We start from the raw sequence: 57,671 nt of genomic DNA, 5'->3' as shown, positions 1-57,671 counted from the left end.
GTGTTTACGGTGCGTCGGGTGGAGTTAGAGAGTTGCGAACTTCAGTTGAACATTCAATTTTTTGAGTCTGCCCGAGAGCAAAATTTACTGCGGCTGAGCGCGAACCGTTTGGTGAATGGTAAGATTTTGGGCGATCGCATATTGGCGCTTTATCCAGATATGTTGGAAAAGGTTTTAGCTAAGGGCGCTGAAATTTTGATTTTGCTGGGATTGGCTGTTGCGGATAACGGTTCGCAGGAGGAGTCAGCAACACCGCAGCCACCAAGGCCGCTCCCAAAAGAGGTGTTGCTCAGAAGACAGGAAATCTACGAGCGAATGGTGCGCCAAATTTCGTTTATTTTGATGTCTCAGACGCCGGATAAATTCTCTGAAAGCGTACAGCGGTTGTTGGATTATTTGAAGCAGGAAGGTGTTCCGACAGAGCAGATTCAGAAGAAAGTAATCAGTCAGGCGATCGTGGAGCGGGCCAAGCAAGACGCGGGTTTTCGGGAACAGTTGTTGAGGTGGGAGAAAACGGCGTCGGCGAGTATTCGCTGTTCGATGATGGGGGAAGCGGTGCGATTTGCGATCGCCCTTTTGTGGGAATGAATAGGGAGCATCTCAGTTTTGCATTTAGAGTGCTTTCCGGAGCTCGCGTATTGTACACGCGAGCGGGGACGCTCGCACTGTTTCTGCGTACACAAAAGCCCGCGAGTTTCTCGAAAGCCCGCGAGCGGGGACGCTCGCACTGTTTTTTTGCGATCGCGTGTTTCACCCCGGGCCGCGAGCGGGGACAGCACTTTTTGTCGTCAGATTAGCTGTTTTCCCAGAAAAAAGGATATTTTTCAGGTGTATCTGATAAGTTAGCTTTGACAGGATTTTGTTTAATATATTCCCAGGTATTGATAAAATGTTGGTGGCTGTTAATAATTTCCGCGTGTCGCCCATCTTGCCAAACTTTACCGATATGCTTCATTACTTTAGGAATCTCGGTTGAACTGAAACCTTTAAGACTATGAAGCAAGCTTCCAATTGACCAGTCTTGAGAATCAGACTTCGGAAAAGGCTGAAGCAAAAGATGTACGTGATCTGGCATAATAACGGCAGCGAATAGTTGATATCTTTGGTTGTGAAAGTGCAAGGTAGAATCTAGAACAACTTGTCGAGCCGGTGGAGTTAGTTCTAGTCTTTCCCAGGTAACGAATGTTATAAAATGGATATTCTTGGGGAGTGGTAATTGAATAAAATCTTGTTTCAATGACATTGATTTACCTCATTTAATTGCAAATTGGATTGAGTGCCAGGGACGGCGTGGAAAAATTGGCAAAAATCGCCGGAAATCCTACAGTGCGAGCGTCCCCGCTCGCGTGGAAAAATACCCATCGCTCGCGGATCAAAATTGGCAAAAATCGCTGGAAATCCTACAGTGCGAGCGTCCCCGCTCGCGTGGAAAAATACCCATCGCTCGCGGATCAAAATTGGCAAAAATCGCCGGAAATCCTACAGTGCGAGCGTCCCCGCTCGCGTGAAAAAATACCCATCGCTCGCGGATCAAAATTGGCAAAAATCGCCGGAAATTGCACAGTGCGAGCGTCCCCGCTCGCGGGAAAGAATAGCCCAATCCCGAGCAAAAATCAACAAAAATTGTCGGAAATCCCACAGTGCGAGCGTCCCCGCTCGCGTGGAAAAATACCCATCGCTCGCGAAAAATACCCATCGCTCGCGTGGAAAAATACCCATCGCTCGCGTGGAAAAATACCCATCGCTCGCGTGGAAAAATACCCATCGCTCGCGTGGAAAAATCAACATCAATTCGGTACAAGAATCAACATCAATCGTGCGGCAAAATCAATATATAGCCTTTCTCAAAAAGATGAGGTATAACTGACAGCTCATATAACCACTAAACTAAGAAGGGCCCAAGCCCAACAACATACCTCATCTTTCTGAGCACCGTTATAAATAGCCCGATCGCACTATTCCTCCACCAGCCAACCAATTACCAATCTTGACTCGCCAGTTGGCGGCCCGCTAAAGCCCGCACTTGCTCGTCTACGTCGGAAACTGCGAGCGATCGCACCAATCGCAAAGTTTCCTCATTTTCGGGATAATGTTCGATAATTGCTTCGAGTGCTGTAAACCGGGGATTGTAAGCAAAAGAACCTGTTCTATCGTAGGCATCGGTAAGAGCTCTGTGGCGCAAAAACTCAAACATTCCCGGTTCGTCCTTCCATCCCCGAATTAACTCTACCAGAGCGATCGCCCGCACCTGCGAATCATCATCCTGCTCGGCCCTAATTTTCAGCCACTCAAAAGTTTGAGACTCATTTGTCCGCCCCCGGGCTAACTTTTGCAAAGCAATTTTCCTAACAGCCGAACTCTCATCGCCCTCTGCTTTAGCCTCCAACATCCGCAAAGTTTCAGCACCATCGGGCCAATTGCGAGCGAGTTCCTGCACCGCCACCTCACGCACCTCCTCATCCCCAGCCTCAAGCTGAATTTTCAACCAAGACAAGGTTTCCGGCTCTTGCGGCCATCCCCGCGCTATTTCTCGCACCAGCACGCTCAGCAAGTGAGAATTGGGCTCCGACTCCGCCAGTTGTTTGAGAAAAGGCAGCGTCTCGCCCCGGTGTCCCCAGCCTCTTGCTATCTGTTCCACCGCAGTTTCTCGGACGTTGATGTGTCTGTCTGATTCAGCCAGAATTTTCAACCATTCAAAGACTTCGAGACTGGCTGACGGTAAGGTGGCTGCGGCTACTACTACCACTTGCCGCACAGTCCAATAATCATCTGAGTTCGCAATTTTTTGCAGCAGGGGCAGTGTCTCTGGGCTGTCGGGCCAACAGGAGGCAATTTGTTGCAAGGCTATTTCGCGCAGTTCGGCGTCGAGATCGCTCGTAGCTATATTTTGCAAAAAAGCCAGAGTTTCGGGCTTAGATGGCCAGCCAGAGGCAATTCCTTGGACTGCCGCCTGCCGGACGGTGGAACTCGCGTCGGACTGGGCGAGACTTTTCAGCAGCGGGTAAATATCTGGTTCGCCCGGCCAGCGCGAGGCCAATTCTTCGATCGCCGCTGTTCGCACTTCTTCGTTGCTGTCGGAGGTGGCTAGGGTTTTCAGCAGCAAGCAAACCTCGTCATCGGCGGGCCAACCCGCTGCCAATTCCCGCACCGCTACTGTTCGCAGGGTAGAACTTCCTGTCTGGGCAAGGTTTTGAAGCTGGGACACCGTGCCTAAAACGCTGTGCCAACCTCTGGCTATTTCTTGCCACGCTACGACTCGCACTCCCAAATTTTCGTCGGATTCGGCGGCCGTTCTCAGCAGCAGCAAGGTATCTGTGCGATCGGGCCAACGAGAGGCCAACTGTTCCAGGGCGCAGGTGCGGACTGCGGGACTGCGATCGGACTGAGCCAGAACCGCCAGCAGCGGCAAGGTATCGCTGTTAGAGGGCCAACCAGAAGCCATTTCTTCGATTGCAGCCGATCGCACTGCCCAGCTTCGATCGGATTTAGCGAGGTTTTTGAGCATCAGGTAAATTTCTGGTTCGTCAGGCCAACCGCAGGCTATGGCTTTGACTGCTGTGGCGCGGACTTCGCCGCTGTCGCTGGAGTGTGCTAGTATTTTGAGCCAAGGCAGGGTTTGCGGGTCGTTTTTCCAAGTTTGGGCGATCGCGGCGATCGATCGATAGCGAATTTGATAAGTTTCCTGCAATTCTTCAGCGCTTTGATAAAGAATCAGAAAAACCGTACCGTATTGCGATAACTTTTTTAAAGCGTTTAACAGTTTTTTTTCTGTTGTTTCATTGATGCCATTTTTAACTCTTGATAGGCATTCTGCTGCTAAAAATAAATTAATAAATTTTTCTTGTTGACCATTTTGAGTTATCAAATATTCTATAACTTCGCTCGCTGTTTCTTTGTCGAGCTTGGCTGCAATTTCTCGGAGGAATTCGTGCAAAGATTCATCTCGCCAGTGCTGGCCGAAAACTTGTGTTTGGAGTTCGGCCCCAGTCAGTTGACCTGTTTTGAGTTGTGCGTCGATTAACTCTGCCACTGTCTGGGGATTATTTTCGACAACAAGTTTTTTTAATAACATAGTGATATCCTACCCCCTAAAGTTTGTTTGGATTGAAAATCTGAAATAAGACGCTCGCGGTTGAAACGGCTTCTATAGATACAAAACCCGCTTGTATAGCGGATTGAAAACCGAGTGGTTGAAATTACGCTATCTTCTTTACACCGTGCAGGCGGACGAAAGTTTGACTGTAGATGCGATTTCTACCGCTGTCCGATCCAGATTGTAGTATGCAGCCGATCGACTCTATTTTATATCAAAACTACTGGCTCGATCGCGCCCCAATGCAAAATCCGCCACCACCGAATCGGAATGTTGGGTGTTGGCGGATGGATCTCGAACAATTGGGGCGTTGAATCTAGCTAGCTGCTACTTGGACGCGATCGCCTGCAACCCGAACCCGAAAAGTCGGAATTGTTACCGTTTCATCGTCCAAACACTGGCCAGTAGCCAAGCTAAAATTCTGCTTGTAAATCGGAGAAGCAACTTTTAGAGTGCCGCTGCGATCGCCCACAAGTCCTCGGGACAACACAAAAGCCTTGCTAAACGGGTCGTAATTGCTCAAAGCATACAGTTCATCCCCGTTTCCCACTCGGAAAACAGCCACTTGTTCCCCAGCCACCAAAGCGCAAACTCCTGTATTTGGGGCGATCGCATCCAGGGAGCACACATCTACCCAAGTTGTTACTGTATCGGAAACCTGTAATGATTGAACCATTTTTTTCCTGTTAATTTAATACGACTAATCTCATTCCCAGTCTACGGCTTTCATCGTATCAACAATTGGCTAAAACCTACGAGCGCTCTCGTTTGTCTGGGAGCCTCGCTCCCCCCAAATCCCTCTAAAAAAGGAATATGCAAGATAATACTCCTGTTCCTCCCTTTTTTTAATGGGTTAGGAAACTTTGATAATACTCCTGTTCCTCCCTTTTTTTAATGGGGTTAGGAGAATTTTGATAATACTCCTGTCCCCCCCTTTTTAAGGGGGGTTAGGGGGGATCCGGGGCTTTGCCTAAAACAATCAAGCTGACAATAGGTTTAAGTTCAAGTTGACACGCTTGGAATTATTCCGAAACTCCAGCTAGAGCCTTTTCATCCTCGTAAGCAGGGCGATTTTGTCCCCGTTCCTCGACACGAACAATACTCGGATCTGGCAAATCGGAATTCACAAAATGCTGGAATCGCTGCACCTTTTGCGGGTCTTCAATCGTCGTTTTCCACTCGCATTGATAAGTATTCACCAAATGCTCCATCTGCGCCTCTAACTCAGCACAAATGCCCAGAGAATCCTCAATTACCACCTGCTTCAAGTATTCAATACCGCCCTCAAGCTTGTTCAACCAAGTAGCGGTACGTTCCAGGCGATCGGCCGTGCGAATGTACAAGACCAAAAAGCGATCGATATACTTAATCAAAGTTTCCTTATCGATATCCGCCGCCAGCAAAACCGCGTGCTGCGGCTTAATCCCGCCGTTACCGCACACGTACAAATTCCAACCATTCTCAGTAGCAATAATCCCAAAATCCTTGCTTTGAGCTTCCGCGCATTCGCGAGTGCAGCCAGAGACAGCAGACTTGAGCTTGTGGGGCGATCGCAAACCGCGATAGCGCAACTCAACCTCGATCGCCAAACTCGTCGAATCCTGCACCCCAAAGCGGCACCAAGTGCTACCAACACAAGATTTGACAGTCCGCAAAGCCTTACCGTAAGCGTGTCCAGACTCAAATCCCGCATCAATCAAGCGGTGCCAAATATGCGGCAACTGATCCACCCGAGCACCAAGCAAATCGATCCGCTGTCCGCCAGTAATCTTAGTATAAAGCCCAAAATCCCTGGCAACTTCTCCCAAAGCAATCAACCTCTCCGGCGTAATTTCTCCACCCGGGATGCGCGGTATCACCGAATAAGTACCGTCGCGCTGAATGTTTGCCAAATAGTAATCGTTGGTATCTTGCAAACCAACGTGAGACTTCTCTAGAATATGGTCGTTCCAAGTAGAAGCCAGCATCGAAGCCACAGCAGGCTTGCAAATTTCGCAGCCGTGCCCTTTGCCGTGTTTGGCGATCGTCTCATCAAAGCTTTTCAGCTCTTGAGAGCGCACCAAATGGTACAATTCTTGACGGGAAAACTCAAAATGTTCGCAGAGATTATTTTTGACCGCAAACCCGGCTTTCTTCATCTCCGACTTAAAGATATCCGTCACCAAAGGCACGCAACCGCCGCAGCCCGTACCAGCTTGAGTGCATTTCTTGACACTGCCGACATCAGTTAAATTGCGATCGCGAATCGCCTCACAAATCTGCCCTTTGCTGACATTATTGCAAGAACAAATTTGAGCAGAATCCGGCAGACTCTCCACACCAAAACCAGCAGGTGCTCCGCCTTCGCGCGGTGGCATCAACAAATCTTCTGGATGTGGCGGCAAAGCAATATCATTTTGCATGAATTGCAGCAAAGTGCCGTAAGCAGAAGCATCTCCGACGAGAATACCGCCTAAAATTCGGCTACCATCTTGATTTAAAACTAATTTCTTGTAAGTGCCTTGGAAATTGTCAGCAACAACAATCTCTTTAGCACCGGCAGAATTCGCAAAAGCATCACCAAAACTCGCCACATCCACACCCAAAAGTTTCAGTTTTGTGGACATATCCGCACCAGTGAAAGTGCTAGTGGGACGGGCATCTTGCCCGTCATCCGCAGCGCTGCTCAAAATATCTGCTGCTACGCCAGCCATTGTATAACCAGGGGCAACTAAACCGTAGATGCGATTTTGATAAAGTGCACATTCGCCGATCGCATAAATATCAGAATCCGAAGTTTGGCAGCTATCATTGATCGTAATACCGCCGCGCTCTCCCACCGCAATCCCGCAATCTCGGGCGATTTCATCTCGGGGGCGAATGCCAGCAGAAAACACAATCATATCCGTTGCCAATTCCGAACCATCAGCAAACAGCATCTTAGAAACTTTGCCATCTTCGCTAACAATTTCGGTGGTAGATTTGCTAGTGTGAACCGAAACCCCCAACTCCTCAATTTTGTTACGGAGAATCGCACCACCAACCTCATCAACTTGCACGGGCATCAGCCGCGACGCAAACTCAACCACATGAGTTTTTAAACCCATATTTTGGAGAGCATTAGCGCACTCCAAGCCTAACAAACCGCCGCCAATTACTACACCTATTTTGCAATTTTTAGCATAATCTGACATCGCCTCCAAATCGTCAATTGTCCGGTAAACAAAAGTACCAGCCGCGTCTTTGCCTTTGATAGGCGGTACAAATGGATAGGAACCGGTGGCGAGAACAATTTTGTCGTAGGGAACTTCTAAACCGTTGGCTGAAGAGACAGTTTTTTGTTCGCGATTGATGGCGACTGCTTTGTCGCCGATGTGAATTTGAATACCATTTTCTTGATAAAATCCCGGTGCAACTAGAGATAAATCTCCCGCCGTTTTCCCAGAGAAAAATCCGCTGAGGTTTACGCGATCGTAAGCAACGCGCTGCTCTTCACAAAAAGTAATTAAATTCCAGTTTTTGGCAGCATCCGAGCTCACCATTAACTCTAGGAACTTGTGACCTACCATACCATTGCCAATTACAATCAGATTTTTTTTGGCTGTCATTAGAATCTCTTTTATCTCGTTTATCCGTCGTTGGTTTTATTAATATAAGAATTTTTTGTAAACTTTTGTATGTATGGATACAAAAAGTTAACTTTTATGCAATTGTCGTATGGTGGCGATTGCATTTTTGCATGAGGTGTGGTGACAGTTGATAATTGACAGTTGATAATTGACAGTTGATAATTGATAATTCACAGGGCAGGAGATTGTTCGGTAAATATCCACTGTCCATCTGTTCACTGTCAACAGTCCCTCTGCTCACTGTCAACTGTCATTGAGTTTTTGTTTGGTTGTTTTGATGATGCTGGTTAGTAGTTTTAGGAGTTCTTTTAGGTCGTTTAAGATTGATTCGCTTTCTTTTGGGGTGAGATAATCGGTTTCTCGAAGTAGCAATATCCAGTATTCAGTTTCGTGGGCTTCTTTGAGGGCTATCGCTAGTTTATGAATAAAATCGGCTTTGCTTTCTGCTTGTTCTGCTTCTCTAACTAATGCACCGATAGCTGTTCCAGATCGTAGTAGTTGTTTTGACAATACATATTCTTTTTTATTGAAAAACAAGTATTTATATAGGTTTACCGTTCGGACGGCAAACGCAAAAGATTTATTTTTGAGTGGTGAGTTATCAGTCATTGACAGTTGATAGTTGATAGTTGACAGTTGATAGTTGATAGTTGATAGTGCCCGAGATTGTTCGCTAAATATCCACTATGAACTGTCAAGTGTCAACTGTCAATAGTCCCCTCTCAACTGTCAATTGCCAACTGTCAACTGTCAATTCTTCACTGTCAACTGTCAACTGTCAACTGTCAACTGTTTAAGCTCCCATACCGGAATACTGTTTTAAACCCTGCCGCCACAGCCAGCGATTCCACACAAAAAACACCACACCCCAACCCAGCATCACCAACAAACCACGGCCAACATCAACGGGCAATCCGATCAAAATTGAAGCAGGAAAATGAATCAAATAAGGAAACGGAGTCCACAAAACCACTGCGCGCACTGCTGGGGGAAACACTTCTAACGGTGCGATAATTCCCGATAAAAACAGGTAAATCAAGAACCAAAATTGCTCGATCGCACTTGCGCGCTCTATCCAAAAAGCAAACAGCGCAAAGGTATACTGGATCAGGAACCGCAAGCAAAAAGCCAAGACGACAACCAAGGAAAACAGCAAAAACCTGCCCAAACTCGGCACCCAAAAAGACTGTGGGTAAAGTGCAAAAAACAGCAGCACTAATCCGAATACAAAAGGTAGCCTCGCAAACCTTTCGGAAACATGAGATGCGAAGTGATGCCATACTGGATCTAGAGGCTGCAACAATCTATTAGATAACTTGCCTTGGACTACTTCTTTTTCAAACTCCCAAATCACCCAAACAACATTAGTTTGTCGGACAATGAAAGCTGCCAAAAAGTAACGGGCAAAGTCGATCGCCTTTAGCCCAAACTGACCACTTTCTGATGCTTGCATCCACACGCCCATCAAGATAAACGGCAAAGCTCCCGACAGGGCCCACAAAAACAATTCTGCCCGGTATTCGAGCATATAAGCGTAGTAAGTCAGTAGCAAAGTTTTAGCAATTCTGATGATTCTTTTCATATCAATCTCACTAAAAAAATTATAGGTAAAGGTACGTTGTTGGGCTTTAGCCCTCTTTCGGCGTATATAGAAAGAGGGCTGAAGCCCAACAACGTACCTATCTTTATCTTGAGAATAAAACACCTTGCTTTTTAGGTAATCTGGGGGAACTCTACACTTTTCCCGTGCGAAAAACTCGACCGATTACCTCTTCAATTGGCGGATCTGTGACAGTCAAATCTATCACTTCCAACTGGGCTAAAATCTTCGACACGCTCGCCGTCAGCTCCTCCCTTTTGACCAAAAACCGGACTGAATTACCTTCAATAGATTCTACCTCGCCGTAAGCAAAAGCGCTATCTTTTGCTAGCGGTTCGGCTAATTTTACCTGGACTTCTCGGTAAGGTGCAAACCTGTCGAGCAATCCGTCCAAACTGCCATCATAAACTAATTGCCCTTCATGGATTAACAAAACACGCTTGCATAAAGCCGTAATGTCAGCCATATAGTGACTTGTCAAAAGCACAGTTGCTTGATAGCGCTCGTTATATTCTCGCAGAAATTGCCTGACACTAAACTGTGCGTTGATATCCAAACCTAAAGTCGGTTCATCTAAAAATAATACCTCCGGTTGGTGTAGCAGCGCGGCCATCAATTCCGCTTTCATTCGCTCGCCTAAAGACAGCTTGCGTACCGCCTGATTTAATTTGCCTTCTAGTGACAGCATTTCTGTCAATTCTCCAATTCGCTGTCGGTAATCTCGATCGGGAATGCCGTAGACTGCGGCATTGATTCGCAGAGAGTCGAGTACGGGTAAATCCCAAATTAACTGCTGTTTCTGCCCCATAACTAAGGTGATTCTTTGCAGAAAAGCTGCTTCGCGGCGGAAAGGAGTACGATCGCACACAGTGACAGTACCATCAGACGGGTAAATCAAACCAGTCAACATTTTCAGCGTCGTAGTTTTGCCCGCACCGTTAGCGCCGAGAAACCCCACCACTTCACCAGGTTCGATACTGAAAGAAACGCCCTCAACTGCTTTGATATTGCGGTAAGTGCGCTTAAAAAAGTGCTGCATGGTTCCTTTCAGTCCCGGTTCCTTAATCGCTACGGGATAAACTTTGCTTAAGTCTTTAACTAAGATAATTGGCATTGGCTCTAGTTTTAACTTTTATTTTAATGTGCGATCGCGCGATCGGGTTGTGCCAAGCTGTAGAATATTACAAGATATCCATTATCACATCGCACAAAATTTACAACTATGGTACTCACCCCCGATAATTCTGGCATCCCTCGCTTGGTAGGAGACAATACTGCTGAAAATATTACACTTGCACCGGGACAACTTGCCAGTTTTCCTGGGGGAGTTTGGATGCTGGGCGGCAATGATACTGTCAGGGGCGCGTCAGATGCAGAAAGGATTTTCGGCAACGATGGTAAAGACAGTCTGTTTGGCGGTGCCGGCGATGATTCTATTTACGGCGGCAAAGCTGATGACGATGTTTTGGGAGAAGCTGGAAACGATTTCTTGACGGGAGATAAAAATAGTGATTTCGTTGATGGCGGCGTGGGAAATGATTTGCTGCGCGGGGGGCAAGGTGTTGATTTGTTAGTCGGTGGTGACGGCAACGATACTTTAATTGGCGACAGAGATGTGGATGTTTACAAAGGAGGTGCGGGCAACGATGTCTTTGTTTTGAGAGTCGATCAAGCTGGACTTAGATTAGTTGGAAATGAAGTTCCTGACGCCGTAATTATCGATTTTGATAAGTCTAGCGATTCAATCGGAATTAGTACGGCATTCACCAGCAGCAATATCACTTTTGAACAAGTGAGTTATAGTTTAAACGATCCGAGACTACTGTTACTCGATCCAGGAAGTATCTCGGGGGGAACGAGTTTGTTAGCCAAGGGCGGCATCTCGCAGCAAAGTCTCGATCCCGATCGTAATGGGCGTGTGGAAGCTACTAATATTAGATTCGGTTTTACTAATGCTTTGTTGGGGACTGTGTTGAATGTGACTCCGGCAGATTTAAACGGGCGTTTGATTAATGCTAGTTCTCTGCTTTAATCTGTAGGTGTAGGGTGCGAAATACGCACCTTATTAGAAAGATGAGGTACGTTGTTGGGCTTGGGCCCTCTTAGTATTTATGATATAGTAAGCGAGGTCGCATCAAAAACTCCATTTACAGTCATACCTCATCTTTCTGATAAATGCTATATGCACCTTATTAGACTTGAATTAAATAAATCTGACTTTGATACATAAACCGCAGATGATTTTCTGCTCGCTGGAAATGAATGCAATTGCTCGTCTACTAATAATACCAATTATAGAAGAATTCTTGGTACAATATTTGAGGTTGAGTTTGTTTGCTCGACAAAGATTGGATCAAGGTACGTTGTTGCGCTTCAGCGCTCTTTATATATATTCGGAAAGAGCGCTGAAGCGCAACTACGTACCTAATTTTTCGTTTTTTATATATATTCGGAAAGAGCGCTGAAGCGCAACTACGTACCNTTCGGAAAGAGCGCTGAAGCGCAACTACGTACCTAATTTTTCGTTTTTTATATATATTCGGAAAGAGCGCTGAAGCGCAACTACGTACCTAATTTTTCGCTCTTTATATATATAAGCAAAGAGCGCTGAAGCGCAACTACGTACCTAATTTGTCTGACGACAATAAATTTACCCTGCCATACTAATAATGACTACTGACTAATTATAACTTGCCCTTTTCCATTGCCCACTGCATCAAACCGGGGAATAAGCGATAGGCTTCCGATGCCAAGAAAGCAGGGCCGACTGTGACTTCTGCACGCTGATTCTTCACTGCATCCCAGATAGCTTTAGCAATATCTTCCGGCTGATTTGCCCAGTCATGAATTCCTTGGGGCGCCAATTCCAATCGCAAAGTTTCTGTCAAACCCGTTACTGCATACTTACTGGCACAATATGCAGTCATTTGAGGTAAGGGCATTTTGCCACCAATGGAACCAACATTGACGATTGTACCCGTTTTGCGATCGAGAAAATGTGGCAAAAGTTCTTGAATTGTGTTAACGCAGCCCCAAAAATTGGTATTCATTAATTGCTGCCAATCTTCGGAGGTGGTTTGCTCGATCGCCCCTGCGAGACAAATTCCAGCATTATTCACCAAAACATCAATGTTTCCGCAGGTATCCAGGGCTTTTTGGACGATCGCCCGCACTTGTTGAATGTCACCAACATCCCCCGCAATCGCCATAGCCGAAGTGCCTTCACGCTGCACCTGAGCCGCTGCTGCTGCCAATCTTTCCGGCTCCCGAGCCACCATCACCACATCGTAACCCTGACGGGCAAATAACAGTGCCGTTGCCTTGCCACTTCCTTGAGAAGCGCCTGTAATCAAAACTGTAGGAGCCATAGATAGTTTTAAATTGGGAGTTGTCAGCGTTAACTGCGAGATTTATTGATTGTTACACATTTTTTTATTAAAAAGGTGGGGCCCGAGGATCTCGCCCCCAGCCCCTACCCTCGGCTGATTACCAGAAATAATTGGTTGAAAGCCTCTTCGTTTTAGGGAGAAATTAACAGAAGACGATTCATTACTCCAATCCTCTTCCTTCCAGGTAGAGGTTGCTGTGGGAGCATCTCAGTTTTTATAGTCCCCGCTCGCGTATTGTACAATATGCGAGCGGGGACGCTCGCACTCAATCAAAGAAAAAATGCTTTTTACAAAAATGAGATGCTTGCGGTTGTTGTTAACTATCAACTGTCAACTGTCAACTGTCAACTGTCAACACTCTTTTAAATCACCAAAAAATCATTTGCTCGCAGCAGCCCGGTGACTCCACTGACATTTGCCAACACTGAGCCTGTCGCAGCAATTTTGATCGCATTTCCACTAGCAGTCTGGGTAATGTCTAACTGTCCGAAGCTCAAGCCATTGCCAAGGATAATCTTATCGCTATCAGTGTCAAAATTCGCGATCGTATCGATACCACTATCTAGATTTAACAAAAAGCGATCGCTACCTTCTCCGCCGATTAGAAAATTATTGCCCTTTTCACCACTCAGGAAATCATCTCCCAAACCACCAAGCAAAGTATCATCTCCCTTGCCGCCATACAAGCTGTCATTGCCTGCACCGCCATCCAAACTGTCAGCACCACGGCCTCCAAATAGGATATCATCGCCACTGTTACCTGTCAGCGTATCGAGTCCCTTGCCACCGTAAATACTGTCATCGCCGGCACCACCATCGAGGGAATCACTGCCTTTTCTGCCACTGATGAAATCGTTACCGCTAGCACCTAGTAAAGTATCGTTATCATCAGTACCTACCAGATTTTTGCCCTCAAAACCGAGAAGTGTAGTAGAAGTTGTGGAAGGGTTAACATCGCCTGTGAGAATCGCAACACCGACTGCTTCCAGTTTGATCGCACTTTCACCTAAAGCCACCTTTTGAACTTTGGCAATTTCCGAGGCAATAGACTCAGGTGAAGAGTTAGATTTCACCTGATCTATCTGCTGATTAGCCTCAACCATTACCTTCGCTGTTTGCGAGGAAATTTTGGAAAGTTTTTCAGCGTCGAGATTGCTATCAACTTGTTTGACGTTAGCAATAGATTGCTGGATAATGCCTTCTACCTGCGTCGCATTGTTCAAATCCAGGGAACCGCCGGATTTAATTTTACTGTTAATTGCTGCAACAACAGCTTTGGTAATTGCACCATTATCCGCCCCAGATGCACCGTCTATTAAGCTCGTGGTTTGGGTGACGACGTTTTGGACTTTTGTCATCGCGACTAGAGTTTCGACACCACCAGGCTCATTTTTGGCCGTAGATGCGATCGGATCTAAGTCCAGTAAATCAACTCCCGCAGGAATAGACAGAGTAGATTTAACCTTTGACTCAGCTTCAGTCTGCGACATTCCCCCAGCCGTCAAATCAGTAACTAAAGTAGTTAATAGCGTGACAACAGTGGAATCTATCGGTGCTGAAACAGGAGTTGTCAGTGGCAAGCCCGTCGAAACATCCGTCCCCCCAAAAGCAACTAAATTGCCTTCTTCTGGGTCAAAGTTCCCATTTTTGTTCGTATCAAAACTGTCCGGGATATCGAGTTCGTATTCGCCATTAGCATCAGTCGTAGAAAATGGTTCGCTAGCATCTTTGACTCCGTTTTTATTCGCATCAAAGAAGATAGTCGCACCCGCAATATAACCATCAACGACCACACCATTTTTAGTGACTACTAACTTGATAAAATCGCTCGCACTCGCACCGGAAGTGTCGGTTGCGGTCAACTTAATATCCAGAGAGTTCCCTTTAGTAATGTCGCCGCTGAAAGTACGGGTAGTAGGATTAAAAGTAATCCAACTCGGTAAAGGTTGACCGTTTTCTAAAGTGGCTGAGTAAGTTAACTTGTCACCAGAATCTGGGTCTATAAATGCCTTTTCGGGAACCGTAAACTCAAATTTGGATGATTTTTTAACTATCGGGCTGTCGTAGTACCAGGGAGTAGTTTCCTTGCTTTTGTTTAACACGGGTGGGCGGTTAGTTTCGGCGTTGGTGACGCTGACATCCTCTGCATTGAGGTTGTTGTATTTTGGATCGGTGCTGACAGCAGGGGCGGTGACAATTGTGTATTTTTTATCGTCATCTACTATCTTGTCATCAACACCTTTTACTATGACTTTTTGGGCTTGATTCCAATCGGTAGGAGTGAAGGTGAGAGAGGCTGGGGAAATAGTTCCTTCTACTGTATTGGAACTACTTAAGCCGATGCTGACATTAGCGGTGGGTTGGCTATTGAGTTTGACCGTAAATGAGTCACTGTCGCCTGATTCTGTGGTTTTTAATCCGGTTGTTGGGCTGACGGTGATTCCACCAGGTGTTGGAGTAGTAATTGGAATTGGAATTGGTTTTGGTGGAGTTGGAGTTGGAGGAATTGTAGTTGGAGTTGGAGGAATTGTAGTTGGAGTTGGAGGAATTGTAGTTGGAGTTGGAGTAATGCTGGCGGTATTAGTGAGGGTGATATCAGACGGATTTAGTTTGTCGTATTTTTTGTCAGCACTAACAGCGGGTTGGGTAATGATTGTGTAAATTTTATCGCCGTCATTTACCTTGTCGTCAACTCCTGTTACCGTTACAGTTTGCGGAGTCTCCCAATTGGTAGGATTGAAATTCAGAGAAGCTGGAGAGGCTGTTCCTTCTGTTTTATCGGAACTACTTAAACCTAGGGCTACAGTAGCAGTTGGCTTGCTATTGAGTTTGACGGTAAATGTTGCCGTTCCCCCTGCTTCTGTAGTTTTTAATCCCGATATCGGAGTGATTGTAAAACCAGCAGATGTTCCAGGTGTTGGCGGTGGTGGCGGTGTTGGAGTCGGGGCGGGAGTGGGCGTAGGTGCTGGTTTTGATGTGTCGGTAAGGGGACTGGTATCGTTGATTAAAATTCTTACATTGCCAAGATAGTTGCCGGCAATGTCAGGTTTTTTATCTCCATTAAAGTCGGCATATACAGGATTAAATCCCGTCCAAGGAATGTCGGTATAAGTGTTGAATTTGCCAGTGTTGTCTCCCCACAAAATAAAGTTTGAGAGCAAATCTCCGACTACTAAATCATTTTTGCCATCAGCATTAAAGTCTAATACTTGAATGGACGAAGGGCCGATTCCTCCGAAAAAGCTAGTTGCTGTGCCAAAATTGCCTTTCCCGTCTCCAAACAGTATGGAAATGTCGTCGGAATAGTAGTTGGCTGATACGATGTCGGTTTTGCCGTCTCCGTTGATATCTCCCGCTGTAATGGCGGTGGGATATTTCCCTAGATTAAAGTTGGTAGCTTTGCCAAATTTTCCAGTACCATCTCCTAAATTCACGGAAATATTTGTTGAGTATTGGCTGGCAGTGGTTAAGTCTATTTTGCCGTCTCCGTTTACGTCTGCCCAAGCGATGGAAGAGATGTCTGTTGTGATATCAATAGCCTGGGCTTTGCTAAACTTACCCGTACCGTCTCCCAAGAGGACGAAAATTTTGTTATTCGTATAGTCTACGGGGGCTAAATCGACTTTGCCGTCACCGTTGAAGTCGATCGAATAGATGAAATTAAATGGTACTCCCACTTCAAAGTTGGTGTAAGAAGTAAAGCTGCCTTTGCCGTCTCCCCACAAAATCGAATTTTTGTCAGTACCGTAGTTAGTGGCGAATAAATCTGTTTTGCCGTCACCGTTGAAATCTGCGCTGCTAAAGTCATAGGGGAATTCTCCCGTAGAGGAGTAGCTACCAATGCTGAATTTACCTGTACCGTCTCCTGGCAAAATGCCAATTTGAGTCGATAGCAAATCCATGGTTGCTAAATCTGTTGTTGAGTCGCCGTTAAATTTTCCTGCGGTGACATTTGTAATATATCTACCTGAATCGAATTCTGTTACTTTGAATGGGCTAGCCATAGTTGATTCTCCTGATTTATTTTTGGTTTGAGCTATGTTAAAAATGAATGAGAAGTTCTTACCAGTTTCATTTTTCGTACTTAAGATGCTAAAACAAGTATTTTTTTAAGTCAATTCATAAAAGTCATGACTTTGAGTTCATAAAAGTCATAAAAGTCATAAAAGTCATAATTGTAAAATTATGTTACATTCGTTAGACAATATGGGAGCATCTCAGTTTTGCATTTAATAGTGCGAGCGTCCTCGCTCGCGTATTATACGATACGCGAGCGAGGACGCTCGCACTATAAGAAAAAAATGCTTTTTACAAAAATGAGATGCTCCCGACAATATCGTCAATATAAGGTGCTACAAGTTTTTCGATCTCAAATAGTTTGTGCGCTTTCTGATAAAAAATTTCAGATAAATTTTTACTAATTACTCGCGCTAATTCTGATTTATCTAGTTTGAAACTATCAAATATATATCTTGGAAAAGTTTTTATAATCAAATTTTGGAACGGGCAAGATGCCCATTCCACAAAAATATCTTTTACAAAAATATCTTTTACAAAAATATCTTTTTCTGTGGAACTGGCATCTTGCCAGTTTCTAGATATTTTTATAATATGTCTAATACTTTGCGGATAAAATGTTGTATTTAAGATGATAAAATCAGCTATAGCATTTATTGACAGCTTATATAACCGCTTAAACCAAGAGGGCTGAAGCCCAACAACGTACCTCACCTATCTGAGAAGGGCTATATTTTTAAAGTATATTTATAAATTTAATCAATCTAGTTGATTAAATTCATGATTTTGAGTTAATAAAGATTATTTTTGTCAAAATACGATCGCCCGCAACGACACCATAGACTGCTTGGGGCGCTCTCAAAATAAATAATCTCATGGAAATTTAAATGAATATTCCGCAAAAACCGTCGAATTGGTCGATCGCCCTTATCTTAACGATCGGCGTATTAGCAGTCTCAACCGCCTCAATCTTAATCCGGCTAGCCAACCTGAAAGCAGGCGCGGGCGGCCTCGGTTTCAGCCTCGTACTCGCCGCTTCTCGCTTGACTTTATCCGCCTTAATTCTGCTTCCAGCTTGGCCGAAAATTCAGTGGAAAACCCTACAACCCGGAGCTCGGCGCTATGCTGCGGCGGCTGGTTTGTGTCTCGCCCTGCACTTTGCTCTCTGGATTACCTCACTGTCTTATACTTCGATCGCAGCTTCCACAGCCCTCGTCACCACAAATCCCGTCTGGGTAGCGCTGTTATCCCGCTTCTGGTTTGGCGAAAAACTCAGCAAAATGTCGATCGCAGGCATTACTATAGCGCTTGCTGGCGGAATGGCGATCGCCCTCGGAAGCACAGGCGCAGCCAAGGGCGGCAACACTCAATTATTCGGCGATATCCTTGCTCTGACGGGTTCCTGGGCTGTCAGCTTGTACTTGCTGCTGGGCCGGGAAGCTCAACGGCGGGGATTGGGAATTGGCGGTTATATCGCGATCGCCTATACTGTTGCTGCGATCGTCCTGCTACCTCTACCCCTCGCCTTCGGTACCAGTTATACCGGTTATCCAAACATCGTATATTTTTACATTTTATTAACCGCCGCCTTGCCTCAATTAGTAGGTCACACCATTTTAAACTGGGCTGTAGCGCAAATTTCCCCAACTCTGGTAACTCTTGCCATCTTGTTTGAACCCGTTGGGGCGAGTTGTTTGGGTTATTTGGTGTTCGGCGAAATGCCTGCGCCAGCCGTACTCGCAGGTGCTGCGGTACTCCTCTTCGGTGTAGCCGCCGCCACTTTCGGAACCCAAAAATCCTAGTGAATAAGTTAAAAGCAAAAAAGATAGCAAATATCTTCGCCGATCAACCGTCAACCGTCAACCGTCAACTGTCAACTGTCAACTGTCAACTGTCAACTGTCAACTATCAACTGTCAACTGCTATAAAAACCTACTTTCTGTCTGTAATTGTAAAAATTGCAATTAGACGTTGCACTTTTTGCATAAGTTTGTTACAAAATGTAACATTCGTGACAAACTGCTCAAAAAAGTCTTGATATGTTTCTTTTGGTAGATGACGCAGTAAAAAAACTGCTTGTCAAAAAAAACATATCGAGGAAAGAAAAAATGTCTAAATTAATTGTTGGTTTCACTGCTACTTTATTGGCATCTGGATTATTGGGAAGCTCTGGTCAATTAGTTCAACCACCTACTATTAACAATACAATTATTACCCAAGCCAACGAACAAACACTCATACAGCAAAATCGGGATTTGCTAGTGAAAAATGGTCAAACAGCTAAGAATATTGCTGCTAAAGTAGGCGCAGCAGCTAGCAAGGACGCAGCACCATCGGGTAGCAATCCTTTGCAAGTTAACCAACAGCTAATCTTGCAAAACAGAGCTATTTTTACCAGTATCGCTACCAAAGTAGGCGCAACTGTACCCAGCGTAGCAGGCCCAGGGAGCGGTGACTTAGCGACAGAAAACCACAAATTATTGTTGGGTAATAGACAAATTGTCCGCGCGATCGCTGAAAAATTAGGCGTTAAACTGCCCGCTCCCCCAGAACTGAGTGGCAGCATGGTGCAGAAAAATAACACGCTTCTACAAGGCAACGGCAAGGCTTTAGCTGCGATCGCAGCCAAAGTCGGTGCAACAGTCGCTAAATAGGAAAAAAGGTACCATTTTTATGGTTGTTGTGGGATGGGCCCAGAACCCATCCCACAAACTTGTGTAAATTATTTAATTATTTAATTCGCGATCCTAATGCGATCGGGACTTACGCAGTCAAACTATATATCTCGTGCCAAAAAGGGCGATCGCTTGTTCAAACTCGCAAGCGATTGTCATAGACTTCTCCAAAACAGAAACTCTCGGGCAGGCTCCATGCCTACCCTACAATAATCGTTATTGAAGATATCTATTAAATTAAAAGTTAAACTTCTCAAAAAATCACCTTTACACTGTTAAATGACATATTCCTAGAACTTACGCACCGAGAGTCAATCGATTTTAGATTTTAGATTTTAGATTTTAGATTTTAGATTTTAGATTTTAGATTTTAGATTTTAGATTTTAGATTTTAGATTTTAGATTTTAGATTAGATTTTAGATTAACCCCACGGATAAATTCGGGGGAAGAGAGGATTTTAGATTTTCGATTTGGGATTGATTCCACGGATAAATCACGTGGCGGGTACCACATGCAGAAATTCTTGGTATTCGATCGTCAATTTGTTGTCATTAGTTAAGAGCTATTGATAATAACCAACCATCAACAACGATAGAATCGGAGTTGCGGAATTTGCTTGTTGAGAAAATTAGCACGTTAAAAAATGTGGGCAATCAGAAGCCTCTTTGGTTCGATATTTGCCACCGCCGTTATTGTGAGGCAGGATAGATATCAAGGACAAATAATCTGGTTTCCACTTGCATCGGCATCCTAACTTTCCGAGTCTAGCGCTTTTCGCTCGCACTGCGGTATTGTGTCCCGTGCAACGCCGGTTTTATATCACCTCTGGGTTAAATATTGACTCAAAAGTAAAAAATATCAGCATTTTTACTTTCTGCTTTCTGTTTTCTGCAATTAGGGTGCCTTTTGGAGAATAATATTATGCTACCAGAACAACTACAGCGCATCATCGGCTACTTTCTAGAAGAAGCCACAGAACACCTTCAAATCATGGAACAAGGCTTGCAGGGCCTGCAAAACACCGTGCAAACTCCCCAAAGGATACACCAGCTCATCCGAGCCTCGCACTCAGTTAAAGGGGGAGCAGCTATGTTGGGATTTAGCAGCATTCAGCGCGTAGCCCATCGTTTGGAAGATTATTTAAAACTGCTCAGAGAATGTCCGATCGCCATTGATAGCAGGCTGCAATCGCTGTTAACCCAAGTTTTTGATATTTTAGCAGCCCTCGTCTCCAAGGTTTCTAAGGGTTTTGGGCTCAACCACGAAGACGCAAACCAGATGCTGTCCCTCGCCGAACCGATTTTTGACGAGCTCGACGCTTACCTGAGAGTGCTGATTCCTACTCGCCTGAGTGTGAGAGCAGTAACCGACGAACACATTCACCTTTTCTGCGGTTACTGCACCTTGGCTGGGGAATTTTCCTCCGCCATTACGTCGCGCGTCGGTTTGCTCGGAGGCAATATTACCCGCCAGGAGTACGAAGGCGATGGCATACGCCTTTATATTGACATTTACCTGCCACCTTACACCAGGATCGAAAACATCCGCCAAGCTGTGGAACTTTCAGGCGCTATTATCGGGACTGTTCAGACGCAGCGCGACTTCTCACTGCTGGCTATGGATTATCCGGTTTACCAAAGTGCGATCGAACCTCCGGCAATTTGCACGGGATGTCGCTACTATTATGGCAGAAGCGATGGCGGGCACCTGCTCAACTGCACGATCCATCCCCGCGGCCCGGAAGATGAAGACTGTCGCGATCGCGAACCGGAATAAGGGTTATAAAATCACGACTCAGAACTAATAGGTGGAACGAGGGAACAGATTAGTAAAAACTAATATTCTCCCAGACATCTTTCAGACGGCCAGATGCCAATTTCTTTCTGCTTCCTTATTTCCTAGATCGCTAAAATTTTATTCGTTACACCCGTTAGAAAATCCGTTACCGAACTTCCGACTTCACGCTTGACTTCTTCCTTCTTCCTTCTTCTAAAACTTCCCTAAAAGCTGATACCGCAACTCTAATTAATTGCATCATGCTCGCAGGATGTCCCACTGCCCAGATATTGATAGCCAGACAAGCGATCGCCATAGCTAACAAGATGTATGTCGGAGGCATTACTACTCCGATCGCGAACCAGGTAAAAACGTGAAAGATCATTGCTGTAGCCCAAAGGCTGGCCACAGCCACAGACGCCCAAACTTGCATTCGAGGTCGGTTTAGTCCTGTCAAAATCCCTGTCTGCAAAGTAGTCAGCAAGTTTGCCGGAACTAAAAAGGCACAGATAGCTATGCAGTGGGTATGAGAAAACTCAGTAACTGTATTGAAGTCGAGCATCAGTATAATTGTCGGGCCTGTTGGATATACTTCAAAAGCTTAACGCGACTTTACTTTCAAGTCTTGTCACCCTTACCTTAACTTAATCTTTTCGTTAGTCGGCCGGTCTGAAGACACATTTATCTCCCCTTTTTTATGATGGTAAAATATTACCACAAATATTAAAATTGTGGAAAAACATTAAAACGACTTGAAGAATGGGAACAATTGCTGCGATAATTAATATCGGGGATCGCTCGAATAGAATAGCTCAGTTCGTAAAAAAAACCAGAATGCTCGCGCCAGTCTAGCAGCAACACAACGGTAGGCTAATTTTCGACTCCATCATTTTCGATTCGCTGATTTTCGGATAATGCCTTGTTAGTGTCGGTCAAGGGATCAGGCCATTATGCGATCGAACAATATGAGATTATTGAAAAGCAAATTTGAGATCAAATCTAAAATCGATAGAACCCTCTCGAAATTTTACAGCGGAAAATAGAGACAATGGATCGACAAAGCACAATCCCAGCACTCGCAGAAGTTGACTTGACAAACTGCGACACAGAACCCATTCACATATCGGGGCACATTCAGCCTCACGGGATTCTCGTGGTTGTACGAGAACCTCAACTAGAAATACTGCAAGTCAGTGAAAATACGCAAGATTTATTGGGAGTCGATGCCAAAAGTGCGATCGGTCAAGATTTGAGCTTATTCTTCGATAGAGTTCAGTTAGAAAAACTCAATTCCTGTTTGCAGAACGAAAACTTAAAAACCGTCAATCCCATTAAACTCTCTGTCAACAAAGCAGACAAGTTTTTAGAATTTGACTGCATCCTCCACCGACAACAAGGAATTTTGATAATTGAGCTAGAATTAGCAACCACCACAGAAAATCTTTCCGTTTTTAGCTTTTATCATTCAGTCAGATCCACAGTCAGCCAAATTCAAAGCGCCAAAAATCTCAAAGAATTATGTCAGCAGACTGTGGGAGAAATCCGGAAGATTTCGGGATTTGATAGAGTTATGACCTATCAATTTGACGCAGAAGGTAACGGTGCTATAATGGCTGAAGACAAACTAGAAAACCTGAGTCCATTCCTGGGCTTAAACTACCCCAAATCAGATATTCCCAAACAAGCCAAAAAACTGTATTTGTTAAATTGGTTGAGGTTAATACCAGATATTAATTATCAACCAGTTCGCATCATTCCCGAAAAAAATTCTGTTACGAAGCAGTCCCTAGACCTCAGTCTCAGCGTGTTGAGAAGCGTGTCTCCCATTCACATAGAATACCTGCAAAATATGGGCGTTGCCGCTACTTTATCAATCTCTTTAATCAAAGATCAACAACTGTGGGGATTGATTGTTGGCCATAACTATACACCAAAATACCTCAACCATGAAGTGCGAGCCGCTTGCGAGTTTATCGGGCAAGTAATGTCCTTAGAATTGCAATCAAAAGAAGCCAACGAAGACTACGACTACAAACTACACTTAAAATCTATTCAAGCCCAGATTTTTGAAGACATATCTACCTCCGAAAACTTGTCAGAAGTGTTAGTTAAATGCCAGCATAATTTGCTGGAAGCAGTCAACGCCCAGGGAGCATCAATAGTATTTGGAGAAAATTGCTATCGAGTCGGGGAAACACCTCACGGAGAAGCGCTTAAATCCTTAACTCAGTGGGTGCAAAACAGCCTAAAAAAAGAAATTTTTTATACAGACTCGCTGACTAAATGCTATCCAGAAGCTGAGGAATTTAAAAACACGGCTAGCGGGTGTTTGGCAATAGCAATATCGCCGAGTCAGAAAATATACGTCTTGTGGTTTCGCCCGGAAGTAATTAAGACCGTAAATTGGGCAGGGAACCCCAACAAAGCAGTTCTAATAGATGAAGATGGCAGCCACAGACTGTCTCCTAGGAAATCCTTCGAGCTGTGGAAAGAAAATGTGAGGTGCAAATCTTTGCCGTGGAAGCAATGCGAAATAGACGCTGCATTGGAACTAAAAAAAGCAATAATCAATATAGTGCTGCGCCAAACCAAAAAACTCGAAAAATTAAATAGAGCACTAGAAGCCTCAATCGCCAGAGAACGCGAAAAAAGCGAGCATTTAAAAACAGCGATGTACGAGCTTCAGCGAACGCAAACTCAATTGGTGCAAAGCGAAAGAATGTCAAGTTTGGGACAGTTGGTGGCGGCGGTAGCCTATGAAGTGACTAACCCGATTAACTTCATATACGGAAATCTTAACTATGCCGACGAATACAGTCAAAAAATGATCGATTTATTGCAGCTTTACGAGCAGCACTATCCGTCGCCTTCGCCAGAAATTCAAGCAGAAATAGAAGGAGCAGAATTAGAGTTTATAGTTGAAGACTTGCCGAGGTTGCTGGGTTCAATGAAAGTAGGAGCTAACCGCATCCGCGAGATAGTTCAGTCGCTGCGAAATTTCTCTAGAATTGACGAAGCAGAGATTAAAGAAGTTGACATTCACGACGGATTGGACAGTGCTTTGCTGATTTTGAGCAACCGATTCAAACCGAAGCCCGTTAGCGTAGCAGGTACGCAGTACCATCGCCCTGCAATTCATCTCAACAAAGAATATGGCTCTCTACCGTTGGTTGAGTGTTACCCAGTTCAAATCAACCAAGTATTTATGAATGTGCTGACAAATGCACTTGATGCTTTAGAAGATGCCTTTGTCAACAAAAATTTATCGCCGCACTCTTGGCACGAAGCAGAGACAGCCAAGAGCGGACAAATTCGGATCGTGACTGAAGTTTGTCCGGGAGAAACAGCCGTAGCAGTTCGGATTAAGGACAATGCTTGGGGTATGGAAGAAACAGTTAGACAGAAAATATTTGAGCCGTTTTTTACCACAAAACCGGTAGGGAAAGGTGCGGGGATAGGTTTGGCGATTGGCAGCGAAATTGTGGTGGAACAACACGGCGGCAAATTGAGCTGTATTTCAGCCCCCGGAGAGGGAACCGAGTTGATTATTGAGATTCCCTTGAGCCAAACTCATCTCAAACCGATTTTAAACAGTTGACAGTTGACAGTTGACAGTTGACAGTTGACAGCGAAGCGATAAGAACGGAGATTTAAACTCCGTTCTTATAATAATCTGCCTTCATGCTGGGACTTCCAACCCCTGCTATTCGGTGAAGTGAAAAAAAGTGCGCTTATCGACAAAATGCACAAATCGAAAATTAGATTAAAATACAAAAGCAGCTATAGCAACCGCCACATTGGTTAGGACATTCAAGAACTCATCAATAGAGTCTAAAATCCTTGCTTTATAAACGGTTAGATTCGGATACCATAACTGTCAACTGTCAACTGTCAACTGTCAACTGCTATAAGTAGATTTGAGCCAACTCTGAGGAAGCGACTGTGACTGAAAAAAATACCGCCCAATGGGATGCCGGCAGATTTGTCAAAACCTTGGCTTATTTTGGCGTGATTCCCTTCATTGGCAGCATTAGCTGGCTGCAACAACTGTTCGGAAGCAGCAGCAACAATAAAAAAGACCAACCCAAACTAATACTGGTAGCCGGTGCGACAGGTGGCGTCGGGAAGCGAGTTGTCAAGCGGCTGCAACAGCGGGGATATCAAGTCCGCTGTCTCGTCAGAGATACCAAAAGAGCAACCGAAATTCTTGGCAAAAATGTCGAATTAGTCGAGGGAGATATCACTATCGCTGAGACGCTAACACCGCGCGTCACTGAGGGCGTAGATGCAGTTATCTGCTGCACGGGTACCAAAGTTCAACCTGTAGAAGGAGACACGCCAACCAGGGAAAAATACTATCAAGGCATCAAGTTTTATATGCCGGAAGTTGTGGATGTTCCCGAAATTGTCGAATACAAAGGCCTGAATAATTTAGTGCAAGCTGTTCGCAGTCAGCTCATTAAATCAGGCGAAAAAGTCATTTTTGATTTCACAAAACCTACCCAAGATTTAAAGGAAACTTGGGGCGCTCTCGATGATGTTGTGATGGGCGGGACTAGCGAAAGTTCGATCGTACTTACAGACAGTACAGCTATATTCACGGGCAATGTTTCCACTGCCAACTCAGGTGGCTTTGCTTCTGTCCGCACCCGCAACTTCGATCCTCCGGTCAATCTCGCAGGATTCAGCGGCCTCCTGCTCCGGGTCAAAGGGGATGGTAAGCGCTACAAGTTGATCGTGCGTAGCGAGGCTAAATGGGATGGTATCGGCTATTGCTATTCGTTCGATACTGTGTACAATACCTGGATTACGATCGTAGTTCCCTTCGATAAGTTAATTCCAGTATTCCGCGCGAAGACTGTGAAAGATGGCGCGAAATTCGATCCCAGCAGCATTTATTCTTTTCAGTTAATGCTGAGCAAGTTTGAATATGACGGCGCGCTGAATCCGAAATTTACACCGGGTGTTTTTCAACTGGAATTAGAATCTATTAAAGCTGATGGCGGCCAGACTTTGCCGCGATTTGTGATGGTGAGTTCGGCGGGAGTTACTCGCCCGGGCCGCCCAGGACTTATCTTGGAAGATGAACCGCCGGCTGTCAGAATGAATGATATGTTGGGGGGAATTTTGACTTGGAAGTTGAAAGGAGAGGATTGCGTGCGATCGAGCGGCATACCTTATACTGTTGTCAGACCTTGTGCTTTGACTGAGGAACCGGGCGGCAAAGCTTTGATCTTCGAGCAAGGAGATAATATTCGGGGTAAAGTTAGTCGGGAAGATATTGCGGAATTGTGCGTGCAAGCTTTGGAACAACCGCAGGCTTGTAAGGTGACTTTTGAGGTAAAAGAGGGGGAAAATCCTGGTTCTCCGAGAGATTGGGAGGGTTTGTTTTCTGGGCTTAAATAGGTATTGTTTGTAGGGTGCAAGACGGCGAATCGAAGACGGCGAATCGAAGACGGCGAATCGAAGACGGCGAATCGAAGACGGCGAATCGAAGACGGCGAATCGAAGACGGCGAATCGAATTCGCGTCTACACAGACAAAACCCGCCTCCGCGGGTTGAAGAAAAAGATCGGACGGCGAATGGAATTATGTTGTTTTCTTCAGTCGGCGTCCGGCTGACATCGTTTGTATAGACGCGGTTTCAACCGCCGTCTTATTATTAACCAAGACTAATTACCAATTATTATGCCTTTGAATTTTTTCCGCCGCTATTCAACGCCTTATTTGTTTTTGTTTCCGGCTTTGTTTGTTTTGACTTTGACTGTTTTGTGGCCTGCTTTACAAGCTTTTTATTTGAGTTTTACGAGTTACGAATATGATTTAACTCAAATGCCGCAGTGGGTGGGTTTGAAGAATTTTGAGCGGTTGTGGCGCGATCGCACTTTTTGGCAAACTTTGACCAATACGCTGCTGTATCTCATCTGTGTTGTGCCTGTATTGGTTGTTATACCGTTGGGAATGGCAATTTTGTGCAATCAAAAGCTGCGGGGGATGAACTGGTTCCGCGCAGCATATTACACGCCGGCGGTGATTTCGATGGTTGTCGCAGGGATTGCTTGGAAGTGGCTGTTTGCTGAGACGGGATTGCTGAATCAGTTCGGAGAATTGTTGGGTTTACCTCCGGTTTCTTGGCTGGCCAATCCGAAGGTGGCAATTTTTAGCGTGATGGCAGTTACTGTCTGGAAAGGCTTAGGTTATTACATGGTGATTTATTTAGCTGGGCTGCAATCTATTCCGGCAGAACTTTATGAAGCCGCTGCGATTGATGGTTCGGAAGGTTTGCGGAAACACTGGGATATTACTGTGCCGCTGATGAAGCCTTATTTGGTTTTGGTGGCGGTGATTTCGGCGATTTCTGCTACTAAGGTTTTTGAAGAAGTTTATATTATGACTCAGGGCGGCCCTCGCAATAGTTCTAAGACTGTTGTTTATTATCTTTACGAACGGGCTTTTAAGGATTTGGAAATTGGTTATGCTTGTACGATCGCCCTAGTTTTGTTTTTGCTGATTTTGGGTTTGTCGGTTTTGCAAGTTAGCCTTCAGGGTTTGACTCGCAATGATTAGTTGACAGTTGACAGTTGACAGTTGACAGTTGACAGTTGACTTGACAGAGGAAAGAGAGAAGAAGATAAGAAGGCTGTTAAAACCCTTGGCGCGGCAAATGTTATATTAAACACAATTTAATCAGTAAGAATACGTATTAATCAGTAAGAATACGTAAGTGCGATCGACTTAAAGATTAAGCCAAATAGCCAATGCCAAAGCTGCGATCTTTGCACTAATGTTGATTATGCCTCGGAATCTGTTTCACCCAACCTGTGCCATCACCCCTCTAACACGGGCGATCGACTTCCGCCCACAGCACAACTCGGGTAAATTTGCAGTCAACCCTTTAAATTCAAATTGATTAAACTATGATTTTACTAACAGGCTATCAAATCACGGAACAAATTTATTCTGGTATCAATACTGCGATCTATCGGGGAATCTGGGAACAAGAAAACCTACCCGTCATAGTCAAAACCCTGAAAAGCGAGTATCCAACTCTCGAAGAGATTACTCGCTTGAGACACGAATATAAAATCCGAAAAAATCTAAGAAATATAGAAACTATTGTTAATTCATACCGCCTAGAAACGCATCAAAATAGTGTAGCACTCACATTAGAAGACTTTGGTGGCTTGGCTTTGTCAAAACTTCTAACTACTCAAAAAATTAAATTAAAACATTTTCTCGAAATAGCCGTGCAGCTAGCTCAAAGTTTGGGTGAAATTCATCAAAATCAAATAATTCACAAAGATATTAAACCGCACAATATCATTATCCATCCCGAAACCTATCAGGTCAAAATTACTGACTTCAGCATCTCCTCGCGCTTGGTTAGAGAAAACGCAAGTCCCAGCTATCCCAATTTGCTCGAAGGTACGTTAGCTTATATTTCGCCGGAACAAACTGGTAGAATGAATCGGGCGATCGACTATCGCAGCGATTTTTACTCGTTAGGTGTCACTTTTTACGAGATGCTGACTGGTGAATTGCCGTTTAATGCGATCGACCCTTTAGAATTAGTTCACTGTCACATCGCTAGAATCGCACCCGCGCCCCACAGTTTGAAGCCGGAAATTCCCGAAGCAATCTCTGCCATCGTGATGAAGTTGTTGGCGAAGACGGCGGAAGATAGGTATCAAAGCGCCGACGGGCTGAGGTTTGATCTCGAAACTTGTCTCGCACAACTCCAAGGTAGCGGCAATATATCTGATTTTACTGCCGGAAATGCCGATCGGGCCGGTCAACTCCTCATCCCCCAAAAACTATACGGTAGAGAAGCCGAAGTCGCCGCTTTACTCAGTGCTTTTGAGCGAATTAGCGGTGTAGAACCCCCCCAACCCCCCCTTGCTAAGGGGGGGCTTTCGGAGCTTTCCCAAAGCACCGGAGAACCCCCCCAACCCCCCCCTTGTTAAGGGAGGGCTTATTGAAAGTTCTTCATCCTCCTTAACAAGCAAAACAGGGGGAGTCGAAATGATCCTCGTTTCCGGTTACTCCGGCATCGGCAAATCCTGCTTAGTCAATGAAGTTCAAAAACCAATTGTCCGACAGCGCGGATATTTTATTGGTGGCAAATTTGACCAATTCAAACGCAATATTCCCTACGCTTCCGTGATTCAAGCATTCCAGTCATTAATTCGGCAGTTGCTAACAGAAAGCACAGCATCTATCCAGACTTGGAAACAAAAATTGCTTGCCGCTTTGGGAACCAGCGGGCAAGTTGTCACAGACGTGATTCCCGAAGTCGAACTAATTATCGGGAAACAGCCGGAAGTCCCGCAATTGGGGCCGACAGAATCGCAAAACCGATTTAATCGAGTGTTTAAACAATTCATTAACGTGTTTACCGCAAAAGAACACCCGCTAGTAGTTTTTCTCGACGATTTGCAGTGGGCAGATTCGGCGTCGCTGAAATTGATTGAACTGCTGGTGACAGATTCAGACAGCAAATATTTGTTGCTAATTGGAGCCTATCGAGATAACGAAGTCAGCGCCACCCATCCGCTAATTCAAACCATCGAAAATATCCAAAAAGCTGGGGCAGGAATTCCCGAAAGAGTCAGCAATATTGTTCTCGCTCCCTTAGAGTTGAGTCATGTTCAACTCTTAATATCCGAAACTTTGAAAATCCGAATCTCGGAAAAGATTCAACTTTTCGCCGAGCTACTTTTCAACAAAACCCAAGGCAATCCCTTCTTTCTAACTCAGTTACTCAGAACTCTTTATCAAGAAAATCTGTTAGTTTACGATTTTCCATCCAGTACGTGGCAGTGGGATCTCGGACACATCCAAGCTATTGGGATTACTGACTGCAATGTCGTAGAGTTAATCGCTCGAAATATTCGGAAGTTGCCTGTCTCGGCGCAGTCAGCATTAAAATTAGCTGCCTGTATTGGCAACCAGTTTAAGTTAGAAGTTCTCTCAATTGTCAGCGAAAAATCTCAAAAAGAAACAGCATTAAACCTCTGGGATGCTCTTCAGGCGGGTCTAGTTTTGCCGCTGAGCAACGATTACAAAATTCCACTGGTTTTTGAAGGATTAGAAACAGGGCTGGCTGGGCTGCAAGATGTGAAGGTTGACTACAAGTTTTTGCACGACAGAGTGCAGCAAGCAGCTTATTCTTTGATTCCTGAAGAGCAGAAAAAAGAGACTCACCTAAAAATCGGTCAGTTGCTGCTGCAAAATACTGCACCAGAAGCGCGGAAAAACAATATTTTTGCTTTGGTAAATCAACTGAATTTCGGAATCGATTTACTGACTTCGGAACAAGAAAGATGCGAGTTAGCTGAACTCAATCTCATCGCAGGTCAAAAAGCGAAGGCGGCAGCAGCTTTTGAACCTGCTCTCAGGTATTTTAATCTGGGGATACAACTCCTCAATTCTGTGTTTCGCCCAGGTGAGAAAGAAAGTGAGGTCATGTCAAGTTGGCAGAGTCATTATAACTTGACCCTGGCTCTCCATACAGAGGCAATGGAAGCGGAATATCTGAATACCAATTTACAGCAAGCCGAAATTCTGGGCGAGTTAATCTTGCAGCAAGCTACTACTCAGCTAGATGCGATAAAGATATATGAGATTAAAATCCAAATGTATGTAAACACCTTCCAGATGCCGAGAGCTTTGGATACTGGATTGCAAGCTTTGGAGATGATGGGTCTCTCTCTTTCAAGGCTCCAGAGTTTGGCTAAAAATCAGGTGATACTACCTAAGTTTGAAGACTTAGAAAAATTGCCAAGAATGACCGATCCGGAGCTGATAGCAGTAATAAAGTTACTTCAATCTATTACTATTCCCGCTTTAGGTGTAGATCCAGAGATTGGCTTTGAAATAGTTGTCTGCCAAGTTAATCTCTGCAATCAACAAGGTTATTCAGCTATCGCTGCTTTATCCTATGTTTTTTACGGCACTTTACTTTGTACAATTGGAGAAATTGAAAAAGGATATCACTCAGGGAAAGTGGCTGTAAAATTGTTAGATAAATTCGAGGCAAAGGAACTTATATGCCCAGTCTACAATATGTTTAACTCTTTTATTAGACCGTGGAAAGAACACGCCAGAGAAAGTTTGACACCGTTGCAAGATGCGCTGCAAAATGGAATTGAGTTTGGTTATCTAGTCTATGTTGGTTATTGTGTTAGTAATTATTGCATTTACCTATTTTTGACTGGGGGGCAACTAGAATCGTTGTTTGACAAGCAATTATTATACGTAAATTTGAGCCAAGAAATTGGCAATCCATATATTGCACTGGAAATAAATGTAGAAAGGCAACTAAATTTAAATTTGCAAGGCTTAGTAACTGACAAGTATCGGTTGATCGGAGAGGCAATTGATGAAGTAACTTTGCTGGCGCAGTCGCAAGCTGCCAAAAATGGTTGGACGCTTTTTCATTTGTATATAGCTAAAGGAATTTTGCTCTATTTATTGAAAGATGGTGCAGGGGCTATTGCCAACTTATCGGAAGCATTAGAATACATTAAATCAATAATGGGGTTGATGTATGTTGCCATACACAATTTTTACTATTCGCTGGCTTTATTAGCTGTATATCCAACTGCGGATACTGAACAACAAGCACAGTATTTGGAACAGGTGGAAGCAAATCAGAAAAAAATGCAGGATTGGGCTTTTCACGCACCGATGAATTATCAGCATAAATATGAGTTGGTTGAGGCTGAGAAAGCGCGGGTGTTGGGAGAAAAAGACCGGGCGATCGCATTTTACGATCGCGCAATCCAACATTCCCGCGAACAGGGATACATTCAGGAAGAGGCTTTGGCGAATGAATTAGCTGCTGAGTTTTACCTGTTGGCGGGGCGGGAGAAGGTGGCTAAGGTTTACATGACGGATGCTTACTACGGTTACATCCGTTGGGGTGCGAATGCTAAGGTTGCTGATTTGGAGGAACGCTATCCGCAGTTGATTGTACGGATGCCGGAAAGTGATAGTCTCACAATTAGCGATCGCCCGACTGTGACTGTAACTTCTGCAACCGTTACCGGTACTCACAAAGCTTTGGATTTCGCTACCGTCATGAAAGCATCTCTGGCTATCTCCGGCGAAATTGTCCTCGATGCTTTGCTGGACAAATTGATGCGGATTTTGTTGGAAAATGCGGGGGCCCAAACTGGGTTTTTGATTGCACCCAAAAATGGTGAATTTGTCATTGAAGCTGCGGGAGAGGTTGGCGGCGATGTGCGGGTGCTCTCGGGCGCGGGCTTGGATTGTGCGTATCCGCGATCGCTAATCAATTTTGTCGATCGCACTCAGCAAGATGTCGTGTTGAATGACGCCAGCAGCGACGCTATTTTCCACAATGACCCCTACATCGTCGATCGCCAGCCAAAATCGGTGTTATGCGCGGCGATCGTCTATCAAGGCAAATTAACCGCGATCCTGTATTTGGAAAACAATTTGACAACCGGCGCTTTTACAGGCGATCGCTTGGAAGTATTGAAGCTGCTTTCGTCCCAAGCTGCGATCGCCCTCGAAAATGCCCGTCTTTACACAAACTTAGAAACTGCCAACAAACAACTCGCAGAATACAACTTTACCCTAGAAGCAAAAGTAAAAGAACGCACCCAAGAATTACACCAAAAAAACTCGCTACTTTCCCAAGAAATTAAAGAACGCCAAAAAGCCGAAGCCGCCGCCCGAGATGCCAGCCACGCCAAAAGCGAATTTTTAGCTAACATGAGCCACGAATTGCGAACACCCCTCAACGGCATTTTAGGTTACACCCAAATCTTTAAGCGCGACAAACATTTGACCTCGCAACAACAGAATGGAATTGGCGTTATTCACCGCTGTGGCGAACACTTGCTCGCTTTGATAGAGGATATTTTAGACCTTTCTAAAATCGAGGCAAGGAGAATGGAACTCGTGGCCACAGACTTTGATTTTCCCGATTTCATTCAAGGCATTAATGCTATTTGTAGCATTCGGGCAAGTCAAAAAAACATAGCTTTTAATTGCGAATATCTTTCGTATCTCCCCAGTGCAATCTCGGCAGATGAAAAGAAGTTGCGCCAAATATTGATTAATTTAATTGGTAATGCTGTTAAGTTTACTGAAAGGGGTGGGGTAACATTTAAGGTTTCAGTAGTGGATTGTGTAAGCGATGAAAATAGGACTGAAGTCCTCACTACGAAGGTGAGGATTCGGTTTCAGGTTGAAGATACAGGAATTGGGATCGCTGCTGATGAATTGCCAAAGATATTTACACCTTTTGAACAGGTGGGCAATACCCGCCGCCATACCGAAGGAACCGGATTGGGATTAGCAATCAGCCGGGAATTAGTCGAGATTATGGGCAGCGAATTACAAGTAGAAAGCACTTTAGGCAGAGGTAGCATTTTCTGGTTTGAGTTAGATTTGCTAGCAGTTGACAGCCCAGAAATAAATAAAAAGTATTCCCAAAAATTTATCAAAGGTTTCAATGGTACTAACAAAAAACTTCTGGTGGTTGACGATCAGTGGGAAAATCGCTCGGTTTTAATTCACCTGCTCGAACCGTTGGGTTTTGAAATAATTGAGGCTACAGACGGTCAAGATTGTTTGAATAAAGCCCTGGAATTTCAACCGGATTGTATCTTGATTGATTTGGTAATGCCGGTGATGGACGGATTTGAAGCGATGCGGCAAATTCGCAAGTTGCCGCTCTTTAAAAATGTGGTCGCGATCGGCACTTCTGCTAGTATTATGGCAGTGGAAAAGCAGGGAAGTTTAGCAGCAGGATGCAATGCTTTTCTCCCCAAGCCGATCCGGGCTGAGGAACTTTTAAATTGCTTGCAAGTTCATTTAGAGTTAGAATGGATTTATGAGAATTTGGAAGACGAAAATTATGAATCTGAAGATTCCGACAACCAATCTAAAATTCCAGATGAAAAAATTATCCCTCCTCCGGCAGAGGAAATAGCTGTACTTTTTGAATTAGCAATGATGGGTGACTTAGGAGGAATTCAAAAACAAGCAGAAAAATTGGCCAAAATTAATGCAAAATATGTCTCTTTTGCCAGCCATCTGAATCAATTAGCTAAAAATTTTGAAGAAGCAAAGATTTTAGAATTCGTAGAACAATATAGGAAGCATTGAAAACATGAGCATCTTACCTTTGGAAGAGAGCGTTATCTTGATCGTCGATGATAACCAAAATAATTTGGCAGTGCTGTTTGATTTTTTGACGGAATCGGGGTTTAAAGTGTTGGTGGCAAGGACGGGAGAGAGCGCTATCAAAAAAGCTGAATACTCGCTGCCAGATTTGATATTGCTGGACGTATTAATGCCGGGAATTGATGGGTTTGAAACTTGCCGGCTTTTGAAGGCTGGCGATTTGACAAAGGAGATTCCGGTGATTTTCATGACAGCGCTGGATGAGACGGAAGATAAGGTAAAAGGATTTAATTTGGGAGCTGTTGATTACGTTACTAAGCCGATTCAAAATCAAGAAGTCTTAGCTCGGGCTAAAGCGCATTTGAGCATCCGCAAGCTGACTCAAAAACTTCAGGAGCAAAATGCCCAGATGCAGCGTGAAATTGTCGATCGCAAACAAGCTCAAATTAACCTGGAACAACTGGCTGCCGAGTTGGAAAAACGGGTAGAGTCGCGCACTGTGGAACTTTGTCAAACCAACGAGCGGCTACAGGAAGAGGTGAACCAGAGACAGCAAACACAGGAGAATTTACAGCAGTCCCTGCACAAGCTCCAGCACGCCCAGTCGTTGTTAATTCAGAGCGAAAAAATGTCTGCTTTGGGGCAAATGGTGGCGGGAATTGCTCACGAAATTAACAATCCGGTAAATTTTATCTGCGGCAATCTCAATTACGTTCGCGATTATACTGAAGATTTGCTCAAGGTACTCAATCTTTACCAGCAGCACTATCCCGAACCCGCAGCGGAAATAACATCAACAGCAGAAGCGGTAGAGATTGAATTCATCAAGGATGATTTGCTGAAAATGCTAGACTCGATGCGGCTAGGTGGCGATCGCATTCGGGATATAATTCTGTCTCTACGGTATTTTTCGCGACAAGAAGGGCGAGAAATGGAGCTGATTGATATTCATCAAGGTATTGACAGCACGCTGATGATTTTGCAAAATCGGCTGAAATTTAAGGCGAACCGTCCCGCGATTCAGGTGATTAAGGAGTACGATACCGATTTGAAAAATGTAGAGTGCTGCGGCGGGGAGATCAATCAGGTATTTATGAATATTTTAGCTAATGCCATCGATGCGATAGAAGAATCATGCGCTGAAAAAACTATGGAAGAAATTAAAATAAATCCCTACCAGATTCGGATTTGTACGAAAGTCCACAACCCGAACACGGCAATTATTAAAATTGCTGACAGCGGGCCGGGAATCAGTGAGGATTTGTGCGATCGTATTTTTGACCCATTTTTTACAACAAAGCCTGTGGGAAAAGGTACGGGAATCGGCCTGTCAATTAGCTGGCACATTGTCACAGAAAAGCACGGTGGCAGTTTGCGCTGTTGTTCGACACCAGGCCAAGGAACCGAATTTGCGATCGAGCTTCCAATTCGACAAAAAGTGCGAGAAATGGCGACCTCCGGTTCCAAAATAGTAGACCGCTAATCATTGCCCTTGGGGCGCCCCAGAAGCCATAAAAAAAGCAGGTTTGTGAGCGAAAAAATCCGTCTAAGACTGTAAAAAATTAACGTATAAATCCGGCATTTAATGAGATACTCCCAAAAACAAAAAGCATCGCCCATTTGAAAGGGCGATGCTGTTTCCCAAATGGGTAATTCTATTCAGGAAAATCAGGGATTACCCATTTGGGAGGTTCCGTCCGTTTCCTTCTCACCGCTTCCTCTGCCATTTCTAGCATTTTGTCGAGAGAAGTATTTTCAATAAAGCTTGAAGTTGCTTCTGCGTATTCCCGCTTCGGGCACTTGTCGCCCAAAACGCAGCCGTTGACGCAAGCTACAGCACAATCGACAGTGTTCTCCACCATAACTTTTTTCCTTTCACGGTTCCAACAACTAGCAGGCAGATGCTCTGGGTGAATTTGTCAAGAGACTGCCCTCTATGTTCATTTTACTTTACAAACTGGCATCAAATGTCGATCGCCAGCGCAAAACTGTTATAAAATCAAAGCAACCTACCAAATTTGCCGATTATGAGCAATTTTCTGCGCCGCTTAAAACTTTTCCCCTGGCGAGAAATGCTGCAAATTGCCGCCCTCGTCAACTCCATCGTGATTGGACTGGAACTATTTTTAGCCTGGGGTTTCACGCAATCGCGGGTAATCCGCAACATTCTGACACTTCTCTACGGCTCCTCCCTCGGAATATTGATACCTTTTGTTACAGCCGTGGGAATGGGAGCTTTAGCAGTGTACTTTTTGGAGTATTGGCAGCAGCAATTTTTGCTCAACCGGACTAATTTGTGGGTTTTAGTTTTGTGCGTAATCTTGGGTTTGGTATTAAAGTCATTCCTGCCCATACCTGCTTTTTTAGCAAGTTTATCGGAAGCTGCACTAATAGGAATTACCGTGGGAGTTTTTTGGAAGGGTCGGCCTTATTGGTGATAGTCAGTTGACAGTTGACAGTTGACAGTTGACAGTTGACAGTGATTGTAGGGTGCTTCAGGGTTGAATGTCTTGAGTATAAATTAATATTTTTTGCCCTGACGCACCCTACGATTAGTTACTTTTTCACCCACATTGACAGTTTCAATCAACTATTTTGATGAAAAACCCGGTTTCTCGCCACCCGTGCATAAGTCCTACTTAGTTAAAGCAATACATTTCCTCTTCCCTCTTCCTTCTAACTATGGCAGCCAAAAATCGGGAATAACAGCTTTAGTCAAACTGCGAGCAAACTGATTAATCTGTCTGCCGATTTGAATGTGCGGTTCGTCAGCCTCCACCGGAATAATTGTCGCTTTGTTGCCGATTCCGAAACGCGAAACTACGAAATTTGCCGCCTCCAAACCAGTAACATAAGCCTTTTCCTGCGACCAAGAACCGTGACGGGTCACAACCCAATCGCCGCTCATAAATACATTATCATAACTTGTGACCGCAGGCAACAAATACTGATAACTTCCCGGTGCAAAATGCGTCACCGCCCGCGATAAACGAATCGCGCTGCTGTCGATTACTTTAGCCTCCCGAAAAGCCGGAATACAAGTCGCCAAATCCCGCTGAACAAGAGCAACTATTTCCTCATCTTTCAGGGGAATTAATTGATTGGCGTGATAAAAATCAGCTTCCACAACTGTTCCCGGTTCGGATCGGAACTCGTCGTGCAAAGCATTCAAATCAAAAAACGTCCATCCCGTAGTCGAACTAAATCCAAAACAGGCATTTGAAGGCAGCGGAATCTCAATTTTTCTGTCAAACCACAGGCGAACAGCTAACACGTCAACAGCGCCCAAGTTCATCACGTCCCGAAACTCTTGGCGGGTTTGCAAAGCGGGGCTGCTGCTGATAATTTTTTGCATTCCGGTAACGCCAACTGCAAAAATAACTGCATCTGCATCGAATGTTTCGTCGCCGCAGACAACTCCCTTGGCTTGATTGTTGCTGTCAACTATGACATCAGTAACTCGCCGTTTTGTCAATACTTGGGCGCCGATTTTTTCTAGGCGTTCTACCCACGGACGAAAGATTTTTTCTCCGACAGTGCCGCGACACCAAACTACATCAAAATCTGCTTGGTGTGCTAAAATGAAATAATAAAGCATTCCCAAAGCTGCGGCGGCCGAACACTGTTCTCCGGGTGCAAATAAACCTACTAATAACATCGGCTCAAAAGCATCCCGGTACAGCCTTGCAGATACGCCAAACTGTTTGAACAATTCGCGGGCTGTCACGCGATCGTACCGCTGCCAAGCTTCGTCGGAATTGTCGAAATCTAGTACGGCATAGAGTAAGGGTAAGGCTGAAAGGCGATCGACTAATGGCAGTCTTTTAAATCGCGTGTACAAGAATGTTCCTAACGGTGTGGGAAGTCTGGGTTCGTCCTGAAAAATGGGAGATTCAACTTCCAATCCGGCGGGGGAATACTGACAAGAACGAGTCCAAGGCGTGAAGGGATCGAGCCCTAATTCCTTGACTAATGAAAAGATATTTTTGTAAGGATACCAGAAGCCGTGAATGCCTGCTTCTACGGAACGCCCGCCGGCGGTTTTCCATCCCGCAACTAAGCCTCCCGACTGAGGCCCTGCTTCTAATAAAGTTACGTCATATCCTTGTTGGGCTAGGTGATAGGTGGCGCCTAAACCGGCCCATCCGGCGCCGACTACGACTATTTTTCGGGTTGGCGATTCTGCTGACATTGCGTACCTCTTGATTCTTTATTTATGATGACATAATTGATAAAATAAAGCGAGATATAACCTTTCTCAGAAAGATGAGGTACTCATGGGAATTGGCCAAACAGGGAATTGGCCAAACAGGGCATTGGCCAAACAGGGCATTGGGCATTGGGGATACCTCACTTTTTTGAGAACCGCTATATAGCTTCACTAATTTAGATGAGGTCTGTCTGGTAATCGGGAATTGGTCGCGCTTGACTAAGCTCATTTTATAAGCGCCATATGAACTCGATTATCAGAAGGTTAGACGAGGTTTTTTTACCAGAAAGAATTGGTTGAAAGGCTCTCGCCGATCGGGAGAAATTAAAATCAGACTATTGATTACTCCAATCCTCTTCCTTCTAAATAGAGGTCGCTCTCAAACTGTCAACTATCAACTGTCAACTGTCAACTGTTGAAGGCGATAGCTGTTATATTAAAACGTTAAGGTTGGTTTTTTCGGCGAATTAAGATTAGAGTAAAATACACAAACAGAACGGGTTGTCAATATGCAATTGATTAATTATTTGACTGCTGTTTTTGGGGTGATTTGGCAGAATAGCATTTTTCACTGGGCGGCGCTAATTTTGCTGTGCGCGGCTGTTTGGGGCGAGTACACTTCTGTGAAGCAGTACCAGCGTTATGTGGGCGTCAAAAGCCGATCGACTTTTGAGGCTGTCAACTATTTGAGCTCGAAGTTAGAAAAGGGTATGTCAGGGGCGATCGATCTACAGCAACCGGAAACAGCAACAGACTCTTGGAAACTTCTCCTCGACTGGTTTAGCGAGCACTTGGCGGGCGACACAATCGCAGACGGCGAGGCTTACAGGGCTCAGGTAAAATCCGGGCGGTTTCTCTTATTTCAGTATCCGGCCATTTTAGGGCGATCGGCACCTCGGAGTCAGTGGCGGTTTGTGCCCAGCGTCTTAGTAGCCCTCGGGGTTTTAGGTACATTTTACGGCATTCAAACCGGATTGCAGGATGTTAACTTGGGTTCGCTGGAAGATACCAAACAATTGCTACCCTCGATTAGCACGTTGCTGGAGGGGATGAAAACAGCGTTTTCCACTTCTCTAATGGGTTTGGGTTCTTCTAGCGTATTTACGATCGTGTTGGCTTGGGGCGATCGCGCGCGCGTTGCTAATCAATCCAATTTGCGCGCCAAATTAGATAAAATCGCGAAATTACAAACCCCCGAACAACTGTTTTCCCGCGCCAATTCCAGCGGTGGCGATGCTGAAAGTGCGATCGAATTGGCGATCGAGACAATGAGAACCGGATTTGCTCAAATCGTCGAGGCGCAAAGCAATGTGAACTCCCAGGCGATCGGACAGCAAATCGGTTTAGCAATGACCCCAGTTTTCCACGACATTCGTCAAGAATTATCCGTACTCCAACAGATTAAAGCAGACCAAGGCGAACAGATATTAAATAACCTACTTTCAGGTCTCCGAAACGAAGTAATTGAACCCGTAGTTGGGCGATTAGATCAAAGTGCCCAATTAACTCAAGAAGCATCCGAAGCTGTCAGAGAACTGAAGAACGAATTAGGCGGAATCTCTTCTAGTTTAGCACAATCAATCCTGACAATTCAAACTTTCCAGCAAGATACATTAGTACAGTTGCAAGAATTTGCCAACAACTTGCAGCAAATTTTAGGACAGTTTCAAACCGACACCCACAGCGTTTTGCAAGAAATGGCCACCGAAATACGATCGGGAGTTGGAGAAAGCATTGAAGGGATGAAAGCGCAAAGAACAGCCTTTCAAGAAAGCGCCCAAGAAGCCGCCAACACCTTTAGAGGAATCCAAGATAACTTGCAAGAATCTCTCCACACTCAAGCCGAACAAGAAAGAGAAATGCTGCAAGGCGTAGAAACCCGGATGACAAATATTTTAAATGCCACCCACTCCGCTTTTCAAACTCAGTCTGACACGCTCAAAGTAGTAGGCGACGAAGCTTCGGGATTGATGGATAAAGCCAGAGAAAATCTGGTAGGTAGCTTGCAGAATGTTGACTCAATGCTGCAAAACACCCGCGTCACAGTCCAGGAAGAATTAGACAACTTCAGAGTAACGTATCAAGCCTCTCTCCAGCAATTTTTTACCCAACAAAACAATTTATTAGAAGGAACATTAGGCAAACAGCAAAAAGGTTTAGCACAGGTTGTACTCGGCTTGCAGAAAGTTTTTCAAGAAGAATCAGAAAAACGCAAATTGATGTCGCAGCAAGTTGACCAAAGTATGAGCCAAATTTTGACAACAGCCGCAGAAGTCAGTCAGTTTGCTAATTCTGTGGGCTTGAATTCCAGCCAGCGTTTGGCACAGTTGCAGGAATTAGCAAAGATAACCGGACAAGAAGTGCTGCGGGTAGAAAGCGTTTATGAAAAAATGGCAAATCAGTTCAATACAGAAGGAGAAAGATTGCAAACTACCTATACAAATTTGGTGAATCAATTAAATGCAGCTTTGCAAGCAGAACAAGAACAAGTGCGGCGGGTAGAAAGTGCCTATCAAAACATGACAAATCAGTTCGATCGCGCGCTGGAGTTGGGCAACAATCAATTAGTTGGCTATTTGGAAAGAACTACTTCATCGCAGCACAAGTTTTTTGAAGAAGCAGATACTTCGATGGCGAAAGTGTGCAGTGGGTTGCAAGAAAGTTCCGACGGTTTGATGCAGGTTGCTCATTATTTGGTGGCTGCTGCTGATAATTTGGGGACGAAGAAACCGTAGGGTGGGTTTTACGATAACCGAGAAACACGCAGATATAAAGGTGTTCAAAAAGATAAGGTAAGTTGTTGGGCTTCAGCCCTATACGCTAAAAGGTACGTTGTTGGGCTTCAGCCCTATACGCTAAAAGGTACGTTGTTGGGCTTCAGCCCTATACGTTTAAAGGTACGTTGTTGGGCTTCAGCCCTCTTATCTAAAAGGTACGTTGTTGGGCTTCAGCCCTATACGCTTAAAGGTACGTTGTTGGGCTTCAGCCCTCTTAACTTAGTGGCTATATAAGCTGTCAGTCATACCTCACTTTTTTGATAACCCCTATAATAAACCCGCCCTCCATAGTTGCAATCGCTTGATATTCTGCAATCAAGCATCTTTCACCATCCAAACTAACAAGCTGAGAATATGCTCGACAGGGGGCAGCGGATAGTCGGTTAGGTCGATCGTTATTATCTGTCCCTCCAGCTTCAAAAACCGCCATTGCGTGCCGCTGGTAACGCAACCGTAGACAGCCCCAAGCAGTTGCTCTTTTGCCCGATTAAATTGTTCTACAGCCAGCATTTCTGCAATGCACTGTCCCAGCCCAGATTTCAGGTCAGATTTTTTCGCCTCAACCACAACAATTGCTGGCGCTTCCACCGTCAGTTGTTCGGGAGAACGGCTAATTAGGAAATCACAAACTCCGTTAAGTCCAACACTCGGATCGACATTGAATTCTTCGCCAGAAAACACACTAATTTGACGGTTGAGAATGCGTCGCACTTCCAGCAGGACAGGATTTATAATGACTTCAGAGCGAGCCTTTTCGGTATCTACAGCGATCGCCCAAGGTACATCCTCTAAAATTGCCAATAACTTAGAACTAGGGGCGATCGGCTCAACAGAGTCCGGGAAAAATCTGCTTCCCTCAACAATCGTCAGGTGAAAATCTCGCTTCACCTTGTCAATACTAAACTGACTGTAGAGCATAATATTTTCTTGTTGTTTTATTCTAGAGTGTAATGTAAAATAGCAGAATATATCAAAAGTTCCACACCAATAATTATATGTCAAATATGACAGTAAAAAATCAAAATTAATACCTCACCAAAAAAATGAGAAATATATCAGATTTAGACAATGCACCGGAAATAGAAGAAGAGGAAGACTCCAGCGTACTGCTATCGATCGGCGATTTAATGTCCGGCTTGCTGATGTTGTTCGCCCTCCTGTTCATCACCGTGCAAATTCAACTTAGCGAAAAGGCGAAAATGCTCGATGAGAAAATCCTTCAGGTGGAAAAACTGCGGCAGGAATTGCAGCAATATCAAAAGGCTTTTGAAGGACTGCCGCAGATTATTGTCAATGCTTTAGAGGGAAAAGTTGGAGACAAAGATATTTTTACTGTTGACCCCGGAACCGGAGATGTCAGCATTCGCGATCGCATTTTGTTTGATAATAACAGTTCCGTCCTCAAACCCGAAGGTAAAAAGTTTTTGCAAGCCTTCATTCCCATCTATACCCAAGTGCTTTTTGCAAACAAACAGTTTGAAAAACAAATTTCTCGCGTTGTCATCGAAGGACATACCAGTTCCGCAGGTTCCGATTCCAAAAATCTGGAACTGAGTTTGCGTAGGGCTTTAGCTGTTTCTAATTATATGTTTTCCAATGAGGTTAATTTTCCTAAAAAAGCCGAATTGCAGCAAAAAGTATTAGTTTCTGGACGGGGAGAATTAGATGCGAATCCGACTCAAAATGCAGCGGGCGATCGCAAAGTCGTTTTCCGCTTCCAATTCCGCCGCGAAAACTTGAATGTTGACGTAAACCGCCAGTTACCATCACCCGAAAGCAAAAGCCCGAATTCTACCCCTAGATAAATGCTGCGGCTTGACGAAGAATTTCACAGGTGGTACCCGCCACGTGATTTATCCGTGGAATCAATCCCAAATCTAAAATCGAAAATCCTCTCTTCCCCCGAATTTATCCGTGGGGTTAATCTAAAATCTAAAATCTAAAATCTAAAATCGATTGACCTGCGGATTTGATATAAAATGTGTGGAATTATTAGTCCTATACGCACGGGTAGCCAAACACCCTGATGAAATCGCTCTTTCCCAATCGAACATCGAACAGCGAACATAGAAAACTGTATAACCTGTTGCTGCTATTATTTCCCGCCAGCGCATGGCTGAGCGTTTTCTTCGTTCTGCCGGTGCTAATTGTACTATTGTACAGTTTCTTAGAGCGCGGTACCTACGGCGGGATTACTTGGGTATTTACTCTCAGCAACTACCAGCGTTTGTTTAGCTGGGTTTTTTTAGGGGTAATTGGTCGATCGCTCTTTTTGGCTTTTTTGACAACCGCGGCTTGTTTGTTAGTCGGGTATCCCCTAGCATTTTTCATCGCCACCCGTCCTCCCCGCTGGCGAAATGCCTTGCTTTTGCTGATAATTATTCCATTTTGGACTAACTTTCTAGTGAGAACCTACGCCTGGATCATTCTGCTGCGGAGCGAAGGAGTAGTGAACATAGCCCTGCAAAACCTGCAAATAATTACCGAACCGTTAAACTTGCTGTTTACGCCTTTCGCTGTGGCGATCGGTCTGATTTACGGCTATTTACCTTTCATGGTTCTGCCTTTATATTCTAGCATAGAACGCTTCAATTTTTCATTAGTTGAAGCAGCTCAAGATTTAGGAGCAAATGATATTCGCACTTTTTGGCGCGTATTTTTACCGCTGACAACTCGCGGCATTGTTGCGGGTTCTATCCTCGTGTTTGTTCCCGCAGTCGGCGCTTTCATTACACCCGATATATTGGGCGGGTCGAAAACAATTATGGTGGGAAATTTGATTCAAAATCAGTTTATGAAATCCCGCGATTGGCCTTTTGGTTCGGCGCTTTCTATGCTGTTGACGGTAATAATATTAGTTCCTGTTTTAATTTACTTCCGCGTCTCCGACGAAACGGAATAAGTGGTGTGTACTGCGCGCCTTACATTTAGGTTAAGATGAGCTAATGACCAATGACTATTGACCAATGACTATTGACCAATGACTGCTGTTCGCGAGGACGCTCGCACTAATGACTATTGACTAATGACTAAAATAAAACTAGATTTATTTGTTCGGGCGATCGCCAAAAAGTGGCTTTGGGTACAAGCTGCACTAGCATTTGCCTTTCTCTACTTGCCAATTCTCATCTTAATTATTTACTCGTTTAACAGCTCCAAATTTAACGCAGTTTGGCGCGGTTTTACCCTCGATTGGTACGGCAGCTTGTTTAGCAATGCAGGCGCGACTCTTGCTACCAGCAGCAGTGCCGGAATTTTGCCAGCACTTAGCAATAGCTTGCTAATTGCAGCTATTTCGACAGCTTTAGCGACTATTTTCGGTACCATGCTCGCGCTAGCGCTTGAACGCTTTCATTTTCCGGGACGCAAAGCAGTAGAAGCTTTACTATTTTTGCCGATTATTATGCCCGAAATTACGATCGGCATTTCGCTGCTAGTTTTCTTTACCCTAGCATTTCGGATCGTAGAAAATCTCACCGGAATCCGCCTCAATCTCGGCTTACCCACAGTAATTATCGGTCACGTTGTCTTTAATATTTCATTCGTAACGATTACCGTCAGGGCGCGTTTGGCGGAACTCGATCCTCAATTAGAACAAGCAGCCTTTGACTTGGGTGCTAACGAATGGCGGACTTTTTGGCGGATTACTCTCCCTCTAATTTTGCCAGCTATTTTCAGCGCAGCACTGCTGGCTTTTACTTTGTCGCTGGACGATTTTGTCGTGACATTCTTTACCACCGGTGTCGGTTCGATGACGCTGCCGCTATTGGTTTACGGCATGATAAAATTTGCAGTGACGCCAGCAATTAATGCCATCTCAACTTTGATGTTGCTAGCTTCTTTATTGCTGGTTGTATCCTCGCTAAGAGTTAAAAGAAGTTAAAAAACTTGCTTTGTATGTCATAATTAATTTTGCCTACAACTAACAAAACCCATGAAACGCCTGCTGACTTTCTTACTTTTGTTTGTGATGAGTGCAACGGTGGTTTTCGGATGCAGCCGCACAGGCAGCAACCAGCAAGTCCTCAGCATTTACAATTATGCAACTTATATCGCTCCCGAAGCGATCGCCCAATTCGAGAAAGAGAACAATGTAAAAATTCAATACGACACTTTCGAGAACAGCGACGCACTCTACGCCAAACTCAAACAGGGAAATCCCGGTTATGATGTCATATTTCCCGCCGATTACATGGTCAGAATCATGGCAGCCGAGAATATACTTGAACCGCTAGATCCTGCAAAAATTGTTAACAAAAATAATCTCGATTCAAAATGGCTAAACCAAACATTTGACCCTGGCAATAAATATTCATTGCCCTATCAGTGGGGAACAATGGGAATTGGCTACAACATCAAAGCAACCAAGGACGAGATTAACAGTTGGGGGGCGATGTTCGATCCTAAATATACTGGAAAAATAGCATGGCAAGATGATGCCCGATACACTTTTGCAGTGGTTTTAATGTATTTAGGATTTGACCCAAATACAACTAATACCGAAGAAATTAACAAAGCCCGCGACTTGCTGATTAAAAATAAAAATATCATTGCTGCTTTTGTCCCCGACACGGGTCAAACTCTGCTCGATCAAGGAGAAGTTAATCTGACAATGGAATGGAGCGGCGATATTTTTCAGGTGATGAAAGAGAATCCAAATCTCCGCTACGCTATTCCCAAAGAAGGAACAATTGTCTTTTCTGACAACATGGCAATTCCCAAAGGTGCACCGCACAAAGAGTTAGCTGAGAAATTTATTAACTTTATTTTGCAGCCAGAAGTAGGTGCGACAATATCTAATTTTACCCACTATGGCTCGCCGAATAAAGCAGCAATAGACAAAGGTTTAATTGACCCGAAAGATTTGAAAAATCCCCAAATTTATCCACCGGCTGAAATTTTTGGTAAGATGAAATTCTTGCAGGATGTCGGGAAAGCAACCGCATTGTACGATCGAGCTTCGACGGAAGTTAAAGCAGGAGCAGGAAAGTAAGCATTGGTGTCAACTTAAGGTCAAACTTAACTGGTTCCAAGGAAGAGCATGGTAACGAGTAGAAAGCGAGTAACTAACTAACTGTAGGGTGCGTCAGGGGGAAAATTATTGAGTATCTCGTCACAATATTCAGCCCTGACGCACCCTACAATAACTACTACGATAGATAAGAATGCACGCCGTCGAAATTTTAGACATTTCCAAAGTATTTAAAAGTGCCAGCAGTCAAGATTTCTTGGCTGTAGACAATATCAACCTGCAAATTAAAGATCGCGAATTCTTTTCTTTGCTCGGCCCTTCCGGCTGCGGCAAAACTACAACTTTGCGAATGATTGCGGGTTTTGAAATGCCCACAGCGGGCGAAATTTACATTCACGGCCAACCGATGCGACATCGCCCGCCATTTCACCGCCCCGTGAATACGGTATTTCAAAATTATGCTTTATTTCCGCACATGACAGTAGCACAAAATGCTGCATTTGGCTTAGAAATGGAGAATTTGCCTCCCCAAACAATTCACGATCGCGTGGTGGCAGCTTTAGCATTAGTACAGTTAACCGATGTAGAAAAACGCTATCCCCGCCAACTCTCAGGAGGGCAGCAGCAGCGAGTAGCGTTGGCGAGGGCGTTGGTTAAAGAGCCTTCTGTTTTGCTGTTGGATGAACCCTTAGGGGCCCTGGATTTGAAGTTGCGTAAAGAGATGCAATTAGAATTAAAAAAAATGCAGCGACAATTGGGAATTACGTTTATTTATGTAACTCACGATCAGGAAGAAGCGCTCACCATGTCGGACAGAATTGCTGTGATGGAGGGAGGAAAACTGCAACAAGTCGGGACGCCTGTTGAGATTTATGAATATCCTAAAACGCGGTTTGTGGCTGATTTTATTGGGGACAGCAATTTTTTGACCGGGCGAGTAGTAGAAAAGCAACAGGGTAAAATAATCGTGTTGGTTGATCAGCAGTTGCCCGTGTTAGTTGCAACATCAGAAGATTTGCCCGCTGGGAAAGTTGTTACCCTGGTGTTGCGGCCGGAAAAAGCCACTATTTATCCGGCTAATTATGATGCTGAGCATAGCTGGCCGGGAGTAGTTGAAGAGGCGATTTATATTGGCACTGACACGCGCTATACGGTGCGCCTGACTGCTAAAAGCTCGATCGCCCTTCGCCGACAAAACTTGCACAGAGATGACTTGCAGCGGCACAAAATTGGCGACAGCGTTCGAGTCGCCGTGCCGCCGGAAAGTATCTGTATTTTATAGCGACAGGAAGAAGGAAGACACGACACAGATTTGCACACGAATGCACGTATATTCTCAGTAACAGTGCGGTGCTCTTATGGGCATAGGGCATAGGGCATAGGGCATTGGACTGGAACCCGTGTACTTCACCACTACAGGCAATAACATCTTCTACGCTGGCGATCGCAAATCCATCAAAACCTTACTAATTGGATTGCCATTCTATTTCAGAGGTGCGTTACTCGCAGGCTAAATGGAACTTCTCCCTATGGGGGAAGTTCCGATTAACAAGAGTCAAAAAATCATCCATCGAAGATGTCGATTTAGTGAATCGGAGTTGAAAGCCTCCGCGCTTTTAGCCCGAAGGTAAAAACAAGAGAAAAACTCTTGTAGTTATGCACAACAAATTCCCAAACTAGCCAACTTTTAAGGTGGGGGAATTTCCGGCGAGGGGGAAGGCACCGGAATTTCCGGAGGAGTTGTTGATTCTGGCGACGGCGCGGGAATCTCCGCAGGACTCGATTCTGGGGAGGGCGAGGGACTCTCGGCACCGGGCGAGGGACTCTCGGCACCGGGCGAGGGACTCTCGGCACCGGGCGAGGGAATATCCGCAGGAGTTGGGGCGGTAGTTTCCGGCGGTGGCGGCAGTTGTTCGGGATCGGGGTTCTGGTTTTGGAGGCTCCGCACCCACAAACCTAAGCCCGCGAAGACTAGCATCAGCACCAACAGTCCCAGCAGCGGCCCCAAACGCTTCGGCTTCTGTTTTTCAACTGGTTCCGAGGCGGAGGCCGTTTCGGGGTACAGCAACTGTTTCGACGATTCAGAAAGTTGAGATTCTGGCATCCTCCCCGTTTTTTGGAGGGATACCGAGCCTGACACCGAGGGTGACATGGGTAGCGACACCGAGGGTGACATGGGTAGCGATATCGACGGCGACGCCGACGGTGCCGACGCCGTATCGAACAGTACGACTCTCTCCGGTGACATCCGACAGTAAGTCACCACTACAGAGGTGTTGTCGTAACCATTTTTCTCGTTGGCGAGGCGAACCCAAGACTGAGCAGCGGCTTCCAAGGACATTTTGCCCTCAAGTACCTCTGGGCCGTAATTCTGCCAAGATTGCTCTACCCAGTCGTTATCGCTCAAACCGTCGGAACACAGCAGCAGCAAGCCTTCCTCTTCGACAATAAATCGTTGAATCGTCGGGCGCAGAAAATCGCCGTCCCGCGTCCCCAAAGCTTGAGTGAGGGCTCCGGCATCCGATCGCAATTGAGTCTCCCAGTATAAACTGTGTCCTAGGTGCACTTCCCTAGACGCTACATCGTCGTCCACAGTTAGCCGCTGACAGTAATTGTTGCCAATCCAATAGGCGCGGCTGTCTCCAACATTGACCAAATAAAGTTCGTGACTGTTATTCGCGGGTACATCCTGAGAAACTTTCACTTTTTGAGGCAACTGGAGGGCCATCACCAAAGTGGTTCCCATGCGCTCCCGCAACTCTTTTCCTTGCTCGTTATTTTGAGCCGAAATCACATTATTCACAACTTTCACTATTTCTTCGAGTTGTTTGATGACCATTGCTGGCGCCATCAACTCTTCTTGTTCGGCGATTTCGGCGAGCAAATTTTGGATTAAAGCTTTCAGCGATTGCACGGCTAACTGACTGGCAACTTCTCCTCCTTCGTGGCCTCCAACCCCGTCGCAAACCATTGTCAAGTAAGGAATTAGTTTGTCATTTCCGGCACTTTTTATCGATTGAAAATCAGCAGCAGTCGGATAGCAACTATCTTCATTTTGGGAGCGCTGCGGCCCGGTATCGGTGATGCCGACTACTTCTAAATGCAGGGGCAATTTAGCAGCTTGTTCTAATAGTAAATCGTTAAGTTCCAGGGCGATCGCATCTAAGTTCATGCTGCTGCGGCGCATAAACAGACAAATCTCTCCGAGTTTCGACTGTACCTCAGGCTGCGCCGAGTCCACCAAACCAGACCACACATCTCCCAAATCCTTCAGCGTCGGTACAAAATTACCTCGATGCAGTTCCACCAGACGCACCCGCCAACCTTCCACGCGCAAATTTTCCGGTACCAGCAAACTCGCAGCGACTCCTTGTTCGGAAAGCGGCGCCCACAGTTGGAGCATTTGCCACAGCCAGTAAACTTGGCGCGTGGCACTTGTCTGAGCCCAAGCTTGTAGAATAGAAGGATACAGGCTACCGAAATTATTGACCGGCACATTTTCCAACAACAGCACCTCTGTGGCTTCTGCTGCTTCCCCGAGCGAACAAAAGCCGTATACTTCGGGCGTATGCAGCCGCTGGGGATACAAATGCAGGTAAGGCATAATTCTATCCGGCAGTTGTTCGGGGACGCTAGGAGGAATAGACGGACGGCTGTCGAGCCAGATTTGGGGTGCAATGACAAAATATCGATCGGCGATTATCTTACCCGCCGGCACTTCCTCGACTGTGGGGCCCACCGCCCACAAATAGCGATAAATTAAATCGGTTTCGCAAGCTGCACACTTCTGGCTGCCAAAGCTATTGCCGGGATCGGAACAGCTCAGATTCGGGCAATAAATCGGTTCGGAGAAACTACTGATCATATCGAAATAGTTTGTGTAAAAACATTCTGAAGATATATGATTGCCACGCTCAAATTCAGGAACTTGAGAATAAACTGATTTTAGCCCCTATCAATTTCTTAACTGCCTTTGGGGCACGAGAAATTGTAGTTGCTGCCGGTGGACACCGGCTAAAATTGTAATTTAAGTTACTAAAATCTGACTTTGAGTACAATGGAAGCCTCAACCTGGTACCGCGATGTGAACAATCGCGATCGGGCTAGCAAGTCATAAAGCCTTGCAGAGTCAGTCGTTGGCAATTCTTAAATCTCAAATTTCAAATCTAAGATATTTCATAGTATCACCAATTCTTTTTATGTTCTGGACTCCCACGCTCCTTTGGTTGCTAGTTGGGGCTTTGCTCTGTTTGGCAGAGCTATTTCTCCCCACTGCTTTTGTTGCTTTTATCCTGGGACTGAGTGCCTTCGCCGTCGCTGGATGCTCTCTAGTTTTACCTTACGTTAATTTACAAATATTCCTGTGGATGGTATTTTCGACAGTTTTTGTGCTGCTGTCCCGGCGATTGATACCAAAAGGCAAGGCATGGGCGATCGCAGATTCTGACGAAGCTAAAACTTTAACAGAAATTCTCCCAGGAGAATCGGGGCGAGTGATTTATGAGGGGAATTCTTGGCAAGCTCGCTGCGAAGACACTTCTACCGCTATCCCCCCCAACCAAAACGTGATAGTCGTCGGCAGGAAAGGCACTACTCTGATAGTTTTACCAGAACATTTGCTGCATTCTTAAAAAAGATGTGGAATTGGGAATTAGAAATTGGTAGTTGGGCATAGGGCATAGGGCATTGGGCATTGGGCATTGGGCATTGGGCATTGGGAATTGGGAATTGGGAATTGGGCATTGGGCATTGGGAATTGGCACTAACAAATAACCAATAACAAATAACCAATAACAAATAACCAACAGTCAATATTTAACAGTCAAGATTTATAGGAGGCGACCGTGGAACAATTGTTTTTACTCGTATTTTTAGCACTGGGCGGCTCAGCGATCGCAGGTTCCGTCAAGATTATCAATCAGGGAAATGAAGCGCTGGTGGAAACTTTAGGAAAATACAGCGGCAAGAAACTCGAACCTGGTTTGAATTTTGTCACACCGTTTCTCGATCGCGTCGTTTACGAACAAACAATTAGGGAAAAAGTCTTAGACATTCCCCCGCAAGCTTGTATCACGCGCGATAATGTTTCTTTCACCGTGGATGCTGTAGTTTACTGGCGGATTGTGGACTTGGAAAAAGCCTGTTACAAAGTCGAAAATCTTCAGTCAGCAATGGTGAATATGGTGCTGACTCAAATTCGCGCCGAAATGGGTCAACTCGACCTCGAACAAACGTTTACAGCCCGTTCTCAAATTAATGAAATCTTGCTCAGAGATTTAGATATTGTGACCGATCCTTGGGGAGTGAAAGTAACGCGGGTGGAATTGCGCGATATTATCCCTTCTAAAACTGTACAGGAATCGATGGAATTGCAGATGGCAGCCGATCGCCGAAAACGAGCGGCAATTCTGACATCCGAGGGCGAACGCGAGTCAGCAGTTAACAGCGCCAAAGGTAAAGCCGAAGCGCAGGTTTTGGATGCGGAAGCGCGGCAAAAAGCGACTATTTTGGAGGCGGAAGCTCAACAAAAGGCGATCGTGCTGAGAGCGCAAGCAGAACGCCAAAGTCAGGTTTTGAAAGCTCAAGCTACTTCTGAGGCTTTACAAATTATCGGTAAAACTCTACAAAATGACCCCAAGTCCCGCGAAGCTTTACAGTTTTTGTTAGCTCAAAACTATCTGGATATGGGATTAAAAATTGGCAGCAGCGATAGCAGCAAGGTGATGTTTATGGATCCGCGCAGTATCCCGGCTACGATGGAAGGATTGCGATCGATTGTTGGGGAAGGTAATAGTAATGAGGTGAAAAAATAGAAAGAAAGAGACGGCGATTGAAATCGCTTCTACACAAACGATGTCCGCCTCCGCGGACTAAGAATTAATTCAACCCGCGGAGGCGGGTTTCGTCTTTATAGCAGCGATTTCAATCGCCGAGTAAGTATCTTCTTCCTTCTTCCTTCTTCCTTCTTCCTTCTTCCTTCTTCCCTAAGATTCTTGAGCGAGAGTACATCGATCGCACAATCCAAAAAATTCCAAAGTATGATAATAAATTTTGAAAGAATGAGATTGTTGTAATTGGCTTTCTAGGTGGTGTACGGGGCATTCGTCGATCGTAATAGACGCACCGCATTCGAGACAAGTAAGGTGATGTTGGTCTTGGTGGGCGGCACCGTAGAGAGATTCGCCACTAGCAAGCGTTCTGACTTGCACGAAGCCCTCCCGCTTTAAACCGTCGAGGGAGCGGTAAACTGTTGCTAAGCCCATGCTGTGGTCGCTGTTACGCAGTTCTAGGTAGATATCTTGCGCTGAGAGCGATCGATTCAAGTGCTTGAGCAAGTGTAAAATACGCTCCTGACTGCGGGTGCGGTTGGTTCTCATAATTTTTTTGTCTAATCGGCTGGAATCAAATCTATCGCTGTTTCTAGGCTAGCTTAATTCGGGGCAGCAAAGGGCGATCGGCTTCCCGCCCGCGTTGTAGAATGAGGTGGCCGTAAATTTCGCATCACCTACACATTGCTGTGACTCAAAAATATTTTGCCCAAATCTATGTTACCCTCCGCCCTTCGGTTTTAGACCCGGCCGGTACTGCCGTACAGTCTGGTTTGCAACACATGGGATACGACAATGTTGAGCGCGTGCGGATCGGGAAGTACGTTGAATTGACGCTGACTGCTGCGGATGAGTCGGAGGCGCGCGAACAACTCGATCGCGTTTGCGACCAACTTTTGGCCAATCCAGTGATTGAAAACTATCGCGTTGAGTTGACTGAAATTCCTGTTGCTGTCGAGACAGCAGGGGTATAAAAATGAAATTTGGAGTTATTGTTTTTCCGGGTTCAAATTGCGATCGCGATGTGGTGTGGGTAACTCAAGGGTTGCTGCACCAACCGACGCGGATGATTTGGCACGAAGATACCGATATTTCGGATATTGACATCATTGTAGTTCCCGGTGGTTTCAGTTACGGAGATTATTTGCGGTGTGGCGCGATCGCCCGTTTTTCTCCGGCGATGCAGGCTACGGCGGAACACGCGAAACAAGGAAAGCTTGTACTCGGCATCTGCAACGGTTTTCAGGTGTTGACTGAAGCTGGTTTGCTCCCCGGCGCTCTGGTGCGGAATGCGGGATTGCATTTTATTTGCGATCGCGCTTCCTTGAAAGTCGAACGCGGTAATACGCCGTGGACTTCGGCTTATACTTCGGGTGAAATCATCGATTTGCCGATCGCCCACGGGGAGGGCAATTATTATGCTGATGCGGATACTTTGGCAGAGTTAGAAGAACACGATCAAGTGTTGTTTCGCTACTGTACAAGTACCGGAGAAATTAGCGCTGCTGGTAATCCGAATGGTTCGTTAAATAATATTGCGGGCATTTGTAATCGCCAGGGCAATGTGTTAGGAATGATGCCACATCCTGAGAGGGCATCCGATCCAATGTTGGGCGAAACTGATGGAGTAAAATTGTTTCAAGGGTTGCTGATGGCAACAGTTGCTGCTGTTTTATAGTTGATATTTGCAATATTCTTGTAGGGGCGGGTTCACCGATCGTAATCGCCCCAACTCGACTATCTCAAAAACCCGCCCCAACCCAACGAACAATCATCACCAACATTTAAAATTCAATGCAAATTTGAGGTTAATTTGGGTTATTGGTGGGGTGCGGGCGGGTTTATTTAGATTGTTTGTTGTCGTTAGATATTGTTGGCGAACCCGCACCTACAAGATTTTATGTTCTATAATAACAAATCAATGGGATTTGATATTCTTCATAAATATTTTTTATGTCCTTAGTTAATTTAGCCAACACCAAAGCTCGGCTACTCGGCTGTAGCGCCGTATACCTCGTCGGCCAGTCTCTCTCCACCGCCCTCAGCACCTCCGGCCCCGCAGCAACTATGGCAGCAGGTATACTCGGCGGCCCGACAGGAGTGTTGGCGGCTAGTGTTTTAGCAACTATTGTTACTGGTGTTGTCGGTAATATCACGGCGGGCGAATGCGGTAACAAGTTGGCGCAGCGAATCGGAAAAAATGCGGATATTCTTAAAAATGGCGATTTGACTGCGGCGGCTGGAGAAGCTATCAGCCGTCTGCTTCAAAAGAGTATTCCTGAATCTGAGGAATTTAAGGTGATTGCTGAACGAAATCATCTGCGTCATGCTAAGGCTGATTTTCAACACTTAGCTAAGAAAACAGTCGCTTACTGGGAGACAATTGATGCCCAAACCGATGGTAATACAACTCCTTTGAATTTTTCTGATTCGCAACTTGCCAAGATTTTTTCACCGGATCTCAATCAATTTGTGGAAGTTACGGGATTGTCGGTGCAAGATTGGCAAGATTTTTTGACGGTTTTTGCGGCGAAGGAAAACAAAACTTTGCATCCTGAATTGATTGGATATGCGGCGGCGCAACTGCACCAGTTTTTCCCGAAGGCGTTTTGCGAAGTGCTGAAACAAGATGCGGAGACTGGCGGCAGACAATTTGCGGGAATGCAGTTGATTTTGCATCGGGAAGCTTTGGCCCAATTACAAAGTTTGGGGCTGCAAAATGGCGAAATTTTGCAAAAATTGCAGGCTTTGGCGACGCGGGAGCAAATTTGCCAAGTGATGGCGAAATTGGAAGTTATCGAAACTGTCCGGGATGAGTTGGCAGAAGTTCGGGCATTGTTGGAAAGATATATCGATCCTGCTGCGCCGAGTTTGCCGATTCCGGTTAAGTCAGAGACGATTATTCAGGACAGAATTAAAGACTTTACCGGTCGAAAATTTGTGTTTCAAGCAATTAATGAGTTTCTGAAGACAAAGCAAAAAGGCTATTTTGTTTTGGAGGCGGAACCGGGTGTTGGGAAAAGCGCGATTATGGCCGCCTGTGTGGTGATGTTGAAGCGCCGCTGCATTACTCATTTCAACTCGCAACCGGACGGGATTGTTAGCGCTGAAACTTTTCTGAAAAATGCTTGCACTCAGTTGATTGAAGGTTTTGGTCTTAAAGATAAATATCCGCGACTGCCGGAAAATGCCCTGAAAAGCAACATTTTTCTATGCGATTTGCTGAAGGAAGTTAGTGCTAAGTCTAGCAGGGAGAAAAAAATAATTTTTGTGGTGGATGCCCTGGATGAAGTTGATTGGAAGGCTCAAACTAACAACAGTAATGTTTCGTATTTGCCTAACGATTTGCCGGACAATGTTTATTTTATTGTTTCCAAACGACCGGAATTTCTGCCAATGCCGGCAGCTAACAAGACAGTTTTTGATTTGATGAAGTACGATGCAGAAAGTCTCGAAGATGTTAAGGCTTATCTGGCAAAGCGCACGGAGAAAAGCGAGTTAATTCAGGATTGGATTAAGGGTCGAAATTTGCAGCGGGAACAGTTTGTGACGGCGGTAGCCCAAAAAAGCGAAAAGAAATTTATCTATCTCCGCTATGTACTTGATGAGATTGAAGGCGGCACGTACAAGGATGTGAATTTAAATGATTTGCCAGCGGGTTTGCAGGAATATTATCAAAAACACTGGGGACTGATGATGGGACGGGATGACGATCCTCTGCTGGAGATGAAGGTGAGGATTATCTATTTCCTGTCGCAAGCAGAGGAAGCAGTTTCTTGTCGTTGGTTGGCTATATCTGCCCGCGAGCAAAATGTTACGAAAGTACAGCAGGTACTCGGAAAATGGGATTCGTTTTTGCGAAAGGAGAAGGTAGGGAAGGAAACTCGATACACTATCTATCACAATAGTTTTCGGCAGTTTCTGGAAGCGGATGAAACTGTGCAGTCGGCGGGAATAACACTGGATGATATTAACGATGACATTAGCGATAATGCTACAGGAGGAGCGCCGCTATGAGCGATTTAGGTGTGTGGTTGGCGCAGAAGTGTCAGGAAGATCGAGATTTGCTGTTGAAATATCAACCGAAGAGATTTGGGAAACGGGGGAAGGTTGACCGTTATTGCGCTTGGTTGACTGATTTCGGTTTTATTGAGATGAAACTGGATTTTTTGGGGGTGCAAGCGCTAATTAATGATTACGATTTAGCGAGAATTTCTGATGTGTTGTTGTCGCCGGAGCAAACTCAAACGCTGAAATTGATTCAAGGGGCAATTCGCAAGTCGGCGCACGTTTTGGAAAGGGATAAAACGCAACTTGTAGGACAGTTGTTGGGGAGGTTGCTGGATTTTGAAATGCCTGAGATTCAAAGGTTGTTGGAACAGGCAAAGCAGTCGAAAGAGAGTGTTTGGTTGCGGCCTTTGAAGGGTAATTTAGAACGACCGGGTGAAGGCTGTTTGAGAACACTCACGGGTCATACCGATGATGTAAATGCAGTGGCGATCGCACCAGACGGCAAAACAGCGATTTCCGCTTCATCGGATGGCACCCTAAAAGTTTGGGACATCCAGAGCGGCATCTGCCTCAGAACTCTCAGTGGTCATACTGGTTATGTAACAGCAGTAGCGATCGCATCAGATGATAAAACAGCGATTTCCGCATCTACTGATGAAACCCTGAAAATCTGGGACATCAAGAGTGGCACCGAACTTTTAAGCCTCACCGATCATACTAGCCGGGTAACCGATCATACTAGGTGGGTAGATGCAGTGGCGATCGCACCAGATGGCAAAACCTGGATTTCCGCATTTGCTGATAAAACCCTGAAAATCTGGGACATCGACAGTGGCGCGGAACGATTAACCATCACTGATGATCAGCCAAGGTCAGGGCTAGCTCCGAGGATTGAAGCAGTGGCGATCGCACCCGACGGCAAAACCGCGATTTCCGCATCATTAAATAACACCCTGAAAATCTGGGACACAGACAGTGGGACCGAAGTTAGAACCCTCACCGGTCATACTAGGTTTGTAACAAAAGTGGCGATCGCAGCCGACGGCCTCACGGCGATTTCCGCATCAAAGGATAAAACCCTGAAAATATGGGACACCCAGACAGGCACCGAACTTAGAACCCTCACTGGTCATACTAGCTTGGTAACAAAAGTGGCGATCGCAGCCGACGGCAAAACCGCGATTTCTGCTTCATGGGATAAAACCCTGAAAATCTGGGACATCGACAGTGGCACCGAACTTAAAACCTTCACCGGTCATACTGACTCGGTAAATGCAGTGGCGATCGCACCCGACGGCAAAACCGCTATTTCCGCATCAAAGGATAACACCCTGAAAATCTGGGACATCGACAGTGGCACCGAAGTTAGAAGCCTTACGGATCTTACTAACTCGGTAAGAGCAGTGGCGATCGCACCAGACGGCCTCACGGCGATTTCCGCTTCAGACGATAAAACCCTGAAAATCTGGGACACCCAGAGTGGCACCGAACTCTTAACCCTCACCGGTCATACTAGCTATGTAACAGCAGTGGCGATCGCACGAGACGGCCTC

Annotated in this window: 42 protein-coding genes (1 of these 42 running past the window's edge); 26 read left to right on the top strand and 16 right to left on the bottom strand. The window is 45.2% G+C overall.

Annotated features, from left to right (window positions below; genetic code table 11):
* A protein-coding gene (locus tag JGK20_RS11300; RefSeq protein ID WP_293186594.1) for a pentapeptide repeat-containing protein crosses the window boundary here: on the top strand, positions 1–588 show its 3' end. The gene continues 1,140 nt to the left of window position 1, outside the view; 588 of the gene's 1,728 nt are visible here — the last part of the coding sequence; its start codon lies beyond the left edge, outside the window; its stop codon occupies positions 586–588.
* Between the two features lie 205 nt (positions 589–793).
* On the opposite strand, the gene JGK20_RS11295 is transcribed toward JGK20_RS11300, so the two are convergent.
* Positions 794–1,243, bottom strand: a complete 450-nt coding sequence (locus tag JGK20_RS11295) for a transposase (RefSeq protein WP_293186592.1) — start codon at positions 1,241–1,243, stop codon at positions 794–796.
* A gap of 47 nt (positions 1,244–1,290) precedes the next feature.
* Between JGK20_RS11295 and JGK20_RS11290 the strand changes: the two genes are divergently transcribed.
* Positions 1,291–1,863 (top strand): hypothetical protein, encoded by a 573-nt coding sequence (locus JGK20_RS11290; RefSeq protein WP_293230466.1) that lies wholly within the window; start codon positions 1,291–1,293, stop codon positions 1,861–1,863.
* Between the two features lie 115 nt (positions 1,864–1,978).
* Here the strand turns inward: JGK20_RS11290 and JGK20_RS11285 are convergent, their stop codons facing one another.
* The gene (locus JGK20_RS11285) at positions 1,979–4,072 is read right to left on the bottom strand and encodes a HEAT repeat domain-containing protein (RefSeq protein ID WP_293198962.1); all 2,094 of its coding nucleotides are present in this window, start codon (positions 4,070–4,072) and stop codon (positions 1,979–1,981) included.
* 173 nt (positions 4,073–4,245) lie between these two features.
* Between JGK20_RS11285 and JGK20_RS11280 the strand changes: the two genes are divergently transcribed.
* Entirely contained in the window at positions 4,246–4,407 is a 162-nt protein-coding gene (locus JGK20_RS11280) for a hypothetical protein (protein WP_293230463.1), read from the top strand.
* A 2-nt stretch (positions 4,408–4,409) separates the two neighbouring features.
* On the opposite strand, the gene nirD is transcribed toward JGK20_RS11280, so the two are convergent.
* From nirD to JGK20_RS11255, 5 genes are all read right to left on the bottom strand, one after another.
* Positions 4,410–4,769: a nitrite reductase small subunit NirD gene (nirD, locus tag JGK20_RS11275; RefSeq protein WP_293143783.1), complete on the bottom strand. Its 360-nt coding sequence runs from the start codon at positions 4,767–4,769 to the stop codon at positions 4,410–4,412.
* A gap of 346 nt (positions 4,770–5,115) precedes the next feature.
* Positions 5,116–7,680: a nitrite reductase large subunit NirB gene (gene nirB / locus JGK20_RS11270; protein WP_293230461.1), complete on the bottom strand. Its 2,565-nt coding sequence runs from the start codon at positions 7,678–7,680 to the stop codon at positions 5,116–5,118.
* Positions 7,681–7,944: 264 nt separating this feature from the next.
* The gene (locus tag JGK20_RS11265) at positions 7,945–8,310 is read right to left on the bottom strand and encodes a four helix bundle protein (protein ID WP_293186586.1); all 366 of its coding nucleotides are present in this window, start codon (positions 8,308–8,310) and stop codon (positions 7,945–7,947) included.
* Between the two features lie 184 nt (positions 8,311–8,494).
* On the bottom strand, positions 8,495–9,283 hold the full coding sequence (locus JGK20_RS11260) for an ABC-2 family transporter protein (RefSeq protein ID WP_293186585.1): 789 nt from the start codon (positions 9,281–9,283) through the stop codon (positions 8,495–8,497).
* A gap of 151 nt (positions 9,284–9,434) precedes the next feature.
* Positions 9,435–10,415, bottom strand: a complete 981-nt coding sequence (locus tag JGK20_RS11255; RefSeq protein ID WP_293186584.1) for an ATP-binding cassette domain-containing protein — start codon at positions 10,413–10,415, stop codon at positions 9,435–9,437.
* Positions 10,416–10,523: 108 nt separating this feature from the next.
* On the opposite strand from JGK20_RS11255, the gene JGK20_RS11250 reads away from it, so the two are divergent.
* The gene (locus JGK20_RS11250) at positions 10,524–11,333 is read left to right on the top strand and encodes a calcium-binding protein (RefSeq protein WP_293193734.1); all 810 of its coding nucleotides are present in this window, start codon (positions 10,524–10,526) and stop codon (positions 11,331–11,333) included.
* A gap of 652 nt (positions 11,334–11,985) precedes the next feature.
* Here JGK20_RS11250 and JGK20_RS11245 read toward each other — a convergent pair.
* From JGK20_RS11245 to JGK20_RS11235, 3 genes are all read right to left on the bottom strand, one after another.
* Positions 11,986–12,669, bottom strand: coding sequence for an SDR family oxidoreductase (locus JGK20_RS11245; RefSeq protein ID WP_293230460.1), 684 nt, complete (start codon positions 12,667–12,669; stop codon positions 11,986–11,988).
* Between the two features lie 383 nt (positions 12,670–13,052).
* Positions 13,053–16,694: an FG-GAP-like repeat-containing protein gene (locus JGK20_RS11240; protein WP_293230459.1), complete on the bottom strand. Its 3,642-nt coding sequence runs from the start codon at positions 16,692–16,694 to the stop codon at positions 13,053–13,055.
* A gap of 304 nt (positions 16,695–16,998) precedes the next feature.
* The gene (locus tag JGK20_RS11235; RefSeq protein ID WP_293225863.1) at positions 16,999–17,421 is read right to left on the bottom strand and encodes a hypothetical protein; all 423 of its coding nucleotides are present in this window, start codon (positions 17,419–17,421) and stop codon (positions 16,999–17,001) included.
* 173 nt (positions 17,422–17,594) lie between these two features.
* Between JGK20_RS11235 and JGK20_RS11230 the strand changes: the two genes are divergently transcribed.
* The 3 genes from JGK20_RS11230 to JGK20_RS11220 all read left to right on the top strand — a co-directional run bounded on the left by JGK20_RS11230 (position 17,595) and on the right by JGK20_RS11220 (position 21,159).
* The gene (locus JGK20_RS11230; protein ID WP_293212309.1) at positions 17,595–18,509 is read left to right on the top strand and encodes a DMT family transporter; all 915 of its coding nucleotides are present in this window, start codon (positions 17,595–17,597) and stop codon (positions 18,507–18,509) included.
* A gap of 306 nt (positions 18,510–18,815) precedes the next feature.
* Positions 18,816–19,361 (top strand): hypothetical protein, encoded by a 546-nt coding sequence (locus JGK20_RS11225; protein ID WP_293178333.1) that lies wholly within the window; start codon positions 18,816–18,818, stop codon positions 19,359–19,361.
* 943 nt (positions 19,362–20,304) lie between these two features.
* Positions 20,305–21,159, top strand: coding sequence for an Hpt domain-containing protein (locus tag JGK20_RS11220; protein WP_293178330.1), 855 nt, complete (start codon positions 20,305–20,307; stop codon positions 21,157–21,159).
* 166 nt (positions 21,160–21,325) lie between these two features.
* Here JGK20_RS11220 and JGK20_RS11215 read toward each other — a convergent pair whose 3' ends face one another.
* Positions 21,326–21,721 carry a hypothetical protein gene (locus JGK20_RS11215; protein ID WP_293178327.1) on the bottom strand — a complete coding sequence of 132 codons (396 nt, stop codon included), beginning with the start codon at positions 21,719–21,721 and terminating at the stop codon, positions 21,326–21,328.
* Between the two features lie 486 nt (positions 21,722–22,207).
* On the opposite strand from JGK20_RS11215, the gene JGK20_RS11210 reads away from it, so the two are divergent.
* The 6 genes from JGK20_RS11210 to JGK20_RS11185 all read left to right on the top strand — a co-directional run bounded on the left by JGK20_RS11210 (position 22,208) and on the right by JGK20_RS11185 (position 35,803).
* The gene (locus JGK20_RS11210; protein ID WP_293178324.1) at positions 22,208–24,757 is read left to right on the top strand and encodes an ATP-binding protein; all 2,550 of its coding nucleotides are present in this window, start codon (positions 22,208–22,210) and stop codon (positions 24,755–24,757) included.
* Positions 24,758–25,101: 344 nt separating this feature from the next.
* Positions 25,102–26,565 carry a CIA30 family protein gene (locus JGK20_RS11205; protein WP_293207195.1) on the top strand — a complete coding sequence of 488 codons (1,464 nt, stop codon included), beginning with the start codon at positions 25,102–25,104 and terminating at the stop codon, positions 26,563–26,565.
* 282 nt (positions 26,566–26,847) lie between these two features.
* Positions 26,848–27,726, top strand: coding sequence for a sugar ABC transporter permease (locus JGK20_RS11200; protein WP_293178318.1), 879 nt, complete (start codon positions 26,848–26,850; stop codon positions 27,724–27,726).
* 350 nt (positions 27,727–28,076) lie between these two features.
* Entirely contained in the window at positions 28,077–29,123 is a 1,047-nt protein-coding gene (locus JGK20_RS11195) for a serine/threonine-protein kinase (RefSeq protein ID WP_366038790.1), read from the top strand.
* Positions 29,056–34,302: an AAA family ATPase gene (locus tag JGK20_RS11190; RefSeq protein WP_293230457.1), complete on the top strand. Its 5,247-nt coding sequence runs from the start codon at positions 29,056–29,058 to the stop codon at positions 34,300–34,302. Before JGK20_RS11195 ends, JGK20_RS11190 begins: the two co-directional genes overlap by 68 nt.
* A gap of 4 nt (positions 34,303–34,306) precedes the next feature.
* Positions 34,307–35,803, top strand: a complete 1,497-nt coding sequence (locus JGK20_RS11185) for a response regulator (RefSeq protein WP_293178312.1) — start codon at positions 34,307–34,309, stop codon at positions 35,801–35,803.
* 172 nt (positions 35,804–35,975) lie between these two features.
* Here JGK20_RS11185 and JGK20_RS11180 read toward each other — a convergent pair whose 3' ends face one another.
* Positions 35,976–36,182 carry a hypothetical protein gene (locus JGK20_RS11180; protein WP_293143836.1) on the bottom strand — a complete coding sequence of 69 codons (207 nt, stop codon included), beginning with the start codon at positions 36,180–36,182 and terminating at the stop codon, positions 35,976–35,978.
* A 165-nt stretch (positions 36,183–36,347) separates the two neighbouring features.
* Here JGK20_RS11180 and JGK20_RS11175 point away from each other — a divergent pair, with 165 nt between their 5' ends.
* Entirely contained in the window at positions 36,348–36,758 is a 411-nt protein-coding gene (locus JGK20_RS11175; RefSeq protein WP_293178309.1) for a peptide chain release factor 1, read from the top strand.
* A gap of 242 nt (positions 36,759–37,000) precedes the next feature.
* Here JGK20_RS11175 and JGK20_RS11170 read toward each other — a convergent pair whose 3' ends face one another.
* Positions 37,001–38,512 (bottom strand): FAD-dependent oxidoreductase, encoded by a 1,512-nt coding sequence (locus JGK20_RS11170; protein ID WP_293225869.1) that lies wholly within the window; start codon positions 38,510–38,512, stop codon positions 37,001–37,003.
* A 527-nt stretch (positions 38,513–39,039) separates the two neighbouring features.
* Here JGK20_RS11170 and JGK20_RS11165 point away from each other — a divergent pair.
* Complete coding sequence (locus JGK20_RS11165; protein ID WP_293207191.1) at positions 39,040–41,265, top strand: hypothetical protein; 2,226 nt, start codon at positions 39,040–39,042, stop codon at positions 41,263–41,265.
* Between the two features lie 357 nt (positions 41,266–41,622).
* Here JGK20_RS11165 and JGK20_RS11160 read toward each other — a convergent pair whose 3' ends face one another.
* Entirely contained in the window at positions 41,623–42,225 is a 603-nt protein-coding gene (locus JGK20_RS11160; RefSeq protein WP_293178300.1) for a hypothetical protein, read from the bottom strand.
* A gap of 125 nt (positions 42,226–42,350) precedes the next feature.
* Between JGK20_RS11160 and JGK20_RS11155 the strand changes: the two genes are divergently transcribed.
* The 5 genes from JGK20_RS11155 (at position 42,351) to JGK20_RS11135 (ending at position 47,561) form a co-directional block, all read left to right on the top strand.
* The gene (locus JGK20_RS11155) at positions 42,351–43,112 is read left to right on the top strand and encodes an OmpA family protein (protein WP_293178297.1); all 762 of its coding nucleotides are present in this window, start codon (positions 42,351–42,353) and stop codon (positions 43,110–43,112) included.
* A gap of 221 nt (positions 43,113–43,333) precedes the next feature.
* A complete protein-coding gene (locus tag JGK20_RS11150; protein ID WP_293178294.1) occupies positions 43,334–44,209 on the top strand; it encodes an ABC transporter permease in 876 nt (291 codons plus the stop codon).
* 123 nt (positions 44,210–44,332) lie between these two features.
* The gene (locus JGK20_RS11145; protein WP_293178291.1) at positions 44,333–45,190 is read left to right on the top strand and encodes an ABC transporter permease; all 858 of its coding nucleotides are present in this window, start codon (positions 44,333–44,335) and stop codon (positions 45,188–45,190) included.
* 51 nt (positions 45,191–45,241) lie between these two features.
* Positions 45,242–46,300, top strand: a complete 1,059-nt coding sequence (locus JGK20_RS11140; RefSeq protein WP_293230454.1) for a spermidine/putrescine ABC transporter substrate-binding protein — start codon at positions 45,242–45,244, stop codon at positions 46,298–46,300.
* A 172-nt stretch (positions 46,301–46,472) separates the two neighbouring features.
* Positions 46,473–47,561 carry an ABC transporter ATP-binding protein gene (locus JGK20_RS11135; RefSeq protein ID WP_293178285.1) on the top strand — a complete coding sequence of 363 codons (1,089 nt, stop codon included), beginning with the start codon at positions 46,473–46,475 and terminating at the stop codon, positions 47,559–47,561.
* A 405-nt stretch (positions 47,562–47,966) separates the two neighbouring features.
* Here the strand turns inward: JGK20_RS11135 and JGK20_RS11130 are convergent, their stop codons facing one another.
* Positions 47,967–50,144 (bottom strand): protein phosphatase 2C domain-containing protein, encoded by a 2,178-nt coding sequence (locus tag JGK20_RS11130; protein ID WP_293178282.1) that lies wholly within the window; start codon positions 50,142–50,144, stop codon positions 47,967–47,969.
* A 334-nt stretch (positions 50,145–50,478) separates the two neighbouring features.
* On the opposite strand from JGK20_RS11130, the gene JGK20_RS11125 reads away from it, so the two are divergent.
* Positions 50,479–50,910, top strand: coding sequence for an NfeD family protein (locus JGK20_RS11125; protein ID WP_293178279.1), 432 nt, complete (start codon positions 50,479–50,481; stop codon positions 50,908–50,910).
* A gap of 213 nt (positions 50,911–51,123) precedes the next feature.
* A complete protein-coding gene (locus JGK20_RS11120) occupies positions 51,124–52,092 on the top strand; it encodes an SPFH domain-containing protein (RefSeq protein WP_293178273.1) in 969 nt (322 codons plus the stop codon).
* A gap of 171 nt (positions 52,093–52,263) precedes the next feature.
* On the opposite strand, the gene JGK20_RS11115 is transcribed toward JGK20_RS11120, so the two are convergent.
* Entirely contained in the window at positions 52,264–52,656 is a 393-nt protein-coding gene (locus JGK20_RS11115; RefSeq protein ID WP_293143880.1) for a Fur family transcriptional regulator, read from the bottom strand.
* A 140-nt stretch (positions 52,657–52,796) separates the two neighbouring features.
* On the opposite strand from JGK20_RS11115, the gene purS reads away from it, so the two are divergent.
* From purS to JGK20_RS11095, 4 genes are all read left to right on the top strand, one after another.
* Positions 52,797–53,081 carry a phosphoribosylformylglycinamidine synthase subunit PurS gene (gene purS, locus JGK20_RS11110; RefSeq protein ID WP_293178270.1) on the top strand — a complete coding sequence of 95 codons (285 nt, stop codon included), beginning with the start codon at positions 52,797–52,799 and terminating at the stop codon, positions 53,079–53,081.
* Between the two features lie 2 nt (positions 53,082–53,083).
* Positions 53,084–53,785: a phosphoribosylformylglycinamidine synthase subunit PurQ gene (gene purQ / locus JGK20_RS11105; RefSeq protein ID WP_293178265.1), complete on the top strand. Its 702-nt coding sequence runs from the start codon at positions 53,084–53,086 to the stop codon at positions 53,783–53,785.
* A 275-nt stretch (positions 53,786–54,060) separates the two neighbouring features.
* Complete coding sequence (locus JGK20_RS11100; protein ID WP_293230451.1) at positions 54,061–56,124, top strand: ATP-binding protein; 2,064 nt, start codon at positions 54,061–54,063, stop codon at positions 56,122–56,124.
* Positions 56,121–57,671: WD40 repeat domain-containing protein (locus JGK20_RS11095; RefSeq protein ID WP_293230448.1), on the top strand; the 1,551-nt coding region annotated here is incomplete at its 3' end. The genes JGK20_RS11100 and JGK20_RS11095, both read left to right, overlap by 4 nt.

Source organism: Microcoleus sp. PH2017_05_CCC_O_A (assembly GCF_020738785.1).
GTDB lineage: Bacteria > Cyanobacteriota > Cyanobacteriia > Cyanobacteriales > Microcoleaceae > Microcoleus.
This window is presented reverse-complemented; position numbering and strand designations above follow the sequence as displayed.

Bases quoted from the DNA above. Each gene is read 5' to 3' on its own strand.
- JGK20_RS11125 (WP_293178279.1), top strand. From the start codon at position 50,479: ATGTTCTGGACTCCCACGCTCCTTTGGTTGCTAGTTGGGGCTTTGCTC.
- JGK20_RS11185 (WP_293178312.1), top strand. From the start codon at position 34,307: ATGAGCATCTTACCTTTGGAAGAGAGCGTTATCTTGATCGTCGATGAT.
- JGK20_RS11285 (WP_293198962.1), bottom strand. From the start codon at position 4,072: ATGTTATTAAAAAAACTTGTTGTCGAAAATAATCCCCAGACAGTGGCA.
- JGK20_RS11165 (WP_293207191.1), top strand. From the start codon at position 39,040: ATGCAATTGATTAATTATTTGACTGCTGTTTTTGGGGTGATTTGGCAG.
- JGK20_RS11160 (WP_293178300.1), bottom strand. From the start codon at position 42,225: ATGCTCTACAGTCAGTTTAGTATTGACAAGGTGAAGCGAGATTTTCAC.
- JGK20_RS11250 (WP_293193734.1), top strand. From the start codon at position 10,524: ATGGTACTCACCCCCGATAATTCTGGCATCCCTCGCTTGGTAGGAGAC.
- JGK20_RS11230 (WP_293212309.1), top strand. From the start codon at position 17,595: ATGAATATTCCGCAAAAACCGTCGAATTGGTCGATCGCCCTTATCTTA.
- JGK20_RS11150 (WP_293178294.1), top strand. From the start codon at position 43,334: ATGAAATCGCTCTTTCCCAATCGAACATCGAACAGCGAACATAGAAAA.
- JGK20_RS11175 (WP_293178309.1), top strand. From the start codon at position 36,348: ATGAGCAATTTTCTGCGCCGCTTAAAACTTTTCCCCTGGCGAGAAATG.
- JGK20_RS11240 (WP_293230459.1), bottom strand. From the start codon at position 16,694: ATGGCTAGCCCATTCAAAGTAACAGAATTCGATTCAGGTAGATATATT.
- JGK20_RS11140 (WP_293230454.1), top strand. From the start codon at position 45,242: ATGAAACGCCTGCTGACTTTCTTACTTTTGTTTGTGATGAGTGCAACG.
- nirD (WP_293143783.1), bottom strand. From the start codon at position 4,769: ATGGTTCAATCATTACAGGTTTCCGATACAGTAACAACTTGGGTAGAT.
- JGK20_RS11280 (WP_293230463.1), top strand. From the start codon at position 4,246: ATGCGATTTCTACCGCTGTCCGATCCAGATTGTAGTATGCAGCCGATC.
- nirB (WP_293230461.1), bottom strand. From the start codon at position 7,680: ATGACAGCCAAAAAAAATCTGATTGTAATTGGCAATGGTATGGTAGGT.
- JGK20_RS11255 (WP_293186584.1), bottom strand. From the start codon at position 10,415: ATGCCAATTATCTTAGTTAAAGACTTAAGCAAAGTTTATCCCGTAGCG.
- JGK20_RS11295 (WP_293186592.1), bottom strand. From the start codon at position 1,243: ATGTCATTGAAACAAGATTTTATTCAATTACCACTCCCCAAGAATATC.
- JGK20_RS11210 (WP_293178324.1), top strand. From the start codon at position 22,208: ATGGATCGACAAAGCACAATCCCAGCACTCGCAGAAGTTGACTTGACA.
- JGK20_RS11115 (WP_293143880.1), bottom strand. From the start codon at position 52,656: ATGAGAACCAACCGCACCCGCAGTCAGGAGCGTATTTTACACTTGCTC.
- JGK20_RS11220 (WP_293178330.1), top strand. From the start codon at position 20,305: ATGCTACCAGAACAACTACAGCGCATCATCGGCTACTTTCTAGAAGAA.
- JGK20_RS11215 (WP_293178327.1), bottom strand. From the start codon at position 21,721: ATGCTCGACTTCAATACAGTTACTGAGTTTTCTCATACCCACTGCATA.
- JGK20_RS11245 (WP_293230460.1), bottom strand. From the start codon at position 12,669: ATGGCTCCTACAGTTTTGATTACAGGCGCTTCTCAAGGAAGTGGCAAG.
- JGK20_RS11145 (WP_293178291.1), top strand. From the start codon at position 44,333: ATGACTAAAATAAAACTAGATTTATTTGTTCGGGCGATCGCCAAAAAG.
- JGK20_RS11195 (WP_366038790.1), top strand. From the start codon at position 28,077: ATGATTTTACTAACAGGCTATCAAATCACGGAACAAATTTATTCTGGT.
- JGK20_RS11130 (WP_293178282.1), bottom strand. From the start codon at position 50,144: ATGATCAGTAGTTTCTCCGAACCGATTTATTGCCCGAATCTGAGCTGT.
- JGK20_RS11170 (WP_293225869.1), bottom strand. From the start codon at position 38,512: ATGTCAGCAGAATCGCCAACCCGAAAAATAGTCGTAGTCGGCGCCGGA.
- JGK20_RS11260 (WP_293186585.1), bottom strand. From the start codon at position 9,283: ATGAAAAGAATCATCAGAATTGCTAAAACTTTGCTACTGACTTACTAC.
- JGK20_RS11200 (WP_293178318.1), top strand. From the start codon at position 26,848: ATGCCTTTGAATTTTTTCCGCCGCTATTCAACGCCTTATTTGTTTTTG.
- JGK20_RS11225 (WP_293178333.1), top strand. From the start codon at position 18,816: ATGTCTAAATTAATTGTTGGTTTCACTGCTACTTTATTGGCATCTGGA.
- JGK20_RS11155 (WP_293178297.1), top strand. From the start codon at position 42,351: ATGAGAAATATATCAGATTTAGACAATGCACCGGAAATAGAAGAAGAG.
- JGK20_RS11265 (WP_293186586.1), bottom strand. From the start codon at position 8,310: ATGACTGATAACTCACCACTCAAAAATAAATCTTTTGCGTTTGCCGTC.
- JGK20_RS11180 (WP_293143836.1), bottom strand. From the start codon at position 36,182: ATGGTGGAGAACACTGTCGATTGTGCTGTAGCTTGCGTCAACGGCTGC.
- JGK20_RS11100 (WP_293230451.1), top strand. From the start codon at position 54,061: ATGTCCTTAGTTAATTTAGCCAACACCAAAGCTCGGCTACTCGGCTGT.
- purQ (WP_293178265.1), top strand. From the start codon at position 53,084: ATGAAATTTGGAGTTATTGTTTTTCCGGGTTCAAATTGCGATCGCGAT.
- JGK20_RS11135 (WP_293178285.1), top strand. From the start codon at position 46,473: ATGCACGCCGTCGAAATTTTAGACATTTCCAAAGTATTTAAAAGTGCC.